Below are 55,467 nucleotides of genomic sequence, written 5' to 3' on the forward strand. Positions count from 1 at the left end.
TCAGGATTTGGTTCACGCCCATACGATTTGTGCCTTCAACTACCAAGACGGGGCGATGATGACGACTTGGGTTGGCATTGTTTACGCAGACTCCGAAGCCGACAAGTTTGAGGCTTGCGCGTTCGAAACTCTCGACTTCATGAGAGAGGATGGAGAACCGCTCCATATCTCCGTCCCCAAACTCACTGCGGGAGAGTTTAAGCGATTGGAGGCCCAGCTTCCTCTGAAGATGGGGCCATTGGCCCTTGGCTCGATACCTCTGAAGGAGGCCGACGCTTTCTGGAAATTTTATCGGTACTTCCCAAGTTTTGTCGTCAGTGAGAGTTAAGCCTCGGACGAACTTTGGTCTCTAACGCTGACCTCGGATAGGTTGCCATCCAGGAACTCAATTAGTGGTTCCCAGAAACTAGGCTTTCCTTTGGTCTGACATTCCCAAACGATATGCACTCTCCAGCCGAGCGCGATCAGCGATTGGACATTGGCCTCATCGCGGTCGACGTTACATCTGAATTTCTGAAGCCAGAATTCCGTTCGGGTAGATGGCGTACTTGCCGCTCGACATCGATCATGCCGATGCCAGAAACAACCATGCACGAACACAGCGGCTCGGCGGCCCGGGAATACGACGTCTGGCTTCCCTGGCAGGTCTGCTCGGTGCAGGCGAAATCGATAGCCGGCGCGGTGGAGAGCAGACCGAACTCGTAGTTCTGGTTTGGTATTTTTACCCTTCACCGCGCGCATGATCGCGCTGCGACGAGGATCGACGGGCGGTCCGCTCATCACCTGCATTCGCTTGGTCATGCTAGCCCGCTTAACGTCGAATTGGCTCATCTGCGTGGCGGGCCATCAGAAAAATGCGTAGGGGAACAAAAAGCGATCGACATTGAACGACTGTATCATTAGCATCGGTGCCGACAGCACGAGGAGCCGCCATGATCCGACCGATAGGCATCGATCTTTTCGCCGGTGTGGGCGGCATGAGCCTTGGCTTTGAACAAGCTGGTTTCGACGTTGTCGCTGCGGTTGAGATTGATCCAATCCATGCAGCGGCCCACGCCTACAACTTCCCTGAAACGACGGTAATCGCGCAGTCGGTCCAAGGTCTATCGGGTGATGATATTCGCGGACTGGCAGGCATCGGCGACCGTAAGGTGGACGTCGTTTTCGGTGGAGCTCCGTGTCAGGGTTTCTCGCTTATAGGCAAGCGGGCGCTCGACGACCCTAGAAACTCTTTGGTCCGTGACTTCGTTCGCATCGTCTCAGAGCTCGACGCCGATTATTTTGTCTTCGAGAACGTGAAGGGAATCACAGTCGGGCGGCACAAAGCATTCCTGCAAGAGCTGATTGCCGAGTTCCAAATGCACGGTTACGACGTGCTCTTGCCTTGGAAGGTTCTCAACGCCTCCTCATTCGGCGTCCCCCAAAATCGCGAACGCCTCATCCTAATGGGAGCAAAAAAGGGCCGCACCCTGCCGAACTACCCGGCGCCTTTTACAAGGGCTGCAGGATCGATCGGGGCCGCTGAGGAGGGGCCGAGCTGTGCCGATGCTTTGAGCGACCTTCCCGATGCCGAGCGGTTCGAGCATCTCAATCTCACCGATGCCGTTGCAACATCGTCATGGGGGACGCCCAGCGAGTATGCCCAGGAAATGCGTTGTCGGACGAACGAGTCGTGGCGTTTCGGCTATGTCCGGTGCTGGGAACCGAATGTCCTGACATCGAGCGCAAGGACGGATCACACCGCTATTTCCCGCCGTCGGTTCAAGGAAACGAAGCCGGGCGATGTCGAGCCAATTTCGCGTTTCTTCCGGCTCCGGGCCGATGGCGTCTCCAACACTCTTCGGGCGGGTACCGACGCAGCCCGCGGCGCTTTCACGAGCCCTCGCCCAATCCACTACAAGTTCGACCGCTGCATCACCGTCCGGGAAATGGCTCGGCTACACGGCTTTCCCGATTGGTTCAGGCTGCATCAGACCAAATGGCACGGCGCTCGACAGGTCGGAAACGCCGTCCCACCACCGTTGGCGCGCGCGGTCGCTGAGGCGGTCATCAAGGCCATAGGGACAGTCCCTGAAAGACCCTCCCGGACGCTCAAGCTAGGCGACCCGTCACTCCTGTCTACGACGATGGCCTCGGCCTCGAAGCTCTTCGGCAAGACCTTTAAGGTGGTCCGCCGAGACACGAAAAGCGGCGCAAAGAAGAGGAAGCAGGCAGATATCGAAGCGGATAGGCTTCAGTTCGCCGCTGAGTAGGCTGCAACCTTCGGTGTGGCGCGACACCGAAGCCGTCGATAATGTGCCACCACCGAGGGGTGGCGATGTCTCAGAAAAACTATGTCTTAGAGGCTCTGTTCAACGACCGCTACGACGACGCCACTGATGTCCTCGACCGGCCCCTGATAACGCTTGAAGAGGTCGCGAACAGCATCCGGGCGCTTGCTGCCGACGGCACGATCACGCTCTCTCCGAACAATCCAGCGAACTTCATCAAAGACTATCTGCGATCCCCGCAGCGGAATGCTCTCTGGCCGATGCGTATTAGGTCTGCGGGCTACACAGCAAGGCAGACCACCGGCGTCGGACAGTGCTTCCAGTTCGTCCGTTTGGCGGAGGGGGAGGAGCCGTTTCCGGATGACTTCCTGCCGGACGGCTCGGAGCCAACCTTCCTCATACAGACGCTAAGTCTCCCATTAACGACGAGGGAGATCGTTCGGGTCGACGAGCAGTCAGTCGCCCAGATCGTTGTTAAGCTGCACGTGCTGGAACATTTTCTCGCGTCATCGCCCAAGGCCGTTGGCTGGGGCCTGCGAGAGGTCACACACCTGCAAAATAACGTGAAGCTACGCAGTGCGGAGATCGACGCTCTTTATCAGGCCGTCATTAAGTCAAATGACGCCATCCACCACGGGGCGGTCGCGGTCGAAGTCAAGATCGGTGATCCTATCATCGCCGAACAGATTGAGAAGCAGGCCCTTGCCGCGCTGGACGATCCGGCATTTGAGTTTTGCATCCCGGTCATTTTGAAGCGGTTCAAGAAGGGCGAGTTGATCGCGATCCACCTGGACCCGGTCCGGCGTTCTGACATCGATGGAGAGGGGCGCGTGGCACTCAGCGGGATCGCCTTCGCTGCCAAGTACGTGTTCTCCCCGGAACTGCCGAAGATCTAGCACTCAGCGATAGCGGAGAGCCCGTTAGGCGGCGACCTCTTGGCGGTCGGCATAGCGCCCGACTTCAAGTTCTGCCACGTCCGCCCACGCCCCTAGGGAGAGCTTGGCCTGCCGTCTCGCAAGACCGTGGTCGTGTGAGACTTTCTCCCACCCACTGAAACTATCTCACTAGGATCACCCTTGGCTTTTGAGACGGTTCGTCTCACAATATCTTAGACATTGCGGAGCAGAACCATGACCACCGGAGCCACGATTGGCTACGCCCGAACATCGACCCTCGACCAAGTCGCCGGGCTGGAGGCGCAGATTGCCGAGCTGAAGGCGGCGGGCTGCACGAAGGTATATTCGGAGCAGGTGTCGAGCGTGGACGCTGCACGACCGCAGTTGAAGGCCGCGCTCGGGTTCCTGCGCGAGGGTGATACGTTTGTTGTCACCCGCCCTGATCGGCTCGCTCGTGGGACCCAAGACCTCCTCACTATCGTGGACGATCTCTCAAGCCAGGGCGTTGGTGTGCGGATCATGTCGATGGACTTGGATACGACCACCGCCACCGGGCGGCTTGTCCTTACGATCTTGGCAGGGATCGCAACGTTCGAGAGGAGCTTGATGCTGGAACGGCAGCAAGCGGGGATCGCCAAGGCGAAGGCGCTGGGGAAGTACAAAGGACGGGCACCTACGGCCCGCGCCAAGAGCGCCCAGATTCACTCGATGAGAGCGGAGGGCAAAGGCGTTGCAGAAATCGTGCGCGAGACGGGGGCGAGCCGCGCCAGCGTCTACCGGGTCTTGGGCTCGGCCTGACCGGCATACGGGCTCATCGGCAAGCCTGCAGATAATCAGAACGAATAGAGAACATTTTCTTGTCGTCGCCGTTGAACGAAGGCATGACGGACTCGGGTCGGCAAACCGAGAGAGAATGGAATGAGCGACCGATCATTGGCGGCGCTGCTGGTCGAACTGGACCAAGAGCTGGCCCGCAAGAACGATCCGCACACTGCTGCCGACCAAATCCTCAACTGTGTCGAAGAGCGCGTACCCGGCGCTGTCCTTCGGACGGCGGCAGCCCTGCAGCTCGGTGCCCTCGGCTGCGCGATCACCCCTGCGGGGTGAATGCCATGGCTGGTTGTTGATTTTCGCAGCAGCGCTTGTCTGCATCGGGGTGGCGCGCTGGCCGGGGTAGCTCCCCAGAAGCGGACCCTGCAAATGTCAGTTCGGGGAGGAGGGCCGACGTCGGTTTCTGCGTCGCGACTAGACCCGCTCTACAAACACGGTCGTGATATGGTTTCGCCACGTCCCGTACATCTGTTCATAGCTTTCGCTGGTCTCGACGGTGCAAATGATTTCATCGCCGTCGATGTGCAGGTTGGCATCTCTGAGCGGCCATCGGGCCATCCAGTCACGGAAGCGGATCAACAGGTCGCGTCGCTCGGCTTCGCCCAGTCTCTGGACGTACTGAAGGTACTCGTAAGATTTCCGAGAGCCTGAGCAATCCGAGATCCGATAGACTGTAGGGCCGACCTTGAAGAGCCGAGCCATCCAGCGGGCCTTGGCGATCGCTTCCTCGCCTGTCCGAACCAACGATGCCGCAGCACGGTCCGCTTCAACTTTGAGCGCAGCGGTCTCGGCCTCAAGGGCGGCTACTCTAGCCTTCTCCGCCCTGACAGCGGCTTCTGCCGCCTTCCGGCGTTGCAGTTCGTCGGAATACATTCCAGAGACCACGCGAACCTCTTCTTCAAAGTTGAAAGCTGGCTCTTTCTCGACGTAGACAAAATGGCCGATGGCGACATCCGGTGCGGATGCTTTGTTCACATACCGTTGGCTGCACGATGATCTCAGTTGGAGATCGTAGTAGTTTTTGAACTCGTACCACTTGCCGCGACAGCCAACGCAGAGGCCGCCCACGTTCTTCCTATGCTGATCCCAGATCATGTCGTGACTGGGGTGGACGGTCGTGCCGAACTGCAAACTGCCAATAGTAGCCATTGGCCGCGAGACTACACTTGGGCGGTTAAGGTTGGCTTGCGTTCAGCGTCGCCCCCGATACGTGGGTTCGTCGTAGCCGTCGCCACTCCGACCCTCGCTCTGGGTGCAGTAGTAGAGAACGGTCAGGATGAACCCGACCACCATGATCCAGACGAAGCCCCGGTGGATGGGCTTCCAAAACTCTTCGTTCTTGATCCAGAAGGTGGCGAAGAACAGCCCGACCACGCCTACGATCACGACGACCGCAACACCATCCCACATTCGCTGATGCTCCCGAAGTGACCTGTAGCGTGGACCAGTTCACACCACACCGCTATCTGCGTTACTCGAAGTTTGGGAAGACGCGATGACGATGACGGAAGACGGGCTGGCTCGGTTCCACGCCATGCTCAAGGACACGTTCTTCGGCGCTACCGTGGAGCGTCAGAACGGTGTGAAGACCAACGACACCCGGTTCGCTCACTACACCTCCGCAGAGGTGGCGATGAGCATCATCCAGAACAGCGAAGTCTGGATGCGAAACGCGATCACGATGAACGATTTCTCGGAGAACAGCTACGGCAGGACCGCCGTCTTCAATGCATGGGATGCACCCGGCGGCTTGAGGCTGCGAGAAGCCCTTGAGGCTGTCCACGAAGGCGCCGTGTCAGAGATCGCGACCCTGTTCACGTCGTGGCAGGGCGACCTCGAAACCAAGACTTATCTGACCAGCTTGTCGGAGCATGACGCCGAGGAAGACAATCTGGGGCGGCTCTCCATGTGGCGTGCTTACGGGGGCCGAAACGGAGTTGCCCTGATCCTGAACCGCACACCGTTGGAGTCAGAGAGCAACGAACTGAAGGCGTACACGACGCCCGTCTTCTATGGCGACCAACACAGCGTGGAAGCTCAGTTCGACCGGATGGCGGACGCGATCCTTCGGAACATCGGCATGATGCGGTTGCTCCCCGTTGCCGAACTGGCGAACACAATGTTCATCGCCTTGCGCTTCACCGTCCTTGGCACGAAGCACCCGGCATTCAGCGAAGAGCGAGAATGGCGGGTGATCTATTCCCCAAACCTAGAACTCTCCCCGGTCATCGAAGCCTTCGTTCACCCGGTACGCGGCGTCCCCCAAATCATTCAGAAGCTTCCGCTCCGAAACGACCCTCAGAATGGCCTCCATGGCGCGGCCATTCCCGATCTATTGCACCGGGTCATCATCGGCCCGACCGATGATCCAGTGGCAATGAGAGACGCGTTCTTGGTCCTGCTGGAGAAGGCCGAGGTGCCAAACCCGGAAGAACGCGTGTGGATGTCAGGGATACCGCTGCGTCAGTGGTGACATCGCTGGACCCGCATCCTGCTCCCAACAGCCGCAGCGCGGCTCACGGATAGAGGACCGCCCGACTTGTGCGAGCTTCGGAATACAGCCGCTTCGCCTCGCGTCTCATGCCCTGCGTCGCCCCGACAAGGTTCTCCTTGCCGCCGATTTTCACCATTGAGCGGTATAGCCATTTCGTCGAGTAGCCCACCCATTTGACTAGGTTGCGCCGGGGCGAGAAGTGGACCTGACGCGCTTCCGATCTCCAAGGCCCACCGCACCCCGCCAGGGCGGCTCTCACGTTTTCACGAGCGCCCTCCGGAACGACTATTGCGCCGTGGATATGGGGCTCATCCCAGCCCCCTTGTTCAACCGCGAACCAGAAGTCGGGTGTGCTGCTGGGAAGCCGTTGACGGAGATGTCGAGCGAGGCGGTCCTGCATGTGACGCCCTACCCCGACAGGATCGCTGGCGGCGTTCTTCATCACCTCTGGAGCGACCCTGAGAGTGAACGGGATGGCTTCGAGGTTTCGGGAAGCGAGCCCCCATCCCAGCATCTTCATGAGCGGGCTGGAGTGATCCCAGTGGGGCAAGAAGACATCGGGAATGATACGGACCCCTGCCCGATCCGCGTCTGCCAGAGTTTTTCTAGAAAGCCAAACTGAATGAACAGCACTTGCGCTCACTCGAACCGGCTGTCCAGCCCGCAGCTTAGTGTTGATATATCTGAAGATTTTTTCATCGCGACGAGGATCATTGCGCCACTCTGACCTCGACTTTTCCGACCGGGTTTTTACGTCCTTCGATGCCACGTCTCGGTCCAACATGGTCCGCCGGAAACGGCGTTCAGCGGCGGCACCACCAGCATGTTTTACTCGCCGGACAATCCCCGCCATCCGACCGGAATACGGAACATCAGAACCAGACTCATCGTCACTCATCTGGCGATGGACTAGCGCTCTCCCGAGCCAAGTCCAACGGTGGCACCGACCTTTTCGCGAGCCGGACCCCGATACCCCGAAGATAGGACCCTGATACCCCGAATCCTAGCGAACCAAGGCTCGCCTCTTGTGCGGAACGGCGCTTCTGACGGCGCTTCTTGGGGAGTTCTCGGACAGGTCTTCGGGGTTTCGGGGTCCGGTTTTCCGGCCAGGGGCCGTTAGGTTACGTTGGGGCGTATCAGGGGCCGGAAGAGAGCTCGACTGCGCGAAGTCCCGCCACGACAGCGTTTGCGGGGCTCTCAGCCGGACTATAAGGCTAGACGCTTGTTATAGGGTGGCTGAATGTACAAGTTACATACAGGTCCCGTCAGGTAACGTTTTCGCAGTCCCAAACCTTATACCCATCAGACCATAAGGGTTAACCCGATCCCCACGACTATTTGTTGGGGACCGGGGTCCAAATGCGACGCGAAATCTCTAGGACTTCGGTTAGCTCACGGACACCCGAAGCGCGGTCATCGTCTTCACCGCACGCGACAGTCCAGCCCTCTGATTTTCAGGCATTAGGCTGGCGTACGAGAGCGTTGTCTGCATCTGCGTGTGTCCGAGGGTTTTCCCGACCACCGTGATGTCCTCACCGCCGGACAACATGAACGTCGCCGTAGTTCGCCGGAGATCGTGTCGCCTCCAGTGACCTATCTCGGCCAGCTCAAGGATGGCGGCCCACGGTCGCTTGAAGTCACCACGATGCTTCTCAGGGTCTTTTCCTGGGAACAACCACCTGTCGCTTAGGGGGTCATCCTGCATCGTGCGGACGATCTCCACCGCTTCCGGAGGCAGGGCGAGTCGATGCGTCTGCCGTTGCTTCGTGTGTGCCGAAGGCTTGATCCAGAAGCCCCTCTGAAGGTCGAACTGCGACCACTCGGCTTTCAGCACCTCGCGAAGGCGGGCTCCCGTGAAGAGAAGCAGGCGGACCACATTCGCCGCATTCTGATCAGAGAACCTGTCGCAAGCGGACAGGAGTGCGGTGACCTGCACTTCTGACATATGATCCCAGCGCCGTTCGATGCGGTAGCCGTCCACCCCCTTGCATGGGTTGACGCTCATGACCCCGTCGCGAATAGCGATGTTGAACATCTTACTCAGGACAGCCTTCACGCGGTTGGCCTGTCCTTTCCCGGACTTATCGCGCGCGTCGGACATCATCGCCGCAACGTCCGATGAGAGGACCGCATCGATCTTCCGCGACCCAAAGCGAGGGAGGACGAAGCGATCCAGCGCAGTCCGAGCCGCGCTAATCGTCCCGTCAGCCAACGCTTTCTCAGCCGCCCACACGGTCAGATAAATGGCCGCATAGTCTCGGACGGTTGCAGCGTTGCGAACAGCTTGTCGGTCCCGGCTCGGATTGCCTCCCCTATCAACGGACACACGATGTTCGCGCGCGTCCTTCCGCGCTTGATCGACTGTCATCGCTGGATAGCTACCGATGGTAATCTTCCCCTGCTCGCCGCTGATGGTGCGAAACTGAAATATGAATGAGCGTGATCCTGCTGGAGTGGTGAGAAGCCCCAGCCCCGGAACATCGGAGTCCCAGATTGTACGCCCTGGCTCTGCGCGATCTATAACTCGGGTGGAAAGGCGTAGGGATGATTGGTTGGACAAGGTTACCTCCTGTCCGATCAGCGCTATTGGGCCATCTCCGTGGAAGCAATGTGGAAGCACGCGGGGTCGTAGAGGCACGTTCTTCCCCGTAGAAGGACGTACTCGTCTTCGCTCAAGATGCTGATTGGCAACGGATTTACGTTGCCGCACGTAGTCCCCCGTAGCTGTGCCGCCGTTTTCGTAATGATGGGGTCAGGTGTTCGAGTCACCTAAGCGGCACCACCTCTCCCCGCAGGACATGGACGAACCCCTGGGGCGGACGTGCCTTCCAGTTGGGAATGCGTCTGGGTCTGACGTGGGGCGTCGCCCAATCCACTGGAGCTCAGTCGCGCCGGGAGAATCCATGACCTATGGTGGTCCTCGTTCGACCAACCGTGCGTCATCGGGTCCGGCCGTCGCGCAGCGCTGTCTCTAGTTCAGAAGGCGGGCGCCACTTGAGTTCGGGCCGACACCTTCGGGAACAGGCACGTTGCTGGAGGAGTAGTTGGCGTTGATCACCAGCGAAGGCGCACCGTTCAGTTCCAACATTCGCGAGACAATCACCGTCCAGGCGCTGTCGCGCGCCACTTCGGCAGTACCTTCCACGATCAGCCGAGCTTCCGGCACATAGATGACGCCGAGAAGGTTCTCGACATGATCGCTCGTGATGACGAAGTCTTCGGTGTTTCCCCGTGTCGCGACAATCACCATCCCGGCGTAGGCCCCCGACTTGCGGCCATCGAGGCTGATTAAGGCGTGGTCTTTGAAGTCGAATTTCGATTCTTTGTCGAAGAACAGAACGACATCCGTGCCGCTCAAGCGGGCCGTGTCGCTGAGCTCCAGGTGCCCCCCCAGGAACCAGTGCTCCCCCGGTGCGAGAACAAGCACAGAGTCCCCGCCCATCTTGTAGCCGCCGCAATGGACCCCCGGCGCAAGTCGGAGGGTCCCCGTGGTGACCTTTTCCTTTTCCTTTCCCAGCGGACAGGGCTGCTTTTCATCAAGCTGCAGTCCCAGGAAGGGGTCGGCGATGGGCGCGGCGCCGGTGCCGGGCGCGGGATAGATCGAGCCGGACGCCGAGGTCACGGCCTGTACGACGGACGCTTCGATGCGCCCGCCCCGAACGACAATGTCCCGGTTGGAGTGCACCATGCAGGCGGGCGCACGCAGACGGCCGGTGTCCTTGATGTTCAAGACTTTGGTCTTGGACTCGCCGGTCACGAGGACGCAGAGCGGAGTCAGCCCGACAGCGACAGCCTGGGACGTCGCACCGAAATTCCATCCGCCCGGCGGAAGCATGTTGGCGAAGAAAGACGGCGTATGGCCCTTGAGCTGCACGTCAACGATCCGTCGTCCCGCGTCTTCAATGACCTTGATCGTAGGGGTGACCGTCGGGCTGTCTTTCCAGTCCTGAAGGTTCCCCTCCACAAACGACAAGGCCCGTGACGTAGCGACCTCATCGCTGATCGCCAGTCCGAGCTCAGTCGCGCCGGCGAGGGCCGCTGCATCGGCGATATCCTGAAGGCGGTTGCGAGCGGACGAGACCTTCATGAGGTCGATCGCGCCCGCGGCGATCATCAGGAGGGCCGGTGCGCCCAAGGCGAAGATCACAGCGATCTGCCCACGGACGTCCCGAGAAAAGGCACGCAGAAAGTGTCGGCACTTCTGGCTCATCCTAGGCAACGGCCGCGAGCGGCTGGGGTCGGGCCGTCGCTTCCGCGCGCGCGGCGCGCAGAGTGAACCGGATCTGGTATGCCAGAAGGCGCCAGTTCAGGGGCTTGGTGACGAAGGCCGTGGCGCCGGCGCGATAGGCGCGATCGATGGCCTGAACATCCTCGCGCCCGGTTTCGACGATGATCGGAAGATAGGCTGTCGCCGGATCGGCTCGAAGATGTTCGAGCAGAGTGTACCCATCCATTCGCGGCATTTCGAGATCGACCAGGAGCAGGTCGTACCGCTGCCGTTGAAGCATTTCGAGAGCGGCCAGACCGTCCTCGGCGACGTCGACCACCGCAGACGCGGTCGCCAGATTGACCTGGGCGAACTCGCGCAGGATCGGATCGTCATCGACGAACAGAAGTCGCGCGTCTTCGTCCAGGACGTAGAAAAAGCTGGTCATACACAATCCCTGGACCTCGCGGCCCGCCGATCCCCCGACCGGGTGTCCGCCTTAAGGGTCAGGTCATTAACGGCGGGTATCATTACTGAAAATCGCAACGGGGCCACCTGTGTCGGCAATCGAACATAAACGTCGGGGGAGTATCGGCGGCAAGCTTATCGCTCTTGTCCTGACAGCGTTATTGACATCCTTCGTCGTGACGTGCGTGGTTTCGACTTGGATGGACTTGAACCGTCAGGCGTCCCTGGAAACGGAACGACTGACACAGACGGCGAGAGTGATCGGTTCTCTCGCCGCAGAGTCGGTCGGCTCTGGCGATCGATCCGGCGCATTTCGCGCGGTGCGGTCCGTGAGCCAGATGCCGGATATCAGCTACGCGCGCCTGGAAACGCCCTCCGGTCTGCTCGCCGAGACCGGGGGCGGCGCTCGCTTGCTGCGTGACGCCGTGATTGCCGGCGATGGGCGGGGGCTGTCGCTCTGGTCGGTGCTTACGACAGGTTCTATCCAGGTGACCGCACCTGTGCTCAGCGAGGGGCAAGCGGTCGGCTCGATAACGCTCTTCAGCCGCGTGCCGGAGCTTCGGTCACGCGTGATGTCGACGCTTTGGACCTCCCTGGCGGGAGCCATGGTCGCCGTGGTCGCGGGGCTTCTGGTTGCGGCCCGGATGGGACGTCAAATCAGCCGTCCGATTGTGGATCTGGCCGACTTCGTACGTACCGTTCACACCTCAGGCGACTACCGCGCCAGTCCGGCGGTCAAGGCCGACGGAGAGATCGGTGATTTGATCGCAGGCTTCCAGCAGATGATGGCCGGCATCCGGGACCGTGACGCCCGGATCGCGCACCAGGTCGAGACACTGGAGTCCGAGGTCGCCGCCCGAACGGAAGACCTGGTCGTGGCGCGCGACGAGGCTGACCGCGCCAATGCGGCAAAGAGCGATTTCCTCGCGGTGATGAGCCACGAGATCCGGACGCCGCTGAACGGGATATTGGCGTTGAGCGATCTCCTGGCGAAGTCGGACCTGCCGAGCCGCCAGCAGCGCTATGCCGGCGTGATCGCAAAGTCCGGTCATTCGCTCCTCAGCATCATCAACGACATCCTCGACTTCTCGAAAGTCGAGGCCGGCAAGATGGATCTGGAGGCGGTCGAGGTCGATCTGCTGGAGATCGCCGAGGATGTCGCAAGTCTCTTCTCGGAGAAGGCGGCTTCCAAGGGGCTGGACCTCGCCGTGTACGTCGATCCTCGCCTGGGCTGGGTGATCGGCGATCCCACCCGCTTGCGCCAGGTCATCAGCAATCTGGTCAACAACGCCATCAAGTTCACCGAGCAGGGCGGCGTGCTGATCGCAATCGACAGGACCGATGCCGGAACCGTGCGGATCGCTATCGAGGACACCGGACCCGGCATTCCGGCCGACAAACTGCCAGGCCTTTTCGCGGCCTTCTCGCAGGCCGACCAGAGCACGTCGCGCAAGTTCGGCGGCACCGGTCTTGGGCTGGCGATCTGTGATCGGCTGGTTCGAGCGATGGATGGCGAATGGAATCTGCAGTCTGATCTGGGACGGGGATCGACCTTCGCCTTCACCGCCCCCCTCGCTGAAGCAAAGCCAGCTGTCGGCGCCCTTCGCATCTCGTGTCAGTGGAGGCTGAGAACCAGCGGGCTGGACGTCATGAGCGAGCGGGCGTTGACGCGTTACGCCGCGGATCTCGGAATCGCGCTGGCTGAAAACTCGGATGTCCCCCAAGTCTGCGGACCCAACAAGGCCGTGGCCGGTGCGGCCGTGATCTGCCCCGACGAGGCGTCCGCCAGCGCCATGACGGCTGCGCGTCCCGATGTCTGCTGCCTCGTTCGCCCGGTTCGCCAATCCGATCTGTTCGATGTCCTCGATCAGCTCTCGAAGGGCGAACGGCCAAGGTTGCGACAGGCGTCCGCCGTTGTGGAGGAGGAGATCATCTTCCCGGGCGCGCGCGTGCTTGTGGTCGATGATTCCGAGGTCAATCGCGAAGTGGCGCGCGAAGCCCTGCTCCAACTCGGCGTGGATCCCGACGACGCTGTCGACGGCGTCCAGGCGGTCGAGCTTCTCCGCAACCGCGCCTACGACCTTGTGCTGATGGACGGCTCGATGCCGGAGCTGGACGGTTTCGAGGCGACCCGGATCATCCGAGAGGAAGAAAGAGTCTCCGGGCGCGCTCGCGCCGCCATCGTCGCCCTGACAGCCCATGTGGTCGGATCCGGCGCCGAAGCATGGAGGGAGTGCGGCATGGACGGCGTCATCCACAAGCCGTTCCGTCTTCCCGATCTCGTGCGCGAGCTGACGCGCCACTGCGGCGCATTTGCTCAGACCCGCACGACACAGATCAGGGAGCCGATCACCGCAGCGGGCGCCTCGGTCGGTGAGCTGTTCGATCCCGTCGTGCGCGGCGAGCTTCTGGCCATGGCCCAGGCCGGCAAGAGCGATTTTGTCGATCGCATTCACCGGCTCTATGCGGACAACGCTCCTCTGCGCATGGCGGAGCTGCGGGCTGCCGCAAAGGGCGATGACCTCGACGCCCTCGCCCGAGCGGCTCACGCGCTCAAGTCCATGAGCCTGAGCCTTGGAGCGTCCAGTGTGGCGCAGCGGGCCTCGCTGATCGAAGCGGGCGCGCGCGAAGGCAGGGTCGCCCCTGGCGCCCTCGAACAGATCGAGGAGACGTTGTCCTGCACTCTTGCCGCCATGGGCTCGACCTCGGAGACTGCGGAAGCGCCGGAGCAGGCCGCAAGACCGATCGGTCAGAAGCTACGGACGGGAATCGCCGAAGGTCATCTGCACCTTGCCTACCAGACGATCGTGGATCGCTCGGGAGCGGCATCCGGCAAGGTGGAGGCCCTGATCCGCTGGATCGATCCGACCGAGGGGCGAATGTCCCCGGACATATTCATTCCCGAACTGGAGCGGAGTGGCGACATCAGCGCCCTGACCGATTTCGTTTTGGCAAGGGCGCTGCAGGACATGCGGGGTCGCGATTTGGTGGTCGGCATCAATGTGTCGGCGACCGAGTTCCAGGCCCCAGGCTTCGACGAACGGGTCTGGGCGGCCGCGCAGCGCGCAGGCTACCCCCCCGAGAAGATCGAAATCGAAGTGACCGAAACCGCAATGCTGGATGTCGAAGCGGCGCGCCGGACGATCGACGCCCTCGCCGTGCGCGGCATCGGTGTCGCGCTCGATGACTTCGGAGCCGGCTTCACCAGCCTTCACGCCTTGAGGGAGCTCAAGTTCAGGACGCTGAAGGTCGACAAGTCGTTCGTGGATCGGTGCGTCGAGGACACAGCCTCAGCGGCGATCATTCACGCCGTGATCGGGGTGGGCCGAGCCTTGGGCATGAAGGTCGTCTGCGAAGGCGTCGAAACCGCCGAGCAAGCCGCATTCCTCAAGGTGGCAGGCGCGCACTACATGCAGGGCTTCCATTTCCATCGGCCCGTCGAGGTCGTCTCGCTCGCGCCGATCACGGCGGCCGCCTGATATGGCCCGTATCGTGCTGGCCGACGACGATCCGATTTTCAGGCTATCGGTCGGGGAATATCTGCGTACGGCCGGACATGAGGTGTTCGACGCCGAAAATGGGGTCGTTGCACTCGACGCCGTCCGGTCAAAGTCGCCGGATCTTCTGATCCTGGACATGCTCATGCCCGAGAAAGACGGGCTTGAGGTCATTCTTGAACTCCGCGCCGCCGGCGTGACGCTCCCGATCCTCGCGGTCTCCAGCGGCGGCCGCATGGATACGCAGAGTTTGCTACGGCCGGCCAGCGCCTTCGGGGCCAGCGCCGTCATGTCCAAACCGCTGCTTCGAGAACCGCTGCTGAACGCGGTTGAAGGGGTTCTGGACAACCGTCGCACGAGCCAGACGCCTTGACCCGCCGTCTTATCAACCCCTTCACCCCTTCACGCTATCGTCTCCGGATGTGGATCAGCCGGGCTCTTCAGATCGCAACGCGGGCCCGGCAAGGTATCGTCGCCGGCATCTCTCAGACGCCGTTGCGCTCGTTTGCGACCGACACGAGCGGCAACATCGCGATGATCTCGGCCTTTGTGGTGCCTCTCCTCATGCTGGTGACTTTCGGGGGCATCGACATCCACCGCGCATCGACGGTGAAGAGCAATCTGCAGGACTCGCTCGACGCCGCGACCCTCGCTGCAGCCCGTTCGCCCTACACCAGCGACGCCGATATCACCCGGGTCGGTCTGGCGTCGCTCCAGGCCAACCTGGCTCCCTACAAGGACATCACCTTGTTGACGGGCCAGACGACCTTCAAGCTGGACAACACGGGAGCCGTGGTCGGCGACACACGCGTGAGCGTGGAGGCGTTGGTTGCGGACATCGTCCTGCCGCTGGTCGGAAGAGGCACGGGGGATCAGATTCCGGTGAACGCCCATTCGGAAGTCTTGCGCTCGAACAACCGGATCGAAGTGGCTCTCGTCCTGGACAACACCGGCTCGATGGCTGGTGCGAAACTGACCAACCTCAAGGCGGCCGCAAAGGATCTGATCGACCGACTGGAGGCTGCCGACAGTCGATCGATCGAACCCGATGCGATCAAGATTTCGCTCGTCCCGTTTTCCCAGACGGTGCGGATCTCGCCAGGGGGGTCGAACTCCGTCCCCAGCTACATGTCGAACGCCAACAATCACACGGGCTCGGACCTGGTCACGAACAAGGGACGCTTCGGCCTGTTCGGTGATCTAGGAACAACCTGGGCGGGGTGCGTGGAGTCTCGCGCCGCACCCTACGACATACGCGATACAGCGCCGATCGCCGGCAATCAGGACCGTCTCTTCGTCCCTTACTTCTCACCTGACTCGCCCGACCGCGCCGCCTATCCCAACGACGCGACGTGGCAGAACTGGGATTACGAGAATGACTACGTTCTCGATGGTTTGAGCAACGGAAGGTCGAACGTCGGCAGCAGTTCGGCGCGAGACACCCAATGGAACAACCGTCAGCGGCGCTGGCAGAAGTACTCCACATCGCCCTTCTTCAGCCTGAACAGCGCTCGGGGTCCGAACAAGGGCTGTGACCTCCAGCCGCTGATCCGTCTGACCGACGACTATGACCGGCTGCGCTCGGCGGTGAACGCCATGGCCGCGACCGGAAACACCAATGTCCCGCTCGGCACGATGTGGGGTTGGCACACTCTGTCGCCCAATGCTCCGTTCGGAGATGGACGCGCCTATGGCACGGATCGCCTGACCAAGATCATTATCATCATGACCGACGGCGAGAACGTGATGGGCGGCGCCGACAATCCGAACCTCAGCACCTACAGCGGTCTGGGTTACATCGGCCAGGGGCGGATCGGCATTACGTCAGGCTCGGAGTCTCAGCGTCGAACCGCCATGGATAACCGCTTCGATCACCCGACCTCCGGAGTGGAGGACATGTGCGGCAACATGAAGGGCGCGAACATAGAGGTCTACACCGTGGCCGTTCAGGTCGATGCCTCGGCGCAGACCATGCTGCGTCGGTGCGCCTCCGATGAAGAGCATTACTTCCCGGTCACCAGTGCATCCGGCATCGGCGCAGCCTTCGACCGGATCGCCGGCGCCATCGAGAATCTGCGTATTTCGCGCTAGTTGAGTGAGGACCCGTCATGTCTTTGGAAGCTGCAGTCATCGAGCGATCGGCCGTCATCGAACCGCCCGCCGAAAGGCGCGAGCAGACCGACCGTCGAGGGCGCGAGAGGCGCAAGCCCGGCAACCGCATCAACAAGGTCGCGCCGCGTCGGTCCCTTCTTCAGACGATCGCCCTGAGCGCGACCGGGATTTCTGCGACCCTCACCGGCCTCGTGTTCGCGACCAGCCTCTTCGTTTTGGACGCAGTTCCCTGGGTTAACCTCTTGGTTGCCGCTGCGGTGTCGGCTTTCTGTCTGCTGGCGTTCCTGCTCGGCTGCATCGAGCAAAGGCTGATCGAGATTCGCCTGGAACTTATGATGGCAAACGGCGGCGCGCGCCAAGCCGATCGACGGCAGGGCGACCGCCGAGGCTAAGCCGAGCCATGCCGGCCTAGTCCGCTCAGGGCTGGGAGCCGTCGTTGGCTGAGCGTCTGAGACGGCGCCTACGGACCATCGGACGCCCGTCGTTGGCGCGGGCGACCCCGGCCCGATCAGACCTGATCCAGCCGATAGCCAATCCCTGCTTCGGTCACGAGCAGCATGGGATGCGCCGGATCGGATTCGATCTTGTGGCGCAGCTGGCCGACCACGACGCGCAGATACTGGATGTCGTCGGCATGGGCCCGACCCCAGATGGCGGTCAGGAGGTCGGCGTGGCTGACGACCTTGCCGGCGTTGCGGGCGAGGTAGGAGAGGACGTCGTACTCCTTGGGCCGCAGTTTCAGCCGCTCCTGGCCGCGCGTGACGAGGCGGCGGTCGAGGTCGATGGAGACCTCGCCGGCCGTGACGACCCCGGAGGCGACCGGACGCAGGGCGCCCTGGCGCAGGCCGGCGCGAATCCGAGCCAGGAGTTCGCCGACGCCGAAGGGCTTTTCGACATAGTCGTTGGCGCCGAGATCGAGGGCTGCGATCTTCTCGGCCTCCCTGTCACGGGCGGACAGGATGATGATCGGGCCGTCGTAGAACTCGCGGGCGCGACGCAGGACCTCCTTGCCGTCCATGTCGGGCAGGCCGAGGTCGAGGACTACGGCGTCGGGGCTCCACAGGGCGATGCCGCGCAGACCCTCCTGACCGCTGTCGGCGCGTTTGGCGTCGTAACCGGCGGCGTCGAGGGCTGGCGAGAGGAAACGGTGGATCTGGGGTTCGTCGTCGATGACGAGGATCTGGGGGCGCACGGCGGACATCACAGCAACTCGCGGTGGGTGACGATGGCCTTGGGCAGGCGGATCAGGATGCGGGTTCCGGGGCGGGCCTCGTCGCCGTCGTGGATCGGGCTGGCGGCGGCGATGCGGCCCTGCATGGCCTCGACGAAGCCCTTGGCGATGGCGAGGCCGAGGCCCACGCCCTTGGCGCGGTCCGTGGGTTCGTCCATGCGTTGGAATTTGTCGAAGACGCGTTCGAGCTCGGCGGTGGGGATGCCCCGGCCTTCGTCCTCGATGGAGATGACGACCGAGCCGCGGTCCTCGTAGGCGGCCAGTTCGATGGCGGAACCGTCGGGGGAATAGGCGATGGCGTTCTCGAGAATGTTGACCAGGGCCTGTTCCAGAAGGCCGTCGTCGGCCTTCACCAGGCTGAGCTCGGCCGGGAAGTCGCGCGTGACGGTGCGGGCGCCGAGACGGCGGGCGATGCGTTCGGCCGCCGCGTTGAGGATGTCACGGACATCGATCCACTCGGCCCGGACGTGAAGAGCGCCGCCCTCCAGCCGGGTCATGTCGAGAAGGTCGCCGACATAGCGGTTCAGCCGCTCGGCCTCCTCGCGGATGCTGAGCATGAGGTCGTCGCGGACCTCCTGCGACAGGCCCTCGCCGTAGTCGATCAGGGTCGTGGCCGAGCCGAGGACGGTGGACAGGGGCGTCCGCAGGTCGTGACTGACCGAGTTCATCAAGACGGCGCGGAAGCGATCGGCGCGGCGCAGGGTCTCGGTCTCGACCGCCTGGCCGGCGAGGTCGGCGCGTTCGATGGCGACGGCGCCCTGATCGAGCAGGGCCAGCGCCAGCCGTTCCTCGTCAGAGCCGGGGGCGAGGGCGTCGGCCTCGATGCCGGCGACGCCGACGCGGCCGCGCACGCCCTGGAGCGGGCGGAAGGTCCAGGAGGCCTGGGGCAGGGTGCCGGTGCCGAAACCGGCGGCCTCGCCATGCTCCCAGGCCCAGCGGGCGGCGGCCATGGCGGCGGCTCCGAGGGCGGGAGTGTCCGGGGCGCCGGCGGCGATGACGATGTCGTCGCCCTGCGGAAGGAGGACCACGGCCTTGGCGGAGGCGGCCTCGGCGGCCTGTTCGGCGAGGACTGTCGCGGTGGCCTGACGGTCGTCGGCGCCGGCCAGGGCCTCGCTGGCGCCGAGCAGGGCCGAGACGGCGGCGGCGCGACGCTGGGTGCGGCCGGCCTGCTCGCGGACGCGGCCCGCCAGCACGCCGGTCAGCAGGGCGACGCCCCAGAAGACGACGAGGGTCAGGACGTCGGTCGGGGAGCCGATGGCGAAGCTGTAGCGCGGCTGGAGGAACAGGAAGTTGTAGATCAGGAAGGCCGCCGTCGCCGCCGTCAGGGCGGGACGCAGACCGTAGAGGGCGCCCGCCGCGACCACGGCCGCAAGATAGATGACGCCGAGATCGACCCGCTCGAACGCCTGGTCCAGGCCGAGGGCCGTGAGGGTCGCCAGGCCGATGAAACCGGCGCCGATGGCATAACCGCGCCCGGCCGCCGGGCTCGGGGCGGACGCCGGTCTGGGCGCGGCGGTCGGCGCTTCTCCGGCGTCGGTGACGATGTGGATCGCCGCGCCGCTGGACGAGCGCAGCAAGGCGACGGCCAGCGAGCGACCGAACAGGTCGCGCCAGGGGCTGGAGCGCCCCTTGCCTACGACGATCTGGGTCACATGGTTGCGCTGAACGTGGTCCATGACGGTGCGGACGACGTCGTCTCCGGTCAGGGTCACCGTTCGGGCGCCCAACTGTTCGGCCAGCTTCAGCGCCTCCGAGAGCCGGGCGGCGCCCTCGGCGGACACGGCGGCGCGGTCCACCGTGGCGACGGTCCAGGGCGCGTCCATCATCATGCCGGACAGGCGCCGACCCGCCCGGACGAGGGGCGCGGCCATGGCGTCGCCGCCGATCAGGACGAGGATGCGTGCGCCCGCCGCCCAGGGACCGGACACGCCCTTCTCGCGCAGATGGACCAGCAACTGGTCGTCCACGGTCTCCGCGGCGCGGCGCAGGGCGAGTTCGCGGAGCGCCGTCAGGTTCTCGACCTTGAAGAAATTCTCCGACGCCAGCCGGGCGGTCTCGGGGACGTACACCTTGCCCTCGGCGAGACGCTTGCGGAGTTCGTCGGGGGTGATGTCCACGACCTCGATGTCGTCGGCGCGGGCGAGGGCGCTGTCGGGGACGGTCTCGCGCTGGCGGGCGCCGGTGATGCGCAGGACGACGTCGGACAGGCTCTCCAGATGCTGGACGTTCAGCGTCGTCCAGACGTCGATCCCGGCCTTCAATATCTCCTCAACGTCCTGCCAGCGTTTGGGGTGGCGCGAGCCCGGCGCGTTGGAGTGGGCGTATTCGTCGACCAGCAGCAGGCCCGGACGACGTGCGATGGCGCCGTCGATGTCGAACTCCATCAGGGCGCGGCCCTTGTAGTCGACGGGGTTGCGGGCCAGCACCTCGAGCCCGCGCAGGAGGCTTTCGGTCTCGCGGCGGCCGTGGGTCTCGACCAGACCGACCAGGACGTCCTCACCCTCGGCTTTTCGGCGGCGCGCGGCGCGAAGCATTTCGTAGGTCTTGCCGACGCCGGGAGACATGCCGAGAAAGACCTTCAGCCGGCCCCGCTTGCGCGAGGTCGGCTGTGGGGCGTCGACGCTGGAAGGCTCGGCCAACTAGCCGGCCAGGGCGTCCAACGCCCGGTTGGTCATCAGGACGTTCACGCGCGGCTGGCCGATGAAGCCGAGCAACGGCGTTTCGGTATGGCGGTCGATCACGCTCTGCACCTCTTCGACGGTCAGGCCTCGGGCCGTCGCGATGCGGGCGGCCTGAAGACGGGCATAGGCCGGTGAGATGTCCGGGTCGAGTCCCGAACCGGAGGCCGTGACCGCGTCGGCCGGCAGGACCGAGGCGCCGGTGTCGGCGCGGATGGCGTCGGCGTCGGTCTTGATCCGCGCGGCGAGGTCCGGGTTGAGCGGCCCGAGGTTGGAGCCCGACGAGGCGGCGGCGTCGTAGCCGTCGCCGGCCGCGGATGGACGGGGGTGCAGATAGCCGGCCTCGGCGAAAGGCTGGCCGATCAGGGAGGAGCCCTGCACCGCGCCGTCGGCGCCGCGAACCAGACTGCCGTTGGCCTGGGCCGGGAACAGGCCCTGGGCGAAGCCGGTGATGGCCAGAGGATAGGCGAGGCCCAGGACCAGGGTGAACAGGGCCGTCATGACGACGGCGGGGCGAAGGTGGGCGAGCATGTCGGGCGCTCCTTAGAAGACGGCCTTCAGCGAGGCCACGGCGCGCGCGCCGTAGATGTCGCCGAAGTCGTGCTGGTCGGTGTCGTGGTAGCGGACATCGAGAGCGAGATTGTCGATCAGCTGGTAGGCCGCGCCGAAGTTCCACGTGGTGTAATCGAAGTCGGACGACAGGACCTGACGGCCAAGCGCGCCAGAGATCGTCCATTTTTCGGCGGGGCTGACGGCGGCGTTCGCCTCGACATAGGTCGCCTCGTCTTCCGAGGCCCCGAAGAAATCGGGCGACCAGTAGACGGCGGCTCCGACCGTGGCCGGACCGACAGCACGCGACGCGGCGGCTTTCAGCTCGACGTAGTCGTAGTCGGCGCCGTCCGGCTGCCCGGCATAGAGATAGCCGACCACGCCGAGGTCGAGGCTCCAGCCGGAGACCTCGGGACGGAAGCCGCCGTAGAGGTCGGCCTCCGCATCGGTGTCTCCATCGCCGGGGAAGGCGACGTTCGAGGCCCAGGCGCCGGCGTAGAACTGGCCCGTCGTGACGTCGGCGCCGGCGGAGATCGCGGGGTCTTCCTCCGTCTGGCTGACGCCCCGGAAGACGTAGTCGGAGGTCGCGGCGGCGTTGAACGACCACTGCGGGCCGGTGGTCTGGGCGGCGGCCTGTGCGGCGAGCGATCCGAGGGTCAGGAGCGCGGTGATCGCGACGGCCGTGCGGGTTTGAGTTTCCATTGTCTATTCCTTGAGTGCGGCGGCCGGAACCGGCGCGGGTCTGTCGGTCTGGCCGGCGTCGTCGTGGCGCGGGATCAGGGCGGCCACGACGATGGCGGCTATGAAGAAGAGGGCGAACCAGGCGTCGTTCTTGCCGGCGGCCTTGAAGCGGCGGGACATCAGGCCAGACCCAGTCCGGTGAGGATCAGGTCGATCGCCTTGATGCCGACGAAGGGCGCGACGAGGCCGCCCAGGCCGTAGATCAGGAGGTTGCGGCCCAGGAGCTTGCCGGCCCCGACCGCCCGGTATTTGACGCCGCGCAACGCCAGCGGGATCAGGGCGACGATGACCAGGGCGTTGAAGATGACCGCCGACAGGATGGCGCTCTCGGGGCTGTTCAGGCGCATGATGTTGAGCGCGCCCAGAGCGGGCAGGGCGACCACGAACATCGCCGGGATGATGGCGAAATATTTGGCCACGTCGTTGGCGATGCTGAAGGTGGTCAGGGCGCCGCGGGTGATCAGGAGCTGTTTGCCGACCTCGACGATCTCGATGACCTTGGTCGGATCGCTATCGAGATCGACCATGTTGCCGGCCTCGCGTGCGGCCTGTGCGCCGGTCTGCATGGCGACACCGACATCGGCCTGGGCCAGCGCCGGAGCGTCGTTGGCGCCGTCGCCGCACATGGCGACCAGACGACCCTTGGCCTGTTCGGCCTTGATCAGACGCATCTTGTCCTCGGGCGTCGCCTCGGCGAGGTAGTCGTCGACACCGGCCTCACTAGCGATCGCGGCGGCCGTGACCGGGTTGTCCCCGGTGATCATCACGGTGCGCAGACCCATGGCGCGCAGCTCGGCGAAGCGGGCCTTGACCCCCGGCTTGACCACGTCCTTCAGGTGGATGACCCCGACCAGACGGCCGTTCTCGGTGACGGCCAGGGGCGTCCCGCCCGAGCGGGCGATGCGATCCACGGCGGCGGTGAACTCGGTTGGGGGCGTGGCCCCCTGGCCCAGCGATTTCAGTACGGCGTCCACCGCTCCCTTCCTCCAGGACTGCTCGCCCGCATCGACCCCCGACTGACGTGTCACGGCGGTGAACGCGATGGCCGTCGCGCCTTGCGGCAGTTCGGCGACGACGCCGGCGTTCTTGCCCAGTTCGACGATGGAGCGGCCTTCCGGCGTCTCGTCTGCCAGGGACGCCATGACGGCGGCGCGCAGGGCGGCCTCGGGGCGGACGCCGGCGACGGGGATGACCTCGGTCGCCATGCGGTTGCCGAAGGTGATGGTGCCGGTCTTGTCGAGCAGCAGGGTATCGACATCTCCGGCGGCCTCGACCGCCCGACCCGAGGTGGCCAGGACGTTGACCTTCAGCAGCCGATCCATTCCGGCGATGCCGACGGCGGATAGAAGGCCGCCGATGGTGGTGGGGATCAGGGTGATGAAGAGGGCGCCCAGCACGATGGGATCGAGCTTCACGCCCGAATAGGCGCCGAGGCCCACCAGGGTCACGACCGCGATCAGGAAGACCAGGGTCAGGCCGGCCAGCAGGACCGACAGGGCCAGTTCGTTCGGCGTCTTCCGCCGGTTCGCGCCCTCGACCATGGCGATCATCCGGTCGAGGAAGGTCGAACCCGGAGCCGAGGTGATGCGCACCTTGATCCAGTCGGAAACGACGGTGGTGCCGCCGGTTACGGCCGAGCGGTCGCCGCCGCTTTCGCGGATCACCGGAGCGCTCTCGCCGGTGATGGCGGCCTCGTTGACCGAAGCGACGCCCTCGACGATCTCGCCGTCCGAAGGGATGACGTCGCCCGCCTCGACCAGGACGATCTGACCGACGGTCAGCTCAGCGGCCGGGGTCGGGACGACCGTGCCGGTCCTGGGGTCGACGATCAGCTTGGCCTTGGTCGTCACGCGGGTGGCGCGAAGGCTGTCTGCCGCCGCCTTCCCGCGCCCTTCGGCGACGCTCTCGGCGACATTGGCGAACAAGACGGTGGCCCAGAGCCACAGGGCCAACTGGATGGCGAAGCCGGCCGCCTGTCCCGAGGCCATAGCCCCGGCGGCCGAGACGGTGGCCAAAAGGGCGACGATCCAGGTCGTGAAGATGACCGGGTTCCGCAGCAGATGACGCGGGTTCAGCTTGACGACGGCGTCGGCCAGGGCGCGGCCCAGCATGGCGTCGTTGAGGCCCTGACCCAGCGGAGAGGTGGAGGAAGCAGTGGCCTCCTCGGGGTTTGCGAATGTCATTGGGGGTGTCCGATCACTGAACCCCGCCGAGCATCTGGAAATGCTCGACGATGGGACCGAGGGCGAGGGCCGGGAAGAACTGCAAGCCCCCGAGGATGAGGATGACGCCGATCAGAAGGCCCACGAACTGCAGGCCGTCGGTCGGAAGGGTTCCGGTCGAGGGGGCGAGCTTGGGCTTGGCGACCAAAGCGCCGGCGATGGCCAGGACTGCGACGGCGGGGACGAACCGCCCCATCAGCATGCCGATGCCCAGCGTCGTGTTCCACCAGGGGGCGTTGGCCGTCAGGCCCGCGAAGGCCGAGCCGTTGTTCGCCGCGGCGGAGGTGTAGGCGTAGAGCATCTCCGACAGGCCATGCGGCCCATGGTTCAGCAGGCCGTCCATGGCGGTCGGGAAGACCGCCGCGATCGCCGTGAAGCCGAGGATGGCCAGCGGCAGGACCAGGACCGCGATCATGGCGAACTGGATCTCGCGCGCCTCGATCTTCTTGCCGAGATATTCGGGCGTGCGACCGACCATCAGGCCGGCGACGAAGACCGCCAGCATGGCCATGACGGCCATGATCGCGATGCCCGAGCCAATGCCGCCGGGCAGGATCTCGCCCAGCTGCATCAGGAACATCTGGATGCCGCCGGACAGGGGCAGGTAACTGCCGTGCATTGAGTTGACCGAGCCGTTGGAGGCGCCAGTGGTCTGGGCGGCCCAGGTGACGGAGGCCGGCACGCCGAACCGGGTCTCCTTGCCTTCCATATTGACCGGCTGTTCGATGCCGGCGGCGACCAGGGCAGGGGCGGGCTGGCTTTCGACGACGTACATGCCGGCGGCGCAGGTCGCGAGAAGAACGAAGGCGGCGGCCACGAGGGCGCGCACATCCTTCTTCGCCAGGACGCTGCGCCCGAAGGCGAAGAAGGCGGCCCAGCCCATGACGTTGATCGCCACGGCCGTGATCAGATTGGTCAGGGGCGAGGGATTCTCGAACGGGTGGGCGGAGTTGACGTTGAAGACGCCGCCGCCGTTGATGCCCAGTTGCTTGATGGCCTCCTGGCTGGCGGCCGGAAACAGGGAGAGGGTCTGGCTTCCGCCTTCGAGGCCGGTCGCCGCGGCGGAGGCCGAGAGGCTCTGCACCACCCCGAGGCCCGCCAGCACCATCGCCAGCGCGATGGAGAGCGGCAGCAGCACATAGAGGGTGGTCCGCGTCAGGTCGGCCCAGAAGTTGCCCACGCCCTCGCCGCGATCGGCGACGAAGGCCCGCGCCAGGGCCGCGGCGATGGTCGCGCCAGTGGCGGCCGAGAGGAAATTCTGGGTCGTGAAGCCGACCATCTGGCTGAAGGTCGAGGCCGTGGTTTCACCGCCGTAGGACTGCCAGTTGGTGTTGGTGACGAAGCTGACGGCCGTATTGAAGGCCAGATGTGGCGACAGTCCCGCAAAACCCTGTGGGTTCAGAGGAAGGACGCCCTGAAGGCGCAGGATGGCGAACAGGAGAAAGAAGCCGACGGCGTTGAAGGCGATCAGGGCGCCGGCGTAGCCGACCCAGCCCTGGCTGCGTTTCGGATCGATGCCGGACGCGCGATAGAAGACGCCTTCCACCGGTTTGAACACCGGGTCGAGCCAGGTCCGCTCGCCGTTCCAGACGCGCGACATGTAGATCCCGATCGGCCAGGCCAGCAGCACCGACAGACCGAGCGTCAGGGCGATTTCCGCCCAGCCTTGGATGGTCATCGTGGCGGCTCCTTCAGAACCGCTCGGGGCGCAGCAGGGCCGCGATCATGTAGACGGCGACCACGACGGCCCCGGCTCCCCAGAGAAGGGCGACCATCGTCACACCCTCCGCAGGGCTGAGGCGAGGACGGCCAAGAGCACGAACGCCCCCCCGCCCAGCGCCAGAAAAAAAAGATCGGCCATGTGAGGCGCCTCCAGATTTGAGGAGGCGGAAGGACCACAAAGCCGCGTAACGGCTCCATGCGACTCTCCCGACCGGGCATAACAGCCGCATAAAAACTGCGTTGCGCCGGGCGACCGGCGCACGAAAACGCCCGACGCGGGGCGCGCCGGGCGGGTGTCGCGCCGTCAGGCTTCGAGGACGGTGACGATATGGCCGGGGTGGCTGTCCGCCTCGGCCTCCGCATGTCGCAGGGCCGTTCGGCGATCCAGGAAGATGCCGCTGAACAGGTCGTCACTGGACCGCAGCCGCCAACGGCCTTTCTCCGGCAGCACCTCGATGGCGGCCGGCGGCGGATCGAGGGCGAGACTCATCGCCGAGCACTCGACAGGGCGTCGGCCTGACGTTGCAGCGTGCGGGCGATGCGGTTGGCTGCGCTGCGGGAGCGGAAGGGTCGGGTGCAGGCGCCGTTGAGGACGATGCTCCAGCCGCCAGCCCGGGCGACGACCGCATAGACCTTGGCCTTCGGGGCGCTCCGGGCCACGGAATGGTCCACACAGCCGGTCATCATCGCACCGACCTCCGCTGCATCGGTGTCGGCGAAACTGCTGCGCCGAAGGCCGCCCCGACCATCGCCATGGTCATGCGCCAGATCGAGGGTGGATGATCCTTGGCGCCGGCGGGGCGGAACGGGACGGGATCGTGGTTCATGTGAGACTCCTTTCGGCGCCGCATCTCACCTCGGATGGTCGTAACGTCGCCATTTCGAAGCGCGACCGAACCATCATGTTTTCGTAAAGGGCTCGTCCGATCCGCGGGGAGAGGAATTTCATCGTGCGTCCCCCGCCGACACCCTCTCTTGATCATATAAGCATATCTTTATATGTCTCCAGCCACCCCGCCGCGATGCGGCCGCCCGGAGCGATCTGACTTGTCCCGTTCTTCCTTCCTCTTCACCTCTGAAAGCGTTTCCGAGGGCCACCCCGACAAGGTTGCCGACCGCATCTCCGACACGGTCGTGGACCTGTTCCTGTCCAAGGACCCCTATGCCCGCGTGGCGTGCGAGACCCTGACGACGACGAACCTGGTGGTGCTGGCCGGCGAGATCCGCGGCCACGGCATCATGGACACCAAGGGCGAGTGGGCCCCCGGCGTACAAGCCGAGATCGAGGCCGCCGTTCGGGCCGCCGTCAAGGACATCGGCTACGAGCAGGCCGGCTTCCACTGGGACAAGTTCGAGTTCATCAACCGCCTGCACGGTCAGTCCGCCGACATCGCGGTCGGCGTGGACGCCGCCGGCAACAAGGATGAGGGCGCGGGCGACCAAGGGATCATGTTCGGTTACGCCTCGAACGAGACGCCGGAACTGATGCCGGCCACACTGCAGTACAGCCACAACATCCTGAAGCGCCTGGCCGAGGTCCGTCACGGCGGCGACAAGCGCCTCGAGCCGGACGCCAAGTCGCAGGTCACGATCCAGTACATCGACGGCAAGCCGGTCAAGGCGACCTCGATCGTCCTGTCGACCCAGCACGCCGCCGGCCTGTCGTCGGAACAGGTGGCCGAAATCGTCAAGCCCTACATCCTCGAAGTGCTGCCGGAGGGCTTCACCGACGATGAGACCGTCTGGCACATCAACCCGACCGGCATCTTCGAGATCGGCGGGCCGGACGGCGACGCCGGCGTGACCGGCCGCAAGATCATCGTCGACACCTACGGCGGCGCGGCGCCGCACGGCGGCGGCGCGTTCTCCGGCAAGGACCCGACCAAGGTCGACCGTTCGGCCGCCTACGCCTGCCGCTACCTGGCCAAGAACGTCGTGGCCGCCGGCCTCGCCGACCGCTGCACCATCCAGATTTCGTACGCCATCGGCGTGGCCAAGCCCCAGTCGATCCACGTCGACCTGCACGGCACGGGCAAGGGCGTCTCGGAAGCCAAGCTGGAAGAGAACATCCTGGGTCTGATCGGCGGCGCCACGCCGCGCGCGATCCGTGAGCACCTGGGCCTCAACAAGCCGATCTACGCCCGCACCGCCGCCTACGGTCACTTTGGCCGCACGCCGGACGCGGACGGCGGCTTCAGCTGGGAAAAGACCGACCTGGTCGATCAGCTCAAGGCCCTCGCCTGATTTCGAACGGGCGGGGCTTCGGTCCCGCCCGCCTGTCGTCTTGACGTTTTTCCCGGACGGGCATTCTATGCCTGCAAGCCGGAGGTTCGCGTCATGGTTATCCGCTGCATCGTCTTCGTCGCAGCCCTCGCCTCGGCTCTTCCGGCCATGGCTTTCCAGGCGTCGCCCATGGCCGCGCGCGGCGCCCTGAACGATCAGGCCGCCTATGCCGAACGGATGCGCACCCGGATGCTGGACGCGCCTGCCGGTCCGACCGATGCCGTGGATCCCGACCAGAACCCGCGCCGGGCCCGCCGAGCCAACGCTGCGGCGGCCCTGATCAACGCCGGCGACTGCCCCGGCGCACTGGCGCTGGCCGAACGCGAGCACGACAGCCGGCTCGCCGCCCGGATCACCCTGGTCTGCGCCTCCACCACCGCAGTCTCCTCTCCCGCTCAGACGCCCGAAAGTCCCAACTGAGCGCCCGCAGGAACATCGGAAATGAAGATCGTCGCAATCTCCGTTCTCGTCACCGTTCTGGCGGCCCCCGCCGTGGCCCAGCAGTTGCCGCCCGTCGCCCCGCCCTATCATCCGGCGATCGACAATCCTCAGGTCCGCGCCGCCTTCGACCGAACCTACGCTTTGAACGCCGCCGCCGGCCGGGCGGACCGGTTCGAAAGCAATTTCAACTTCGCCTATTTCGACCGTCAAATGGCCTACTGGCGCGCAACCCACAATCCGCGCCGCATCCGCCGGGCGGAGGCCGCCGCAGCGCTCATCAACGGCGGGGACTGCGAGGGCGCCAAGGCGATCGCGGTTCGCGACAGCGACGAGCGGCTGGTGACCCGGATCGAACAGGTCTGCGCGCAGATCGAGATTTCCGATCCGCAGGCCGCCGCCGCCGGCCGTTAGGTAGAGCCTCTCGCCGGACTGACCCTTCCTGATCGATCCGGCGTCAGCCATTGACGGGGCCCGGAGCTTGCACGCATGTCGCATCAAGCTCGGCGATGCCCGCCCGGCTGGGGGACTGCTTCAATGAAATCCATGATCCTGGGCGCGCTGGCCGCCCTCTCGCTGATCGCCGGCGCCGCGCCGGCCTCGGCCGCCGAACCCGTCCGTCAGGCAGACGGCGACTACTACACCTTCGATCTGGTCAACCAGAGCGACTACACCATCGCTACCTTCCACACCGGCGAGCCGGGCGGCACCTGGAGCAGCGACTGGATGCCAACCCGCATCCTGGAGGCTCATGACAACGTCGCCATGCGCTTCTACGATTCCGAGGACGCCTGCATCTACTATGTGAAGGTCGTCTTCACCGACGGCGACGAGTTCACCGAGCGTCTGGACTTCTGCGACCTGGAATATGTCGTGGTGACCAATGAAGGCATCTACGGCACCAACGGCGACTGATCCCGCCTTTCAAGGGTCGTCAGGGTCGGCTAACCAGCCCGCCATGACGACCCCGCCTTCCTCCCACGGACCAGATACGCCGCTGCGCACCTTCGGCCGGATCAAGTCGCGCCCGATCAAGCCGCGCCAGGCGGCCCTCTTCGACACCCTGATGCCCCAGGTTCAGGTCCCCGATCCGTCGGCGGGCCCGATCGACGTTCAAGCCCTGATGCCGGGGGCGAAAGAGGCTTGGCTGGAGATCGGCTTCGGCGGCGGCGAGCATCTGGCCGCCCAGGCCGCGCGATATCCGTCCGCCCTCATGATCGGCTGCGAGCCCTTCCTCAACGGGGTGGCCTCGGCGCTGCGTCACATCGACGAGGGGGGGCTGAAGAACGTCCGCCTGCACGCCGACGACGCCCGGGCGGTCGTTGACGCCCTTCCGGACGGGTCGCTGGACCGGATCATGATCCTGTTTCCCGATCCCTGGCACAAGGCGCGCCATAACAAGCGCCGCCTGATCCAGCCGGAGTTCGCCGCCAAGCTGGCCGCCAAGCTCAAGCGCGGCGGCCGGCTGCGGTTCGTCACCGACTGGAAGGACTACGCCGGCTGGGCGTTGGAGCGCTTCCTGGCGACGCCGGGTCTGCGCTGGCTGGCCGACGAGGCGTCCGACTGGAAGGTCGCGCCCGAGGACCACGTCGTGACCCGCTACGAGGAAAAGAAGCTGGGCGATACCGACCCGCTGTTCCTGGAGTTCGAGAAAGTCGGCTAACCGTCAACGAGCGTATGAACCGCGTTCAAGCAGCGAGCCTCCGCGAGCCGTGCGTTAGCGCGTCGCGAAGCGACAGAGGCAGTTATGCCTGTCGGAAGCCCAGCACGTCCTGCATGTCGTATAGTCCCGGCCTCCGCGTCCGCACCCAGGCCGCCGCCGCCACGGCCCCCTTGGCGAAGAGGCTGCGGTCGATGGCCGAGTGGCTGAGCGTCAGCACCTCGGCCTCCGAAGCGAACAGAACCGTATGTTCGCCGACGATCCCGCCCGCGCGGACCGAGGAGAAACCGATCGTCCCGGTCTCCCGCTCTTCGGAAATCCCGTCGTAAGGGGCGCGGCGCAGATCCGACAGATCATGCCCCCGGCCCGCCGCCGCCGCCTCGCCCAGCATCAGAGCGGTGCCGGACGGGGCGTCGACCTTCTTACGGTGATGCGCCTCGGCGATCTCGATGTCCCAGTCGCGGGCGTCCAGCCGGTGGGCCGCCTGTTCGACCAGGCCGATCAGGATGTTGACGCCCAAAGAGAAGTTTCCGCTGCGGACGATCGCCACCTTGTCCGCCGCGGCCTGAAGCGCCGCGTCCTGCTCGGGTGAAAAGCCGGTCGATCCGATCACCAGGGCCGGGCCCCCGGCCTCGGCGCAGGCCGTCGCCAGGGCCACGGAGGCCTCGGCCGTCGAAAAGTCGATGACCACGTCGCACAGGCTCAGGTCCGGCGTCTCGCCCCAGTCGAAGCGGACGGCGACCATGACGTCTTCGCGCGCGTCCAGCGCCTGGGACACGGCCCGGCCCATCCGGCCGCGTGCGCCGGAAATCCCGACGTGGAACAGTTCGCTCAAGGCTCAGACCCCCTCGTCCCCAAAGTCCTGGGAACGTTCTACTGCGTCGTCTCGCGCGTGTCTTCCGAACCCAGGATATCGGCCCAGAACCGCTTGGCCTTGCCCGCGAAGGAGGCGTTCTTGGGATTCTGGCCCTCGCCGAAGGAGGCGGCCAGTTCCTGCATCAGCTCCTTCTGGCGCGGCGTCAAATCGGTCGGGGTCTCGACGAACAGCTCCACGACCAGATCGCCGCGCTGACGGCCGTTCAGGTGAGGCATGCCCTTGCCGCGAATGCGGATGGTCTTGCCGGTCTGGGCGCCCGCCGGAACCGACACCGGGGCCTTGCACTCGCCGTCGCAGGCGGTCGAGACGAGGCACGGCGCCTCGATGTCGCCGCCCAGGGCCGCGACGGTCATCGGTACCGGCACGGTGCAGAGCAGATCCAGATTGTCCCGTTCGAACAATTCGTGCGGAGCCACCGACAGGAACACATAGAGATCGCCGCGCGGTCCGCCGCGCGTGCCCGCATCGCCCTCGCCCGACAGGCGGATGCGCGAGCCGTCGTCGACGCCGGCGGGCACTTTGAGATTCAGGTTGCGGGTCTTGCGCACCTGGCCGTGGCCATGGCAGGTCGTGCAGGTATCGGCCTGGGACAGGCGCTGGCCCTGACCGCCGCACGACGGGCAGGTCCTTTCGACCTGGAAGAAGCCGTTGGCCTGACGCACGCGTCCCGCGCCCTGACAGGTCGAGCAAGTCGTCGGCTTGGCGCCGTTCTTGGCGCCCGTGCCTTCGCAAGTGTCGCACGTCGCCGTGGTCGGCACCGAAATCTCGACGTCGGCGCCCTGATAGGCCTGCTCCAGGGTGATCTCGAGGTCGTAGCGCAGGTCCGAGCCGCGACGCGGGCCGTTCGACTGGCGCCGTCCGCCGCCGCCGAAGACATCACCGAAGGCGTCGCCGAAGACCTGGGAGAAGATGTCGTTGACGTCGTGGAAGCCCTGCTGGCCCCCGCCGAAGCCGCCCTGTCCGCCATTGACGCCGGCATGGCCGTAGCGGTCATAGGCGGCGCGCTTCTGGTCGTCCGAGAGGACCGTATAGGCCTCGGAGATTTCCTTGAACTTGGCCATCGACTCTTCGGACCCGCCATTGCGGTCCGGATGGTGCTCCATCGCCAGCTTGCGATAGGCGGACTTCAGGCCGGCGGCGTCGATGGTCCGCTCGACCGACAGCACCTCGTAATAGTCACGCGCCATTTACAGACGTCCCTAAGCCATCCCGGAACATTCCGATCACGTCTCTTTCTCGAAGGCGCAAGCGGAACGGCGGCCCATGACGGACATGGGCGCCGGATGGCCTGATGCAAGTTTCATGAAAGCCACGGTCCTCCCCCGATCACGGAGGAGGACCATGTCGTTTTAGGCGCTCTTCTTCTGGTCGTCGTCGCCCGGGACTTCCTCGAACTCCGCATCGACCACGCCGTCGTCGGCGGGCGCTTGATCGTCACCGGCGGCGCCGGCGTTCTGGGCGTACATGGCCTCGCCCAGCTTCATCGACGCCTGGACCAGGGTATTGGTCTTGGTGCGGATGTCTTCCGCATCCGTGCCCTCGCGAGCGGTCTTCAGCTCGGCCAGGCCGGTCTCGATCGCGGCCTTTTCGTCGGCGCCGACCTTGTCGCCGTGATCGGCCAGGGCCTTCTCGGTCGAGTTGATCAGGCTATCGGCGGCATTCTGGGCCTCGACCAATTCCTTGCGGACCTTGTCGGCGGCGGCATTGGCCTCGGCGTCCTTGACCATCTTCTCGATGTCGGCGTCCGACAGGCCGCCGTTGGCCTGGATGCGGATCGACTGTTCCTTGTTCGTCGCCTTGTCCTTGGCCGAGACGTTGACGATGCCGTTGGCGTCGATGTCGAAGGCGACCTCGATCTGGGGCATGCCGCGCGGCGACGGTGGGATGCCCATCAGGTCGAACTGACCCAGCAGCTTGTTGTCCTGGGCCATCGGACGCTCGCCCTGGAAGACGCGGATGGTCACCGCCGACTGGTTGTCGTCGGCGGTCGAGAAGACCTGCGACTTCTTGGTCGGGATCGTGGTGTTACGTTCGATCAGCGGAGTGAAGACGCCGCCCAGGGTTTCGATACCCAGGGTCAGCGGGGTCACGTCCAGCAGCAGCACGTCCTTGACGTCGCCCTGCAGAACGCCGGCCTGAACGGCGGCGCCGAGCGCGACGACTTCATCGGGGTTGACCCCCTTGTGCGGCTCCTTGCCGAAGAAGGCCTTCACGGCCTCCTGAACCTTGGGCATGCGGGTCATGCCCCCGACCAGAACGACTTCGTCGATGTCCGAGGCCTTCAGCCCAGCATCCTTCAGCGCCTTGGCGCAGGGCTCGATCGTGCGCTGGATCAGGTCGTCGACCAGGGCTTCCAGCTTGGCGCGGCTGAGCTTGATGTTGAGGTGCAGCGGACCGGAGGCGTTCATGGTGATGAACGGCAGGTTGACCTCGTACTGGGCCGTCGAGGACAGCTCCTTCTTGGCCTTTTCCGCTTCTTCGCGCAGGCGCTGCAGGGCCAGCTTGTCCTGGCGCAGGTCGACGCCCTGTTCCTTCTTGAACTCGTCGGCGAGGTAGTCGGCCAGACGGACGTCGAAGTCTTCGCCGCCCAGGAAGGTGTCGCCGTTGGTCGACTTCACCTCGAACACGCCGTCGCCGATCTCCAGGATCGAGACGTCGAAGGTGCCGCCGCCGAGGTCGTAGACCGCGATCTTCTGGCCGTCGTTCTTGTCCAGGCCGTAGGCCAGGGCCGCCGCGGTCGGCTCGTTGATGATGCGCAGGACTTCCAGGCCGGCGATCTTGCCGGCGTCCTTGGTCGCCTGACGCTGGGAGTCGTTGAAGTAGGCGGGAACCGTGATGACGGCCTGGGTGACCTTCTCGCCCAGATAGGCCTCGGCGGCCTCCTTCATCTTGATCAGGGTGAAGGCCGAGATCTGCTGCGGCGAGTAGTCCTTGCCGTTGGCCCGCACCCAGGCGTCGCCGTTCGGGCCCTTGACGATCTCATAGGGGACCATCCCCTTGTCCTTCGCCACGACGGGATCGTCGAAATTGCGGCCGATCAGGCGCTTGATGGCGAAGAAGGTGTTGGCCGGGTTGGTGACCGCCTGGCGACGGGCGGGCTGACCGACCAGGGTCTCGCCGCCGTCCTGGATCGCGACCACCGACGGGGTGGTGCGGTTGCCCTCGGCGTTCTCGATCACCTTGGGGTTCTTGCCGTCCATGACGGCGACGCACGAGTTGGTGGTGCCGAGGTCGATACCGATAATCTTGGCCATGAGCCTGTCTTTTCTCCGTCTGGCGGGCGATGCGGCGGCCTTTGAAAGCGCCGCGCGTGACCGCCCCCGTTTTGTTTGCGCCGCCTCTCGGGGGCGAGAGCGCGGCAGGTTGGGTTCAACTGCCGTGAAACCCCACGGATCGCGGGGTCTCTCGGGCTGTGCGGGATATGGGAAAGTCGCCACTCCCCGCAAGGGCTTGATGCAGAAGGCGCGGCGAATCCGCCGGAGTCAGGGGTCATCAGGTGCATCGCGGGCCTCGCTGGGGCATTTTGCGACCTGATTGCGGGTCACAAGCCTGCTCCCCAGGACCCCATGATGCGCGCCCCGCCTCGCCAGCTCCGCCTTGCCGTGATCGCCCTCACCGGCCTGACACTCGTCGGCGCCGCGCCGCGCCAATCGAACGACGCCTACAATCGCAACGTCCGGGTGCACAATCAGACCGGCTGGCCCATGACCCATCTGCAGGCCTCTTCCGGCGGCGGCTGGACCGGCGACCTCCTCGCCTCCGGCCCCCTTTCGCCGGGAGCCTCCGCTGTCGTCCGGATCGACGACGGCGCCGGCGGCTGTCGCTATTCCCTCCGCGCCCAATTCGACAACGGCCAGACCCTCCAGCGCGACGGCGTCAACGCCTGCCAGGTCGCGGATTATTATTTCACTCGATAGGCGGGCTATCGCTCGCGACGCGGTCGCCCGCTACTTGAGCCCTATGCAGCCCTTCCCCGACCTTCCCGGTTTCCACTACTGGCCCGGCTGGCTGGATGAGGCCGCGCAGATCGCCCTTCTGGCCGAACTGAACGCCGCCCTCGAGATCGCGCCCCTCTACCGCCCCGTCACCCCGGGCGGGAAGCCGTTCTCGGTCCGGATGAGCAATCTCGGCCCCCTCGGCTGGGTGTCGGACCAGCGCGGCTACCGCTACCAGCCTACACATCCCGAGACCGGGCGCCCTTGGCCCGCCATCCCCGCCATCCTCCTCGATCTCTGGAGCGCGCTCGCGGACTGGCCCACGCCCCCCGACGCCTGCCTGGTCAATCTCTACCGCGAGGACGCCCGCATGGGCCTGCATCAGGACAAGGACGAGGCCGACCTCGGCGCGCCCGTCCTGTCGGTCTCGCTCGGCGACACCGCCGTCTTTCGCATCGGCCCGGCGGGCAAGGGCCCGACGCGGTCGCTGAAGCTGAATTCCGGCGACGTCTGCGCCCTGACCGGCCCGTCTCGTCTCGCCCGGCACGGTGTCGACCGGCTTCTGAGCGGGTCGTCGCGCCTGATCCCCGGCGGAGGGCGGATCAACCTGACCCTGCGACGCGCGGCCTGACGTCACAGGCCAGACGCTCACAGAGGGTGCGACTCGACGGAACCGTCGCACCTCGTCACAGTCCGGGCCTGGAAATCGAAAAGGAAGCGCCATGACCGTCCTGATCCGCCCCGAGGGCCCGACCGCCGACGATTTCCGTCCCTCGCGCCGGGCTCTGGGCGGCCTGACCGCCGGCGCCATGTTCACCGGCTACGCCGTCGCGGCCCTGGCCCAGGACGCTCAGCCGATCGTCACCTCGTCCGAGGGGCTGACGACCGAGACCGTCTCATACCCCTCCGCCGACGGGTTCGACCTGCCGGCCTATGTCGCCCGCCCCGAGGGCGACGGCCCCTTCCCGGTCGTGATGGTGGTGTCTGAAATCTTCGGCCTGCATGGCTATATCCAGGACGTCTGCCGCCGCCTGGCCAAGGCCGGCTACGCCGCCATCGCCCCGGCCTTCTTCGTCCGCGTCGAGGACCCGGCGCCCCTGTCGGACATGCAGCGCATCCAGGCTATCGTCGCCGCCGCCGGCTACGAACAGGTCATGGGCGACATCTCGGCGACCCTGGAGTGGGCGTCGGGCCAACTCTGGGCCAATACCGACAAGGTCGGCATCACCGGATTCTGCTGGGGCGGCAAGGTCGTCTGGCAGGCCGCCGCCCGGTTCGCCGCCATCGACGCCGGCGTCGCCTGGTACGGCCGTCTGGCCCCGTCAGCGACCGCCACGCCCGAACAGGTCGAGGCCGGCCGTCCCTATCCCGTCGACCTGGCCGGCGACCTCAAGGGCGTCGTGATCGGCAACTACGGGGGCCAGGACCAGGGCATTCCCAACGACACCGTCGCCGCCATGCAGACGGCGCTTCAGGCGGCCGGCGCCACCGAGAGCGGGATCAAACTCTACCCGGACGCCCCGCACGGCTTCCACGCCGACTACCGGCCTTCCTACCGCCCGACCGAGGCCGCCGATGGCTGGGCGCGGCTGCTGGCCCTGTTCGAGGCGAAGCTCCGTTAGAGTTTCCGATCATCCCCGCTTTCGCGGGGATGATCGGGTTTGGCTTACGCCTTGCCGTCGAACGTCCCGCCGTTCGCGCCCGGGGCCGCGCCATAGGGGCTCGCTCCTTGCGGACCCGAACCCTTGGCCGCCACCACGACCATGGCCGGACGCACGGTGCGGCCGAACAGTTCGAAGCCGGCCTGCATGGTCTGCAGCACCGTCCCGCCGGGAACCTCGGTCGAGGGTTGTTCGAGCATGGCCTGATGCAGGTGCGGGTCGAACACGTCGCCCGGTCCAGGCGCCACACGTTTCAGCCCGTTGTTCTCGAAGGCCTGCAGCAGCGACTTCTGCGTCAGCTCCAGACCGGTCACCAGACCGGCCTCGCCCGCGTCGGCGTTTTTTCGGCGCCGCCTGAAGCGCGCGCTCAAGATTGTCGGCCACGCCCAGCAGATCCTTGGCGAAGCGCTGGATCGCATAGGCCCGCGCATCGTTCATCTGGGTCTCGGTGCGACGGCGAACGTTGTCCGCCTCGGCCGCGGCCCGCATGGCGCGGTCCTTCCACTCATCGCGCTCGGCGATGATCTGATCCAGCGGCAGCAGGCTTTCCGGATCCGGATCCAGCCCGTGCTCGGCGTTCAGCTCGGCCTCGTCCTGGGCTTCGTAGTTGGGGTCTTGGGTATCGGTCACGTGTCTTGTCCGTCCAGGATTCGCCCCAGCACCCGGGCGGTGTAGTCCACCAACGGAATGATGCGAGCGTAGTTCAGTCGTGCGGGTCCGATGACGCCGATGGCGCCCAGAACCTTTTGGCGGCCCGTCATATAGGGCGCCGCGACGACAGCGGAACCCGAAAGCGAAAACAGACGCGTCTCGGCCCCGATAAAGATGCGCACCCCCTGGGCCGCGTTGACCCCGTCCAGCAGGCCGATCAGCTGTTCCTTCTGCTCCAGATCGTCGAACAGCACCCGCACCCGCTCCAGATCCTCGGCCGCGCCGGCCTCGTTCAGCAGGTTGGCCCGACCCCTGACGATCAGCGAGCGCTCCCGATCCGCCCCGCCCGACCAGGCGGCCAGACCGTCCTCGACCAGCCTTGCCGCCGCCGCATCCAGCTCAGTCCGCGCGGCGGCCAGTTCCGCCCCCATCTCCTGACGGGCCTCCGACAGCAGCCGTCCCTTCAGACGGGCGTTCAGGAAGTTCGACGCCTCCTGCAGGATCGACGGCGTGACTCCCGCCGCCAAGGGCATCAGCCGGTTCTCGACCGTTCCGTCGTCGGCGACCAGCACCGCCAGGGCCTGACCCGAGCCGAGGGCCACGAATTCCACATGCTTCACGCCCGCGTCCCTGACCGGACTTGCGACGATGCCCGCCCCCCCCGCCAGTCCCGACAGCAGGGCCGAGGCCTCGTTCAGCGCCTCATCGAAGCCGCGCCCCCCATACTTTGAAGGATTGGCGGCCAACCGCGCATCGATCTCGCGCCGCTCTTCCTGGCCGACGTCGCCGATCTCCAGCAGGCCGTCGACAAACAGGCGCAGGCCGGCGTGTGTGGGAATCCGCCCCGCCGAGGTGTGAGGCGCGGCCAGGAGGCCCGCCAGCGTCAGGTCCTGCATGGTGTTGCGGATCGAGGCTGGCGACAGATGCACCCCGCCCCTCGACACCGTCCGCGAACCCACCGGCTCTCCGGTCTCCAGATAGGTCTCGACCACGCTCCTGAATATGTCGCGGGCGCGCTGGTCCAGGGCCGTCAGCCCGGCGTAGTGGGGCATGGTCAGAGGGTTTGGGGGATACAGGCTCACCCATTCAGGATAAGCAGCCCGGCTCGATACGCCAATGTCTGCAAGGTCCTTCTCATGCGCCCCTCCGAACGCACCCCCGACCAGATCCGCACCGTGACGCTGGAGACCGGCGTCAATCGCTATGCCGAGGGCTCCTGCCTGGTGTCGTTCGGCCACACCAAGGTCCTGGTCACCGCTTCGATCGAGGAAAAGGTGCCCGGGTGGATGCGCAACACCGGCCAGGGCTGGGTCACGGCCGAATACGGCATGCTCCCGCGCGCCACCCACACGCGCGGCCGCCGCGAGGCCGCCGCCGGCAAACAGTCGGGTCGGACCCAGGAAATCCAGCGTCTGATCGGCCGCTCGCTTCGCGCCGTCGTCGACCTGAAGGCGCTGGGCGAACGTCAGGTCCTGATCGACTGCGACGTGATCCAGGCGGACGGCGGCACCCGCACCGCCTCGATCACCGGCGCCTGGGTCGCGATGGCGTCGGCGCTGGGCTATCTGCGCGCCGAGGGCGTGCTGAAGGAAAACCCGATCCTGGATCAGGTCGCGGCCATCTCCTGCGGCATCTTTAACGACGTCCCGGTCGCCGACCTCGACTACGAAGAGGATTCCAATGCCGAGGCCGACGGCAACTTCGTCCTGACCGGCTCGGGGACCATCGTCGAAATCCAAGCCACTGGCGAGAAGCGCGGCTTCTCGCGCCCTGAATTCGACCGCCTGTTCGAGCTCGCCGAGGCCGGCTGCAATCAGCTGTTCGCCCTGCAGAAGGCTGCGGTGGATGAGGCGCTCGCCGACCAGCGCTGACCTGTGCGTCGGCAGATAAGAATTTATTCCTGCTTGCCTCTTGCGGATGAGATCGCGGGCCCCCACCTCGGGGTCCGGTCTTTGAAAATCTGGCGCGCGTTTCGTCCCTTATGTCACCCGCCCTTCATCGGCAGGGATTGGGCCGAAACGCCAACCCATTGATTTCCTGAGGACCGGTAGCGGTTTGGTCCGTTTCGTCACCTTTCGTCACGGTGTTTCGCGTCATGGCGAACCGGACGACTTTCCACCAATACAGAACAGCGTCATCGTGCGGGCTTCAGATCGCCCGGAGACGCCACCATGGTCCGTGTTCCCGCTACCCTCGCCCTTCTCGGCCTGATGGCCTTGTCGCTGGCCGCTTGCGGCTCGCCCGAGACGACGCCCGCCGCCGAGAAGGCCGCCGACGCCGCTCCGTCCGCCGACCAGACCCCGGTCATGCCTGAGGACGCCCCGCCCCAGGAAGAAGAAGCCGCTCCCGAAGGTGAGCAACTGGGCGACGCCAAACGCACCTGCACCGGCTCCATCGGGGCGGCCGCCGCGACCCGTCTGGCCGAACGCTGCACCATGGTCAGCCCGGCCACCCACCCGCCGTGCAACCCGGACAACGCCTGCGCCCTGATCCAGGACGAAATCGATCGCGCCTGCGGCCAGTATGGCCCCGGCGAGACCAAGCCCGCCGAGTGCGCCGCCTGACCGAGACCGACGCGGCGACGCACGAGATCGTCGTCGCCGTTCCGGGGGTCCTCCTAGGGCCGGATGAGGCGGCTTTTGATCGATCCGAAACGCCGATCAATCTGATGGCCCCGAAATGGGTTCTGATCGGCGTGCCGTTTGCGGCCGGCGCGGTGATCCAGCTGTTGCACGTCCCGATGCGACCGATCTGGATCGGCGCGGTGCTGCTCGTGGTCTTGCTCGCCCTGGTCGCGGGCCTGTGGCGTCTCTGGGCCTTCTGGAGCATGCGGGGCCAACGACGCTTCACCGATACCCGGTTCGGCGGTCAGGCGCTCGACTGGCGCCTCGACGAGACCGAGGTCCGCCAGACCGGGCCCTTCGTCGACACCGCCGTGCCCTGGACCGCCTTCGTCCACGTCCTGGACCAACCCCGCGCCTTCGTCTTCTGCCTGTCGGAGACGAACGTGATGATCCTCCCCCGCCGCCTGCTGTCAAAGGCCCAGCAGGCCGATTTGCGAGAACTTATCGACCGCGCCCGAGACCGGGGCCTGATCGGCGATACGCCCGCCGATCTTCTCCCTTCCTGGGACCTGATCCGCGACGGCGTCCGCGAACGCTACGGCGCATAGAAAAAGGCCCCGCCGTTTCCAGCGAGGCCTCCTTCATTCGACGATATCGCGGACGCCTAGTCGCGGCGCTTAGTCACGACGGGGGCGACGACCGCGGTCACCGCCGCCGCCTTCACGCTTCTTGCCGCCGCCGCCGGTGTCTTCCGTCAGCGGAGCTTCACCGCGTTCGGCGCGCTCGGCGTTGATCTTGTCCGTCAGGTCTTCACCCGTGGTCTGATCGACGACCTTCATCGACAGCTTGGTCTTGCCGCGATCGTCGAAGCCCAGGAACTTGACCTTGACCTCTTGCCCTTCGCTCAGGACGTCGGCCGGGTTGGCGACGCGCTCCAGCGAGATCTGCGACACGTGGACCAGACCGTCCTTGGCGCCGAAGAAATTCACGAAGGCGCCGAAGTCGACGACCTTCACGACCTTGCCGGAGTAGATCATGCCGGGCTCGGGCTCGGACACGATCGACGAGATCCAGTTCTTGGCGGCGTCGATCTTGTCTTGTTCCGAGGCGGCGATCTTCACCGTGCCGTCGTCCTCGATGTTGATCTTGGCGCCGGTCTTTTCGACGATCTCGCGGATGATCTTGCCGCCGGTGCCGATGATGTCGCGGATCTTGTCGACCGGGACCTTAATGGACTCGATCTTCGGCGCGAACTCACCGAGTTCGGTGCGGGCGCCGTCGATGGCCTTGTCCATCTCGTCGAGGATGTGAAGGCGACCGGCCGAAGCCTGGGCGATGGCCTTCTTCATGATCTCCTCGGTGATGCCGGCGACCTTGATGTCCATCTGCAGCGAGGTGATGCCGTCACGCGTGCCGGCGACCTTGAAGTCCATGTCGCCCAGGTGGTCTTCGTCACCCAGGATGTCCGACAGGATGGCGAACTCGCCCGACGGCTCCAGGATCAGGCCCATGGCGATGCCCGAGACGGGCTTCTTCAGGGGCACGCCCGCGTCCATCAGGGCCAGCGACGAACCGCAGACCGTGGCCATCGAGGACGAGCCGTTGGACTCGGTGATCTCCGACACCAGGCGGATCGTGTAGGGGAAGTCTTCCGCCGACGGCAGCATCGGACGGATGGCCCGCCAGGCCAGCTTGCCGTGACCGATTTCACGACGCCCCGCGCCGCCCATACGACCGGTCTCGCCGACCGAGTACGGAGGGAAGTTGTAGTGCAGGAGGAACTTCTCCTTGTACGTCCCGGTCAGGGCGTCGATGTACTGCTCGTCCTCGCCGGTGCCCAGGGTGGCGACCACGATGGCCTGGGTCTCGCCCCGGGTGAACAGGGCCGAACCGTGGGTGCGCGGGAAGACGCCGACTTCCGAGACGATGTCACGGACCTTGTCCAGGGCGCGGCCGTCGACGCGATGGCCGTTGTCGATGATGTCGCGACGCAGCACGTGGGCTTCGCACTCCTTGAAGGCGGTCGAGAACTTGGCGCTTTCGACGCCCTCGGGGTTCTCCTCGGTCTTCACCAGGGCCTCGGCGGCCTTCTTCTTGGCGGCGCCGACGGCGTTGTGACGGTCGTGCTTAGCGGTGTGGGTGTAGGCGGCCTTGATGTCGTCGCCGACCAGGTTCTGGATCGCGGTGACGACGTCGGAGTGGTCTTCGGCCTGGAAGTCGAAGGGCTCCTTGGCGGCGTGCTCGGCCAGTTCGATGATCGCCTCGATCACCGGCTGCATGCCGCGCTGGGCGAACATCAGGGCGTCCAGGAAGGTCTCTTCCGACAGTTCCTTGGCTTCCGATTCCACCATCATCAGGGCGTCGGCGGTGCCGGCGACGACCAGGTCCAGCTGCGAATCCGGCAGTTGGTCGATGGTCGGATTCAGGACCAGCTCACCGTCGATGTAGCCGACGCGGGCGGCCGCGATCGGCCCCATGAAGGGCACGCCGGAGATGGTCAGGGCGGCCGAGGTGGCGACCATGGCCAGGACGTCCGGATCGTTTTCCAGATCGTGCTGCAGGACGGTGACGACGACCTGGGTCTCGTTCTTGAAGCCCTTGACGAACAGCGGGCGGATCGGACGGTCGATCAGACGCGAGACCAGGGTCTCCTTCTCGGTCGGACGGCCTTCACGCTTGAAGTAGCCGCCCGGAATCTTGCCGGCGGCGAAGGTCTTTTCCTGGTAGTTGACGGTCAGCGGGAAGAAATCCAGGCCCGGCTTGGGCGCGCGGCCGTAGACGACGGTGGCCAGAACCACGGTCTCGCCATAGGTGGCCAGGACGGCGCCGTCGGCCTGGCGGGCGATGCGGCCCGTCTCCAGGGTCAGCGGGCGGCCGGCCCAGTCGATCGTCTTGCGTTTGATATCGAACATGTTTCGTCTTTCGTATCCCGGGCGGCGTATTCCGGCCGGGGTCCCATCAGTGGGTGCGGATGCGTCGGGCGTTCAGTCCTTCGATCCATGGACCGGCCGCCCCATGGCGAACGATCCGGAGTGCTGAGGACCGCTATCGAGCCCTCGCGTATGCGCCATCTTCATTCCGGCGGCGCGCCGGTCTTCTTTTTTGCTGGCCTCCCCGGGCGCTTGACCGGGATCCACTCAAGCGGGAAGGCCAGTAGGTACGGAAAGAGGCGCGGACATGGCCCGCGCCTCGAAACCGTCGGTTGGGATGCGCTTAGCGGCGCAGGCCCAGCTTGGTGATCAGGGCGGTGTAACGCTCCTTATCGACCTTGTTCAGGTGATCCAGAAGGCGACGACGCTGAGAGACCATCTTGAGCAGGCCGCGGCGCGAGTGGTTGTCCTTCTTGTGCGTCTTGAAGTGCTCGGTGAGGTTGGCGATGCGTTCCGACAGGATCGCGACCTGGACCTCGGCCGAACCGGTGTCGCCGGCGGACCGGGCGTTCTCGGTGATGACTTCGTTCTTGCGTTCAGCAGTGATCGACATCGGGTGTTCTCCTCATTGGAGGTTAAATACGCGGTCGGGTTCTAGCCGGCCGGCCCGCAACTGACCGAGAGCGACGAGGGTCCGTCCCTGGAAGGCGGAAACGGTGCGGGAGCCGTCGCGAAGACGGCCCTTCAGCGTCTCGACCTGTCGGGGGAGCAGAACGATCGGTCGTCCCTGACGAAGCGAGAAGGCGTCCTGGTCCGTAATGGCCAGCTCCGGGATGTCGTCCAGGGCGGTCGCTACAGGCAGCAGGCCTTCAAAGGCGGCGTCCCTATGCACCAGATCGGTCAGGAAATCCAGTGTGACGGCGTTCTCCACCGAAAACGGCCCCACCCGCTCGCGACGGAGGGCCGAGACATGCCCCTCGGCGCCCAGCATCGCCGCCAGATCGCGCGCCAGCGAGCGGACATAGACGCCCTTGCCGGTGCGGATGGTCAGTTCGACGTGGTCGGCGTCGGGCGCTTCGGTGACCTCGGCCTCGTGGATGGTCACCGGGCGGCTTTCCAGCTCGAACTCGGCGCCATCGCGGGCCAGGTCGTAGGCGCGCTGGCCGTCCACCTTGATTGCGGAGAAACGGGGCGGTGTCTGCTGGATGTCGCCGACGAAGTTGGGCAGGGCCGCCTTCACAGCCTCCAGCGACGGCCGCACGTCGGATCGACCGATGATCTCGCCCTCGCGATCGACGCTGTCGGTCGAGACGCCCCAGTTGACGGTGAAGCGATAGACCTTCTGCGCCTCCATCATGAAGGGCACGGTCTTGGTCGCCTCGCCCAGAGCGATGGGCAGGATGCCCGACGCCAGCGGATCCAGCGTCCCCGCATGTCCCGCCTTCTGGGCGTCGAACAGGCGACGGATCTTCGTGACCGCCTCGGTCGATCCCATCTCGAACGGCTTGTCCAGGCACACCCAGCCGTGGACCGGCTGGCCCTTCTTGCGACGGCCCATCAGTGGCTTTCCATGCTCTGGCGCTCGAGACTGGCGGAGTATCCTACGCCTCCTCCACTGATCGACACGAAAACGAGGTCGAACTGGCGGCCGCCGACGGATCGATATCCGGGAGCGCCGATCAAAGCCGTCCGGACGATCCCTACCGGTGTCACGGTGAGTACTGTGGAAGCCTTCAACGGCTCACATGACGACCAGTCGGCGTCACAGTCGAAATCAACGATACGATAGGTCTTGCCGCCCGAAAACTCTCGACTGTCGGGTCCCGGAACGGCCGGCTGAGGATCGACCGCTTCGACCTCAATGCTTCGGAAAGGCTGGCTGAAGGACAAGCCGTCAGATCGCATCTCCATGATGCCGCCATTCGCCAGGATGTGGCGGCCTGGCTGAAAGATCCAACCATCGGAGCTGGCCGCGACCTGATCCGACCAGTTCGGATTTTTCTTCAGCAGATGCTCGCAACCACCGAGCGTGACGCTGGCGAAGGCCGCCACGATGGCCGCAACAGACTTAGTCCTCATCTGAACCGTCGTCTTCGCGGCGTTCCAGGTCGGCCCGCACGCGCGGGTCGTCGAACAGGGCGTCGATGCGGCTGGCGGCGTCGAAGCTCTCGTCGTGGCGGAAACGCAGGTCCGGCGTGAACTTCATGTCGATGTGGCGACCCAGCTGGCCGCGCAGGAACTTGGCGTGGACGTTCAGCGCCTTGATGATCTCGGCCTCATGCCCCGCCGTGTCGGCCGTATCGACGCCGGCGCCCAGCGGTTCCACGAAACAGGTCGCGTGCTTCAGGTCAGGCGACAGACGCACCTCGGTCAGGGTGATCGACACCCCCTTCAGCGCCTCGTCGTGGATTTCCTCCTCGCGCAGCACCTCGACCAGGGCGTGGCGGATCAGTTCGCCGGCGCGGAGCTGACGTTGCGAGGGGCCGACCGGGCCTGACGCGTTACGGGTGTGTTGCTTGCCCATGGGGGGTCTCCCTGTTCACCCGCCGGGGTTCGGACCCGGCTCGAAGGTGAAAGTCGGGCGGTCTAGTCCCCTCTGGCCCACCTGTCCAATTCAGCAGGTCAGAAGATCCGGCGAGGTCGTCGCCTCATACCTCTGACCCCGCAGCGCATAGCGAACCAGGGCCGTGCGGTCGCCGCTGTAGCGGACGCTGAAGCTCTGGCCCTTGATGTCGGGCATCAGGGCGCCCTCCATGTCCGCGGCCCCGTCCTCCTTGGCCCCGCTGTCGTCATAGGCGACAGGGATGCCGTCGGTGCGGAGGATCGGACGCTCGGGCGTCAGTTCGACCACATCGGACCAGGAACAGGAATAGCCCTGCCACGTCCCGCCGACTTCGGTGACCAGGGCCGGGGCCGGGGTCAGGTCCGTGCGGATCAACCATTGCGGCGGACTGCCGAAACTGCCGCCGTCGACGATGTTCGGCCAGGCGCCCGTTCGGGTAAAACCTGCGGGCGTCCGGGTCAGATAGTGGATCGCCAAGGCCCCGGCCGAGACGTGGCCGTCGCCGCCTTGACCTTCCGACACCAGGGCGAACCGTTCGCCGCCGAGCGGCACGAGGGTCGCCCTGGAATAGGTTATCGCCTCGTCGGCGCCGGCGTCGGGCGTCCGGTAGAGCACCGGCGGGGCGGAGCCCCAGGCGGCTTGGAAGGCGGCGGCCTCGCTCGGAGCGGCGGCGGCCCCGGCTTGGGCGGAGGCGGCTGAAGCTGCATTCGGCGTCTCGGCCTGTTCGGCCGGTTGCTGGCAGGCCGCCAGCAAGGCGAGGGCGCTGATCGCGAGAGGGGCGAGAAGGCGGGCGCGGATCATGGCTCTATCGGGCTCCGGCGGACGAGAGCGGGGCACGTCCCGAGCGATCCACGGCGGCGATGACCTCTCCGGCGGTCACCGAGCGCAGCGGGCGGACAGGCAGTCCCGCCGCATTCAACACCCGCGCGGTCCAGCTGTTGCACAGATATCCGATCCAGAAGTGCTCGCGGCTGGCGAAGAAATGGGCGCCGTCGCCGTCCCGAGCCTTGGACAGGCGGGGGCGGCCTTGCGTCAGGGTCAGCGAGTCCTCCACCCGGCCGCGCAATCCGGCGAACGCCTCGGGCGACAGGATCAGGGTGCGACGACTGCCCGCATCGAACCGCCGCGCCGGATCGCCGGTCTGCGGGTCCAGCATCACGACCGAAGCGTTGCCGGGGCGGAAGAAGGCGCGCAGTCCATCGGGAATCCGACCCTCCATCGGCGACTGGTCGACGAAGAATTTCGCATCGCCCCAGCCGATCAGGATCCAGTCCCCGGTCCCGACCGACCGTGACGCCTCGGCCAGAGGTCCCCCCCCGGCCTCCAGCGCCGCGCGCGGGACGGCGATGTCGGTATGGAATCCATTGTTGAGCACATGGACGGCGATCCCGCCGTTCTCGACCCGTGACAGGGCCGGATCGGCCGGTCGGGTCCAGGTCCACAGGGCGACGATCAGTCCCAGCAAGCCCGCCAGAAGGAACGCCCTCACCGTCCGCATCAGCCGGCCTCGGCGACCGGCGCGCGGTGAGGCAGGGCCCATTCGCCCCGGTAATTGTAGGACAGGGTCACACAGTGGCGATAGGTCCCGTCGGACCAGCGACCGGTTCCGTGGATGACGATGGGCCGCCCGGCCCGAACCCGGCCGAGCACGAGGAAGGTCGCCTCCGCGCCAGGGCACAGGGCGCGGGCCAGACCGCGACCGTCGCCCTCCTGCGGGATGGAGTAGACCGAGGCCTCGTTCGCGCCGTCCGGCAGGGCGCGGCGCGCCTCATCCGGTCCGCCGCGGGAGATCGTCGCCGATCCCCTAGCCGTGGTCGAAATAATCCGCCGCACGCTGACGGCCCCGAACAGGCCACGCTCAATTTCCAGGGTGATGCCGCGAGTCAGGGCGCGGGTCACCCGGTCGGACGGGTCGAAGGCCAGATAGCGGGTGTCGGCCAGGGTCGGGGTGGCCACGGCGATCAGCGTCAGGGCGACGAGGCTACGGTGAAGCATGGCCCGACTGTACCGCGAGTTGCGGCGGAAGGGAGGCGTCGTCTGCACACGAAAAAGGGGCGGCCTCTCAACCGCCCCCAATCCAGTTTCTTGCGCTCAAGCAGCGAGACGCCGCGCGTCGAGCGGTATCGAGCCGTTAGAGAGACCGCTTGACCTCTTCGACGGTGAAGCACTCGATGTAGTCGCCGACCTTGATATCCTGGAAGCCCTGGAAATGCATGCCGCACTCCTGGCCCGACGGGACCTCGTTGACCTCGTCCTTGAAGCGCTTGAGGGTCTGTAGCGTACCCAGTTCCAGCACCACGATGTCGTCGCGGATGATCCGGACCTTCGCGCCCTTGCGGACCACGCCCTCGGACACCCGGCAGCCGGCGATCTTGCCGGTCTTGGAGATGTCGAAGACCTGAAGCACGGCCGCGTTGCCCAGGAATGTTTCCCGTTGCAGCGGAGCCAGCATGCCCGAGAGCACGCCCTTCATGTCGTCCAGAAGATCGTAGATGATCGAGTAGTAGCGGATCTCGACGCCTTCGCGGTCGGCCAGGTCGCGCGCCTGTTTCGACGCACGGACGTTGAAGCCCAGGATCGGGGCCCCGGCCGACTTGGCCAACTGGACGTCGCTCTCGGTGATGCCGCCAGCGCCGGAATAGACGACGCGGGCGCGAACTTCCTCGTTGCCCATCTTCTCGAGCGAGCCCTGGATGGCCTCGCTCGAGCCCTGAACGTCCGATTTGATGACGACCGGCAGTTCCGAGATCTTCTTGGAACCCAGCTTGGACATCATGTCGACCAGGCTGACCTGGTTGATGCCGCCGGTGGCCTTCTCGCGCTTCACGCGGGCGCGGTACTCGGTCAGCTCGCGGGCGCGGGCCTCGGAATCCACCACGGCCAGCGGTTCGCCGGGCGACGGCGCCTCGTCCAGACCCAGGATCTCGACCGGAACCGACGGGCCGGCCTCGGTCAGCTGGGCGTTGCGTTCGTCCAGCAGGGCGCGGACCTTGCCCCAGGCGGAGCCGGCCACGACGATATCGCCGCGCTTCAGGGTGCCGCGCTTGACCAGGACGGTGGCGACCGGGCCTCGGCCCTTGTCCAGCTTGGCCTCGATGACCACGCCTTCCGCAGAGCGATCCGGATCGGCCTTCAGGTCCATGACCTCGGCCTGCAGCAGAATGGCCTCGATCAAGCCGTCCAGGTTGGTGCGCGCCTTGGCCGAGACCTCGACGATCTGGGTGTCGCCGCCCAGGGCTTCGCCGATGATTTCGTATTGCAGCAGCTCGTTGACGACCTTCTGCGGATCGGCGTCCGGCTTGTCGATCTTGTTGACGGCCACGATGATCGGCGCGCCGGCCGCCTTGGCGTGCTGGATGCTCTCGATCGTCTGAGGCATGACGCCGTCGTCGGCCGCCACCACCAGGATGACGATGTCGGTGACGTTGGCGCCGCGGGTCCGCATGGCGCTGAACGCCGCGTGGCCCGGGGTGTCGAGGAAGGTCACAGCTTGGCCAGACGGCGTCTTCACCTGATAGGCGCCGATGTGCTGGGTGATGCCGCCGGCCTCGCCAGCCGCCACGTCGGTGGTGCGCAGCGCGTCCAGCAATGAGGTCTTGCCATGGTCGACGTGGCCCATGATGGCCACGACCGGCGCGCGCGGCGTGGTCGCGTCGTCGTCGATCGCGTCGGACAGGAAGCCCTCTTCGACGTCGGACTCAGACACGCGCTTGACGGTCATGCCGTATTCGTCGGCCACCAGTTCGGCGGTGTCGGTGTCGATCACGTCGGTGATCTTCACCATCATGCCCTGACGCATCAGGAATTTGACGATGTCGACGCCGCGCACGGCCATACGATTGGCCAGTTCGCCCACGGTGATGACGTCGGGAATGACGACCTCGCGCGGACGGTTCGGCGCGTCGGTCGAGCCGCCCTTGCGCTTTTCCTTTTCACGCTCGCGAGCGCGACGGACCGAGGCCAGCGAACGCATCCGCTCGGCCGTGTCGCCGTCGCCGGCCACGGACTGAATGGTCAGACGCCCCTCTCGCCGCTTGGGCTCGCCGCGCGTGCGGCTGACCGCCTTGCCGGCGTCCGAGAAACGCTTGTCGCGATCGTCCTCCGGCTTGCCGGGGCGGGCGAAGCCCGTGCCGGGTGCGCGGGCGGGACGCAGGACGTTCGGCTCGGCCGGAGGCGCGTTCGGGGCCGGACGACCGCCGGGACCCGTGCGGGCGCCGCCGGGGCGGGTCGCACCGGGCGCCGGACGCGGCGTCAGGGCAGAATAGCGGACCGGCTCGGCCGGACGGGCCGGGGCCGAAGGACGCGCCGACGGGGTCGGACGATCGGTATAGGATTTCTCCCCGCCGCCCATGGCCTCTTCACGGGCCGAACGACCGCCGAAAGCGGGACGGTCTATCGGGGCGCGCGCCGGGTTCGGCGCCTTGGGCACGCGCTGGCCGAAGTTGACGACCGGGCGGGCGGGCGGCGCCGGGCGAACCGGAACAGGCGTGGGCGCCGGGACCGGCTCGGGCGCGGCGGCGACCGGAGCGGCGGGCGCCGGGGTCGGGGCGGCCGGCGCCCGGGCGGCGGGCTTGGCCGGCGCGGGCGCAGGCGCAGCGGCGGCGAGCTTGGCGGCTTCAGCGCGGGCGGCCTCGGCGGCGGCGCGGGCGGCGGCCGCCTCGGCCTGGGCGGCGCTGGCGGCGGCGGCGGTCGCAGCGGCGGCGTCACGTGCGGCGGCGTCGCGGCGCGCCTGTTCGGCGGCTTGGGCGGCGGCGCGCTCGGCCTGGGCTTGGGTCGCCATCTCGATGGCGCGGCGACGGGCTTCCTGCTCCTCGTTGGACAGGCGACCGCCGGCGGGCTGCGAGACCTGCGGGCGCGGAGCCGACGCTTGGGGCGCGCCGGCTTCGGGACGCGACCCATCCTGACGAGGCCTGGCCACGTCGAAGCCCTGCGGACGCTGGTGGCCGCCGCCTGCCGGAGCCCCCGGACGACGCTTGGTCTCGACGACCACCGTCTTGGTGCGGCCATGGCTGAAGCTCTGGCGCACGGTGCCGGTCGAAACCGATCCCACGGCGCGCGGCTTCAGGCTCAGCGGCGCCCGCGGTCCCGTCGTCGACGGGGTTCCAGTGGGGGCCTGAGGCTGTTGGCCGTCGTTGGTCTTGTCGTTCTCGTCGCTCATCCGGTCGCTTTACTCGTGGGCGGAGAAGTCCGCCGCGTCTCAGTCAAAAATCGTCTCGTCACGCCCAAAAGCCTTTGAAACGCAAAAAGCCGTGCGGCGTCCGCCCCTCGAAAGAGGCCTGACCCCGCCCGTCAATCCGCCCGTTCAGGCTCGTCCTTCGGGTCCTCGTCCGACCCCTTCCCGCCGCCGGCGCCTGGATGATCCAGGTCCCAGGCCGCAGGCCGAAGCGATCGAAATCCCGCCAGTCGTTCGACCTCGATGGTCCAGCGATCGGCTCTGCCGCCATGCAGCAAGACGGCGTGTATCGCATTTTCCAGCCCGAGGGCCAAACTCAAATCATCCGCGCTGAACGCGCCGCAGACCTTGGTCGTCTGATGTCGGGCCAGGGCGACGAGTTTTCCGCGTCCGTCGGCGGCCCCGTCCGAGGCCTCGATCAGCCAGGCGGCCTTGCCCGAGCGGATCGCCGCGGCGGATTTCTCGAAGCCCGAGATAAGCACGCCTTCGCGCCGGGCAAGACCCAGCTGGTCCAGACAACGCCGGACAAGCAAGGTTTCGACCGTGTCGGCGAGGTCCGCCGACGGTTTCAGCTGGGTCTTGGCCGAGCGTGAGAACAGATTCTTCTTCACGGCCGCGTCGACGGAGGCGCGCGACGCCTCCACCCACATTCCCCGCCCCGGCAGTTTCCTGCCCAGGTCCGGGGCCACCATGCCGTCCGGCCCGGCGACGAAACGGATCAGTCGAGATTCATCCATGGCCTGGTGGGTGACCAGGTCCCGGCGCTCTCTATCGATCGTCGCGTCGCGAAGGCTCATGGACGGCGGTTTCCATCACGCGTCTTGGGTCGGCTCGAGGTCGTCTTCGACCTCGGCGTCATCAGCGTCTTGGGGGGCGGCGTCTTCGGCTTCCGGCGCGTCGAACACGGCCTCGGGGTCGTATTCACCCTCGGCGTACTCTTCCTCGTATTCCGGCTCGGGCTGCGGCAGTTCCGAGGCGTCGATCCAGCCGGCGGCGACACGGGCCTGCAGGATCAGCAGTTCGGCGTCTTCCTGGGCCAGGTTGAAGGCTTCCAGCACGCCGGCGACCTTCGTCCGCTCGCCGTTCTTCATCTCGTAGCCGCCACGGATCTCGTCGGTGGCCAGATCGGCCAGATCCTCGACCGTCTTCACGCCGCCCTCGCCCAGGGCGACGGCGATCGGCAGGGTCACGCCCGGAACCGACAGGACTTCGTCCAGCACGCCCAGCTCGACGCGTTTGGCGTCCAGGATGGCGGCCTGTTTCTCGAGGTAGTCGCGGGCGCGGGCCTGCAGTTCCTCGGCGGTGTCCTCGTCGAAGCCTTCGATCTCGGCGACTTCGTAGGATTCCACGAAGGCCAGGTCTTCCACCGTGGCGAAGCCTTCGGTGACCAGCAGTTGGGCGATGACCTCGTCCACGTCCAGGGCTTCCTGGAACAGCTGGGTGCGTTCGGTGAACTCGCGCTGGCGGCGCTCCGAATCCTGCGACTCGGTAATGATGTCGATCTGCCAGCCGGTCAGCTGGGAGGCGAGACGGACGTTCTGGCCGCGACGGCCGATGGCCAGCGACAGCTGCTCGTCAGGCACGACCACTTCCACGCGGTCGGCTTCTTCGTCGAGCACGACCTTGGAGACTTCGGCCGGGGCCAGGGCGTTGACGATGAAGGTCGGCTCATCCGGGTTCCACTGGATGATGTCGATCTTCTCGCCCTGCAGCTCGGCCACGACCGCCTGGACGCGCGAGCCGCGCATGCCGACGCAGGCGCCGACGGGATCGATGGAGCTGTCGTTCGACAGGACGGCCATCTTGGCGCGCGAACCGGCGTCGCGGGCGGCGGCGCGGATTTCGATCACGCCGTCGTAGACCTCGGGCACTTCCTGGGCGAACAGCTTGGCCATGAAGCCCGGGTGGGCTCTGGACAGCATGATCTGCGGGCCCTTGGCCTCCGGACGGACGTCATAGATGTAGGTGCGGATCCGGTCGCCGATGTTGAACACCTCGCGCGGGATCGACTGGTCGCGGCGCATGATGCCTTCGCCCCTGCCCAGATCGACGATGGTGTTGCCGTATTCGACGCGCTTGACGGTGCCGTTGACGATCTCGCCGACGCGGTCCTTGAACTCTTCGTACTGGTTGGCGCGCTCGGCCTCGCGGACCTTTCCGGTGATGACCTGACGGGCCATCTGCGTCTGGACGCGGCCGAACTCGAACGGCGGCAGGTCCTCGACATATTCCTTGCCGACCACGGCTTCCGGATCGCGCTTGGAGGCGTCGGTCAGGCGAACCATGGCCGAGTCGTTGAATTCCTCCAGCTCGTCTTCCGGCATCCAGTCGTCCTCGACGATGGTGACGTGACGGGTCAGGGCCAGTTCGCCCGTCTTCGGGTCGATCCGGGCGCGGATGTCGTGATGGGCGCCGTAGCGCGACTTGGCGCCCTTCTGGATGGCTTCTTCCAGGGCTTCGATCACGATCTCGCGGTCGATGTTCTTTTCCTGGGCGACCGCATTGGCGATCTGGAGGAGTTCCAGGCGATTGGCGGAAATACCGGTCACGGCCATCAGGCGTCGTCCTCAGAAGTCTTGGTGGTGTTGTTTTTGTCTTCCGGCGCACCTTCCGGCAGGCCGTCGTCTTCGGGTTCGCCCCGCGCGGCGCGGATCGCGGCCCCGCGCTTCAGAAGGGCGTCGTTCATGACCAGCTTGGCGTCCACCAGCCAGTCGAACGGGATCAGGGCGGTGTCGTCCTCGCCGTCCAGGTCGATGGCGATGTTCTCGCCGTCGACGCCGGCGACGATACCCTTGAAGCGTTTGCGGCCCTCGACCATCCGGTCGGTCTCCAGACGCGCCTCCAGACCCTCGAACAGGTCGAAATCCTTCAGCCGGGTCAGCGGCCGGTCGATGCCGGGCGACGAGACTTCCAGCAGATATTCGCCTGCGATCGGATCGGCGACGTCCAGAACCTCGGACATGGCGCGGCTCAGACGGGCGCATTCGCCGACGTCGATGTCGTTATCCGACGGACGCTCGGCCATGACCTGAAGCCGGCGACGCAGCGTCCCGCCCATCAGGCGCACGCGCACGATCTCCAGACCGATCGATTCCGCGATGGGATCGATCAGCTCCAGGATCTGCCGGTCTTCGACGGTCTTGGCGCGCAAGCGGGTTGGTATCCGGGCAAAAATAAAAGCGGTCGGCCCCGACGGCCGCCGCTTTGAACGACGCCGTTGGACGCCGGTCTAACGATGTGAGGGGGCATATAGACCCCTCTCGCGCAAAACAAAAGGGCCGACGCTTTCCGACCGCCCTTTCGCAGATCAGTGGGCGTGCACTCGGTGATGGTGGCGGCCACCGCCCAGCAGGGTCTTGATGAAGTAGAAGACGGCGATGACGATGGCATAGCCCAGAAACAGGGCGAACCGGGTCATCCAGAAGCTCGAGTCCGTCAGCGGCGGCAGGGCGAAGGCGCCGCCGTCCAGCATCGGCCGCAGCACCTCGACGATGGTGTGGACCAGGACCGCGCCGAGCGCGCCCGACCACAGCCCGCGCCACGATCCGACCAGGAACAGGCCGAAGACCGCCGCGATGATCAGGCCGATCACCTGATTGACCCCATCGAAGCCACTGTCCGCCAGGGCGAACAGCCCCTGCAGCAGATTGCCCAGCTGGGCGAAGAACTCTTCCATCACACGCCTCCGGTGTTGACTGTCAGCGGCCCAGCTTGGCCGTCGGCAGGGTTAACGCCGGTCTGCGGGAATTGGATGCTTCCCTATCGCCCGGTCGACCCGAAGCCGCCCGCGCCGCGCGCCGTCTCGTCCAGATCGTCGACCTCGACCACCGTCGCCTGGGCCACGGCGGCGATGACCATCTGGGCGATCCGCTCGCCCCGTCTGACGACGAACGGCTCCTGTCCCAGGTTGATCAGGATGACCCCGACCTCGCCGCGATAGTCGCTGTCGATGGTGCCGGGCGTGTTCGGTGCACTGATCCCGTGCTTGAGGGCCAGGCCCGAGCGCGGCCGGATCTGCGCCTCCCATCCCTGCTCCAGGGCGATCTTCAGACCCGTCGGCACCAGGGCGCGCTGACCCGGCTCCAGGGTCATCGGCGCATCCTCCGGCACCGCCGCCCTCAGGTCCATCCCGGCCGAGCCGGCGGTCTCATAGGCCGGCAAGGCCAGACCCTCGGAATGGGGCAGACGCAGGATGCGAAGGGTGCTCAAGGGAAACTCTCAGGCCATGGAGGAGAAATAATCGGCGATCCGGTCGGCCAGTCGCGCGGCCACCTCGGTCTTGGACAGACGCGGCCAAGGGTCGGAGCCGTCCTTGGTGACCAGCAGCACCGTATTGCCGTCCGCCCCGAACACATGACCCGAGACGTCGTTGCCGACGATCCAGTCGCAGCCCTTCCTCGACAGCTTCGACCGGGCATTGGCCTCTAGATCGGTCGTCTCGGCCGCGAAGCCGATCACCAGCTTCGGCCGTTTCGGTCCCGGCTTGGCGATCCCCGCCAGGATGTCCGGGTTCTCGATCAGGGCCAGCGTCGGCGGCCCGCCCGGCGCCTTCTTGATCTTGCCGCCCGCGACCGTATCCACGCGCCAGTCGGCCACCGCCGCCGACAGCACCGCGATGTCCGCCGGGAGAGCGCCTTCCGTCGCCGCCTTCATCTCCATCGCCGTCTCGACGTCGATCCGGGTCACCCCCATCGGAAGCGCCAGATCCGTCGGCCCCGACACCAGCGTCACCTCGGCCCCCCGCGCGGCCAGGGCCGCCGCGATCGCATAGCCCTGTTTCCCGCTCGAGCGATTGGTCAGGCCCCGCACCGGGTCGATCGGCTCGAAGGTCGGTCCCGCCGTGACCACGGCCTTCCGCCCCGCCAGCGCGCGCC

The 55,467-nt window shown here is 66.0% G+C and carries 58 protein-coding genes and 1 pseudogene (2 of these 59 running past the window's edge); 21 read left to right on the forward strand and 38 right to left on the reverse strand.

Annotated features, from left to right (window positions below; genetic code table 11):
* Window positions 1–328, forward strand: the 3' end of a protein-coding gene (locus O5O43_RS14185) for an O-methyltransferase (protein WP_348637142.1). 629 nt of this gene lie to the left of the window's left edge; the window shows 328 of its 957 coding nt (coding positions 630–957); the start codon falls outside the window, past its left edge; its stop codon occupies window positions 326–328.
* On the opposite strand, the gene O5O43_RS14190 is transcribed toward O5O43_RS14185, so the two are convergent.
* Window positions 325–831 carry a very short patch repair endonuclease gene (locus O5O43_RS14190; RefSeq protein WP_348637143.1) on the reverse strand — a complete coding sequence of 169 codons (507 nt, stop codon included), beginning with the start codon at window positions 829–831 and terminating at the stop codon, window positions 325–327. The genes O5O43_RS14185 and O5O43_RS14190 overlap by 4 nt on opposite strands.
* A 101-nt stretch (window positions 832–932) precedes the next feature.
* On the opposite strand from O5O43_RS14190, the gene O5O43_RS14195 reads away from it, so the two are divergent.
* The 4 genes from O5O43_RS14195 to O5O43_RS14210 all read left to right on the forward strand — a co-directional run bounded on the left by O5O43_RS14195 (window position 933) and on the right by O5O43_RS14210 (window position 4,273).
* Entirely contained in the window at window positions 933–2,252 is a 1,320-nt protein-coding gene (locus O5O43_RS14195) for a DNA cytosine methyltransferase (protein ID WP_271084545.1), read from the forward strand.
* A gap of 65 nt (window positions 2,253–2,317) precedes the next feature.
* A complete protein-coding gene (locus tag O5O43_RS14200) occupies window positions 2,318–3,166 on the forward strand; it encodes a hypothetical protein (protein ID WP_271084546.1) in 849 nt (282 codons plus the stop codon).
* A 234-nt stretch (window positions 3,167–3,400) separates the two neighbouring features.
* Window positions 3,401–3,964 (forward strand): recombinase family protein, encoded by a 564-nt coding sequence (locus O5O43_RS14205; RefSeq protein WP_271084547.1) that lies wholly within the window; start codon window positions 3,401–3,403, stop codon window positions 3,962–3,964.
* 120 nt (window positions 3,965–4,084) lie between these two features.
* A complete protein-coding gene (locus O5O43_RS14210; RefSeq protein ID WP_271084548.1) occupies window positions 4,085–4,273 on the forward strand; it encodes a hypothetical protein in 189 nt (62 codons plus the stop codon).
* A 138-nt stretch (window positions 4,274–4,411) separates the two neighbouring features.
* On the opposite strand, the gene O5O43_RS14215 is transcribed toward O5O43_RS14210, so the two are convergent.
* A complete protein-coding gene (locus O5O43_RS14215; protein WP_271084549.1) occupies window positions 4,412–5,128 on the reverse strand; it encodes a hypothetical protein in 717 nt (238 codons plus the stop codon).
* A 60-nt stretch (window positions 5,129–5,188) separates the two neighbouring features.
* Window positions 5,189–5,407 (reverse strand): hypothetical protein, encoded by a 219-nt coding sequence (locus O5O43_RS14220; protein WP_271084550.1) that lies wholly within the window; start codon window positions 5,405–5,407, stop codon window positions 5,189–5,191.
* An 85-nt stretch (window positions 5,408–5,492) separates the two neighbouring features.
* Here O5O43_RS14220 and O5O43_RS14225 point away from each other — a divergent pair, with 85 nt between their 5' ends.
* Window positions 5,493–6,470, forward strand: coding sequence for a DUF2971 domain-containing protein (locus tag O5O43_RS14225; RefSeq protein ID WP_271084551.1), 978 nt, complete (start codon window positions 5,493–5,495; stop codon window positions 6,468–6,470).
* Between the two features lie 43 nt (window positions 6,471–6,513).
* Here the strand turns inward: O5O43_RS14225 and O5O43_RS14230 are convergent, their stop codons facing one another.
* From O5O43_RS14230 to O5O43_RS14245, 4 genes are all read right to left on the reverse strand, one after another.
* Window positions 6,514–7,260, reverse strand: coding sequence for a hypothetical protein (locus O5O43_RS14230; RefSeq protein ID WP_271084552.1), 747 nt, complete (start codon window positions 7,258–7,260; stop codon window positions 6,514–6,516).
* A gap of 618 nt (window positions 7,261–7,878) precedes the next feature.
* Window positions 7,879–9,051, reverse strand: coding sequence for a site-specific integrase (locus O5O43_RS14235; protein ID WP_271084553.1), 1,173 nt, complete (start codon window positions 9,049–9,051; stop codon window positions 7,879–7,881).
* Window positions 9,052–9,462: 411 nt separating this feature from the next.
* Window positions 9,463–10,701: a TadE/TadG family type IV pilus assembly protein gene (locus tag O5O43_RS14240; RefSeq protein ID WP_271084554.1), complete on the reverse strand. Its 1,239-nt coding sequence runs from the start codon at window positions 10,699–10,701 to the stop codon at window positions 9,463–9,465.
* Between the two features lies 1 nt (window position 10,702).
* A complete protein-coding gene (locus tag O5O43_RS14245; RefSeq protein WP_271084555.1) occupies window positions 10,703–11,146 on the reverse strand; it encodes a response regulator in 444 nt (147 codons plus the stop codon).
* A gap of 277 nt (window positions 11,147–11,423) precedes the next feature.
* On the opposite strand from O5O43_RS14245, the gene O5O43_RS14250 reads away from it, so the two are divergent.
* Genes O5O43_RS14250 through O5O43_RS14265 form a run of 4 tightly spaced genes read left to right on the forward strand, consistent with a single transcriptional unit; the run spans window position 11,424 to window position 17,167 of the window.
* Complete coding sequence (locus tag O5O43_RS14250) at window positions 11,424–14,645, forward strand: EAL domain-containing protein (protein WP_271084556.1); 3,222 nt, start codon at window positions 11,424–11,426, stop codon at window positions 14,643–14,645.
* Between the two features lies 1 nt (window position 14,646).
* Window positions 14,647–15,036 (forward strand): response regulator, encoded by a 390-nt coding sequence (locus O5O43_RS14255; RefSeq protein WP_271084557.1) that lies wholly within the window; start codon window positions 14,647–14,649, stop codon window positions 15,034–15,036.
* The gene (locus tag O5O43_RS14260; protein WP_271084558.1) at window positions 15,033–16,754 is read left to right on the forward strand and encodes a pilus assembly protein; all 1,722 of its coding nucleotides are present in this window, start codon (window positions 15,033–15,035) and stop codon (window positions 16,752–16,754) included. Before O5O43_RS14255 ends, O5O43_RS14260 begins: the two co-directional genes overlap by 4 nt.
* A 17-nt stretch (window positions 16,755–16,771) precedes the next feature.
* On the forward strand, window positions 16,772–17,167 hold the full coding sequence (locus O5O43_RS14265) for a hypothetical protein (protein ID WP_271084559.1): 396 nt from the start codon (window positions 16,772–16,774) through the stop codon (window positions 17,165–17,167).
* Between the two features lie 116 nt (window positions 17,168–17,283).
* Here the strand turns inward: O5O43_RS14265 and O5O43_RS14270 are convergent, their stop codons facing one another.
* From O5O43_RS14270 to O5O43_RS14320, 11 genes are all read right to left on the reverse strand, one after another.
* A complete protein-coding gene (locus O5O43_RS14270) occupies window positions 17,284–17,976 on the reverse strand; it encodes a response regulator transcription factor (protein WP_271084560.1) in 693 nt (230 codons plus the stop codon).
* A complete protein-coding gene (locus O5O43_RS14275; protein ID WP_271084561.1) occupies window positions 17,976–20,645 on the reverse strand; it encodes a sensor histidine kinase KdpD in 2,670 nt (889 codons plus the stop codon). Before O5O43_RS14275 ends, O5O43_RS14270 begins: the two co-directional genes overlap by 1 nt.
* Window positions 20,646–21,215, reverse strand: a complete 570-nt coding sequence (kdpC, locus tag O5O43_RS14280) for a potassium-transporting ATPase subunit KdpC (protein ID WP_271084562.1) — start codon at window positions 21,213–21,215, stop codon at window positions 20,646–20,648.
* Between the two features lie 12 nt (window positions 21,216–21,227).
* Window positions 21,228–21,935, reverse strand: a complete 708-nt coding sequence (locus tag O5O43_RS14285; protein WP_271084563.1) for a TorF family putative porin — start codon at window positions 21,933–21,935, stop codon at window positions 21,228–21,230.
* Window positions 21,936–21,938: 3 nt separating this feature from the next.
* On the reverse strand, window positions 21,939–22,094 hold the full coding sequence (locus O5O43_RS14290; RefSeq protein ID WP_271084564.1) for a hypothetical protein: 156 nt from the start codon (window positions 22,092–22,094) through the stop codon (window positions 21,939–21,941).
* The gene (kdpB, locus tag O5O43_RS14295) at window positions 22,094–24,157 is read right to left on the reverse strand and encodes a potassium-transporting ATPase subunit KdpB (RefSeq protein ID WP_271084565.1); all 2,064 of its coding nucleotides are present in this window, start codon (window positions 24,155–24,157) and stop codon (window positions 22,094–22,096) included. Before kdpB ends, O5O43_RS14290 begins: the two co-directional genes overlap by 1 nt.
* A gap of 13 nt (window positions 24,158–24,170) precedes the next feature.
* A complete protein-coding gene (gene kdpA / locus O5O43_RS14300) occupies window positions 24,171–25,874 on the reverse strand; it encodes a potassium-transporting ATPase subunit KdpA (protein WP_271084566.1) in 1,704 nt (567 codons plus the stop codon).
* 13 nt (window positions 25,875–25,887) lie between these two features.
* Window positions 25,888–25,971 carry a potassium-transporting ATPase subunit F gene (locus O5O43_RS14305; RefSeq protein WP_348637160.1) on the reverse strand — a complete coding sequence of 28 codons (84 nt, stop codon included), beginning with the start codon at window positions 25,969–25,971 and terminating at the stop codon, window positions 25,888–25,890.
* 251 nt (window positions 25,972–26,222) lie between these two features.
* Complete coding sequence (locus O5O43_RS14310) at window positions 26,223–26,408, reverse strand: hypothetical protein (RefSeq protein ID WP_271084568.1); 186 nt, start codon at window positions 26,406–26,408, stop codon at window positions 26,223–26,225.
* Complete coding sequence (locus tag O5O43_RS14315) at window positions 26,405–26,578, reverse strand: hypothetical protein (protein ID WP_271084569.1); 174 nt, start codon at window positions 26,576–26,578, stop codon at window positions 26,405–26,407. The genes O5O43_RS14310 and O5O43_RS14315 overlap by 4 nt, the downstream gene beginning before the upstream one ends.
* Window positions 26,579–26,601: 23 nt before the next feature.
* Window positions 26,602–26,745, reverse strand: a complete 144-nt coding sequence (locus O5O43_RS14320; protein ID WP_271084570.1) for a hypothetical protein — start codon at window positions 26,743–26,745, stop codon at window positions 26,602–26,604.
* Window positions 26,746–26,965: 220 nt separating this feature from the next.
* Between O5O43_RS14320 and metK the strand changes: the two genes are divergently transcribed.
* The 5 genes from metK (at window position 26,966) to trmB (ending at window position 30,302) form a co-directional block, all read left to right on the forward strand.
* Window positions 26,966–28,162, forward strand: a complete 1,197-nt coding sequence (gene metK / locus O5O43_RS14325; protein ID WP_271084571.1) for a methionine adenosyltransferase — start codon at window positions 26,966–26,968, stop codon at window positions 28,160–28,162.
* A 93-nt stretch (window positions 28,163–28,255) separates the two neighbouring features.
* Window positions 28,256–28,621 (forward strand): hypothetical protein, encoded by a 366-nt coding sequence (locus tag O5O43_RS14330; RefSeq protein WP_271084572.1) that lies wholly within the window; start codon window positions 28,256–28,258, stop codon window positions 28,619–28,621.
* Window positions 28,622–28,642: 21 nt separating this feature from the next.
* Window positions 28,643–29,053, forward strand: a complete 411-nt coding sequence (locus O5O43_RS14335) for a hypothetical protein (protein ID WP_271084573.1) — start codon at window positions 28,643–28,645, stop codon at window positions 29,051–29,053.
* 123 nt (window positions 29,054–29,176) lie between these two features.
* A complete protein-coding gene (locus tag O5O43_RS14340; RefSeq protein WP_271084574.1) occupies window positions 29,177–29,554 on the forward strand; it encodes a hypothetical protein in 378 nt (125 codons plus the stop codon).
* A gap of 43 nt (window positions 29,555–29,597) precedes the next feature.
* Window positions 29,598–30,302 carry a tRNA (guanosine(46)-N7)-methyltransferase TrmB gene (gene trmB / locus O5O43_RS14345; protein ID WP_271084575.1) on the forward strand — a complete coding sequence of 235 codons (705 nt, stop codon included), beginning with the start codon at window positions 29,598–29,600 and terminating at the stop codon, window positions 30,300–30,302.
* Between the two features lie 82 nt (window positions 30,303–30,384).
* Here trmB and dapB read toward each other — a convergent pair whose 3' ends face one another.
* The 3 genes from dapB to dnaK form a co-directional block, all read right to left on the reverse strand.
* On the reverse strand, window positions 30,385–31,134 hold the full coding sequence (dapB, locus tag O5O43_RS14350; protein WP_271084576.1) for a 4-hydroxy-tetrahydrodipicolinate reductase: 750 nt from the start codon (window positions 31,132–31,134) through the stop codon (window positions 30,385–30,387).
* Between the two features lie 38 nt (window positions 31,135–31,172).
* The gene (dnaJ, locus tag O5O43_RS14355) at window positions 31,173–32,363 is read right to left on the reverse strand and encodes a molecular chaperone DnaJ (RefSeq protein ID WP_271084577.1); all 1,191 of its coding nucleotides are present in this window, start codon (window positions 32,361–32,363) and stop codon (window positions 31,173–31,175) included.
* 162 nt (window positions 32,364–32,525) lie between these two features.
* Window positions 32,526–34,430, reverse strand: a complete 1,905-nt coding sequence (dnaK, locus tag O5O43_RS14360; protein WP_271084578.1) for a molecular chaperone DnaK — start codon at window positions 34,428–34,430, stop codon at window positions 32,526–32,528.
* 315 nt (window positions 34,431–34,745) lie between these two features.
* On the opposite strand from dnaK, the gene O5O43_RS14365 reads away from it, so the two are divergent.
* From O5O43_RS14365 to O5O43_RS14375, 3 genes are all read left to right on the forward strand, one after another.
* Window positions 34,746–35,093 carry a hypothetical protein gene (locus O5O43_RS14365; RefSeq protein WP_271084579.1) on the forward strand — a complete coding sequence of 116 codons (348 nt, stop codon included), beginning with the start codon at window positions 34,746–34,748 and terminating at the stop codon, window positions 35,091–35,093.
* 43 nt (window positions 35,094–35,136) lie between these two features.
* Window positions 35,137–35,742: an alpha-ketoglutarate-dependent dioxygenase AlkB gene (locus O5O43_RS14370; RefSeq protein WP_271084580.1), complete on the forward strand. Its 606-nt coding sequence runs from the start codon at window positions 35,137–35,139 to the stop codon at window positions 35,740–35,742.
* 91 nt (window positions 35,743–35,833) lie between these two features.
* Window positions 35,834–36,733, forward strand: coding sequence for a dienelactone hydrolase family protein (locus tag O5O43_RS14375; RefSeq protein ID WP_271084581.1), 900 nt, complete (start codon window positions 35,834–35,836; stop codon window positions 36,731–36,733).
* Between the two features lie 44 nt (window positions 36,734–36,777).
* Here the strand turns inward: O5O43_RS14375 and grpE are convergent.
* A pseudogene (gene grpE / locus O5O43_RS14380) lies at window positions 36,778–37,315 on the reverse strand (nucleotide exchange factor GrpE).
* 83 nt (window positions 37,316–37,398) lie between these two features.
* Complete coding sequence (gene hrcA, locus O5O43_RS14385) at window positions 37,399–38,475, reverse strand: heat-inducible transcriptional repressor HrcA (RefSeq protein WP_271084582.1); 1,077 nt, start codon at window positions 38,473–38,475, stop codon at window positions 37,399–37,401.
* 84 nt (window positions 38,476–38,559) lie between these two features.
* On the opposite strand from hrcA, the gene rph reads away from it, so the two are divergent.
* The 3 genes from rph to O5O43_RS14400 all read left to right on the forward strand — a co-directional run bounded on the left by rph (window position 38,560) and on the right by O5O43_RS14400 (window position 40,595).
* The gene (gene rph / locus O5O43_RS14390) at window positions 38,560–39,294 is read left to right on the forward strand and encodes a ribonuclease PH (RefSeq protein WP_271084583.1); all 735 of its coding nucleotides are present in this window, start codon (window positions 38,560–38,562) and stop codon (window positions 39,292–39,294) included.
* A gap of 300 nt (window positions 39,295–39,594) precedes the next feature.
* Window positions 39,595–39,987 (forward strand): hypothetical protein, encoded by a 393-nt coding sequence (locus tag O5O43_RS14395; RefSeq protein WP_271084584.1) that lies wholly within the window; start codon window positions 39,595–39,597, stop codon window positions 39,985–39,987.
* Window positions 39,975–40,595 carry a YcxB family protein gene (locus tag O5O43_RS14400; protein ID WP_271084585.1) on the forward strand — a complete coding sequence of 207 codons (621 nt, stop codon included), beginning with the start codon at window positions 39,975–39,977 and terminating at the stop codon, window positions 40,593–40,595. The genes O5O43_RS14395 and O5O43_RS14400 overlap by 13 nt, the downstream gene beginning before the upstream one ends.
* Before the next feature lie 69 nt (window positions 40,596–40,664).
* On the opposite strand, the gene pnp is transcribed toward O5O43_RS14400, so the two are convergent.
* From pnp to coaBC, 15 genes are all read right to left on the reverse strand, one after another.
* On the reverse strand, window positions 40,665–42,899 hold the full coding sequence (gene pnp / locus O5O43_RS14405) for a polyribonucleotide nucleotidyltransferase (RefSeq protein ID WP_271084586.1): 2,235 nt from the start codon (window positions 42,897–42,899) through the stop codon (window positions 40,665–40,667).
* 301 nt (window positions 42,900–43,200) lie between these two features.
* Window positions 43,201–43,470: a 30S ribosomal protein S15 gene (gene rpsO, locus O5O43_RS14410; protein ID WP_271084587.1), complete on the reverse strand. Its 270-nt coding sequence runs from the start codon at window positions 43,468–43,470 to the stop codon at window positions 43,201–43,203.
* 12 nt (window positions 43,471–43,482) lie between these two features.
* The gene (gene truB / locus O5O43_RS14415; protein WP_271084588.1) at window positions 43,483–44,415 is read right to left on the reverse strand and encodes a tRNA pseudouridine(55) synthase TruB; all 933 of its coding nucleotides are present in this window, start codon (window positions 44,413–44,415) and stop codon (window positions 43,483–43,485) included.
* Complete coding sequence (locus O5O43_RS14420; RefSeq protein WP_271084589.1) at window positions 44,415–44,909, reverse strand: hypothetical protein; 495 nt, start codon at window positions 44,907–44,909, stop codon at window positions 44,415–44,417. The genes truB and O5O43_RS14420 overlap by 1 nt, the downstream gene beginning before the upstream one ends.
* Window positions 44,910–44,925: 16 nt before the next feature.
* Window positions 44,926–45,381: a 30S ribosome-binding factor RbfA gene (gene rbfA, locus O5O43_RS14425; RefSeq protein WP_271084590.1), complete on the reverse strand. Its 456-nt coding sequence runs from the start codon at window positions 45,379–45,381 to the stop codon at window positions 44,926–44,928.
* A gap of 90 nt (window positions 45,382–45,471) precedes the next feature.
* Window positions 45,472–46,221, reverse strand: coding sequence for a hypothetical protein (locus O5O43_RS14430; protein ID WP_271084591.1), 750 nt, complete (start codon window positions 46,219–46,221; stop codon window positions 45,472–45,474).
* Window positions 46,222–46,225: 4 nt separating this feature from the next.
* Window positions 46,226–46,918, reverse strand: coding sequence for a DUF2459 domain-containing protein (locus O5O43_RS14435; RefSeq protein ID WP_271084592.1), 693 nt, complete (start codon window positions 46,916–46,918; stop codon window positions 46,226–46,228).
* Window positions 46,918–47,415 carry a hypothetical protein gene (locus O5O43_RS14440; RefSeq protein WP_271084593.1) on the reverse strand — a complete coding sequence of 166 codons (498 nt, stop codon included), beginning with the start codon at window positions 47,413–47,415 and terminating at the stop codon, window positions 46,918–46,920. Before O5O43_RS14440 ends, O5O43_RS14435 begins: the two co-directional genes overlap by 1 nt.
* A 136-nt stretch (window positions 47,416–47,551) precedes the next feature.
* Window positions 47,552–50,578 carry a translation initiation factor IF-2 gene (gene infB / locus O5O43_RS14445; protein WP_271084594.1) on the reverse strand — a complete coding sequence of 1,009 codons (3,027 nt, stop codon included), beginning with the start codon at window positions 50,576–50,578 and terminating at the stop codon, window positions 47,552–47,554.
* A 131-nt stretch (window positions 50,579–50,709) separates the two neighbouring features.
* Entirely contained in the window at window positions 50,710–51,390 is a 681-nt protein-coding gene (locus O5O43_RS14450) for an RNA-binding protein (protein WP_271084595.1), read from the reverse strand.
* 15 nt (window positions 51,391–51,405) lie between these two features.
* Complete coding sequence (gene nusA / locus O5O43_RS14455) at window positions 51,406–53,148, reverse strand: transcription termination factor NusA (RefSeq protein WP_271084596.1); 1,743 nt, start codon at window positions 53,146–53,148, stop codon at window positions 51,406–51,408.
* A complete protein-coding gene (rimP, locus tag O5O43_RS14460; RefSeq protein WP_271084597.1) occupies window positions 53,148–53,744 on the reverse strand; it encodes a ribosome maturation factor RimP in 597 nt (198 codons plus the stop codon). The genes nusA and rimP overlap by 1 nt, the downstream gene beginning before the upstream one ends.
* Window positions 53,745–53,900: 156 nt before the next feature.
* A complete protein-coding gene (locus tag O5O43_RS14465; RefSeq protein WP_271084598.1) occupies window positions 53,901–54,269 on the reverse strand; it encodes a hypothetical protein in 369 nt (122 codons plus the stop codon).
* Between the two features lie 83 nt (window positions 54,270–54,352).
* A complete protein-coding gene (dut, locus tag O5O43_RS14470) occupies window positions 54,353–54,802 on the reverse strand; it encodes a dUTP diphosphatase (protein ID WP_271084599.1) in 450 nt (149 codons plus the stop codon).
* 9 nt (window positions 54,803–54,811) lie between these two features.
* Window positions 54,812–55,467, reverse strand: partial view of a bifunctional phosphopantothenoylcysteine decarboxylase/phosphopantothenate--cysteine ligase CoaBC gene (coaBC, locus tag O5O43_RS14475; RefSeq protein WP_271084600.1) — the 3' portion only. The gene runs 574 nt beyond the window's last position; 656 of the gene's 1,230 nt are visible here — the last part of the coding sequence; the start codon falls outside the window, past its right edge; its stop codon occupies window positions 54,812–54,814.

This window comes from Brevundimonas sp. NIBR11 (genome assembly GCF_027912535.1).
In the GTDB taxonomy this organism is placed as follows: domain Bacteria; phylum Pseudomonadota; class Alphaproteobacteria; order Caulobacterales; family Caulobacteraceae; genus Brevundimonas.

Excerpts from the sequence above, each read along its gene's own strand:
- infB (WP_271084594.1), bottom strand. The coding sequence starts at position 50,578 with ATGAGCGACGAGAACGACAAGACCAACGACGGCCAACAGCCTCAGGCC.
- nusA (WP_271084596.1), bottom strand. The coding sequence starts at position 53,148 with ATGGCCGTGACCGGTATTTCCGCCAATCGCCTGGAACTCCTCCAGATC.
- hrcA (WP_271084582.1), bottom strand. The coding sequence starts at position 38,475 with ATGCCCCACTACGCCGGGCTGACGGCCCTGGACCAGCGCGCCCGCGAC.
- O5O43_RS14395 (WP_271084584.1), top strand. The coding sequence starts at position 39,595 with ATGGTCCGTGTTCCCGCTACCCTCGCCCTTCTCGGCCTGATGGCCTTG.
- O5O43_RS14240 (WP_271084554.1), bottom strand. The coding sequence starts at position 10,701 with ATGAGCCAGAAGTGCCGACACTTTCTGCGTGCCTTTTCTCGGGACGTC.
- O5O43_RS14290 (WP_271084564.1), bottom strand. The coding sequence starts at position 22,094 with ATGTCCCGCCGCTTCAAGGCCGCCGGCAAGAACGACGCCTGGTTCGCC.
- pnp (WP_271084586.1), bottom strand. The coding sequence starts at position 42,899 with ATGTTCGATATCAAACGCAAGACGATCGACTGGGCCGGCCGCCCGCTG.
- O5O43_RS14340 (WP_271084574.1), top strand. The coding sequence starts at position 29,177 with ATGAAATCCATGATCCTGGGCGCGCTGGCCGCCCTCTCGCTGATCGCC.
- kdpB (WP_271084565.1), bottom strand. The coding sequence starts at position 24,157 with ATGACATTCGCAAACCCCGAGGAGGCCACTGCTTCCTCCACCTCTCCG.
- O5O43_RS14225 (WP_271084551.1), top strand. The coding sequence starts at position 5,493 with ATGACGATGACGGAAGACGGGCTGGCTCGGTTCCACGCCATGCTCAAG.
- O5O43_RS14305 (WP_348637160.1), bottom strand. The coding sequence starts at position 25,971 with ATGGTCGCCCTTCTCTGGGGAGCCGGGGCCGTCGTGGTCGCCGTCTAC.
- O5O43_RS14375 (WP_271084581.1), top strand. The coding sequence starts at position 35,834 with ATGACCGTCCTGATCCGCCCCGAGGGCCCGACCGCCGACGATTTCCGT.
- O5O43_RS14195 (WP_271084545.1), top strand. The coding sequence starts at position 933 with ATGATCCGACCGATAGGCATCGATCTTTTCGCCGGTGTGGGCGGCATG.
- O5O43_RS14255 (WP_271084557.1), top strand. The coding sequence starts at position 14,647 with ATGGCCCGTATCGTGCTGGCCGACGACGATCCGATTTTCAGGCTATCG.
- O5O43_RS14365 (WP_271084579.1), top strand. The coding sequence starts at position 34,746 with ATGCGCGCCCCGCCTCGCCAGCTCCGCCTTGCCGTGATCGCCCTCACC.
- O5O43_RS14450 (WP_271084595.1), bottom strand. The coding sequence starts at position 51,390 with ATGAGCCTTCGCGACGCGACGATCGATAGAGAGCGCCGGGACCTGGTC.
- rph (WP_271084583.1), top strand. The coding sequence starts at position 38,560 with ATGCGCCCCTCCGAACGCACCCCCGACCAGATCCGCACCGTGACGCTG.
- O5O43_RS14205 (WP_271084547.1), top strand. The coding sequence starts at position 3,401 with ATGACCACCGGAGCCACGATTGGCTACGCCCGAACATCGACCCTCGAC.
- O5O43_RS14210 (WP_271084548.1), top strand. The coding sequence starts at position 4,085 with ATGAGCGACCGATCATTGGCGGCGCTGCTGGTCGAACTGGACCAAGAG.
- O5O43_RS14440 (WP_271084593.1), bottom strand. The coding sequence starts at position 47,415 with ATGCTTCACCGTAGCCTCGTCGCCCTGACGCTGATCGCCGTGGCCACC.
- O5O43_RS14270 (WP_271084560.1), bottom strand. The coding sequence starts at position 17,976 with ATGTCCGCCGTGCGCCCCCAGATCCTCGTCATCGACGACGAACCCCAG.
- O5O43_RS14430 (WP_271084591.1), bottom strand. The coding sequence starts at position 46,221 with ATGATCCGCGCCCGCCTTCTCGCCCCTCTCGCGATCAGCGCCCTCGCC.
- kdpC (WP_271084562.1), bottom strand. The coding sequence starts at position 21,215 with ATGCTCGCCCACCTTCGCCCCGCCGTCGTCATGACGGCCCTGTTCACC.
- truB (WP_271084588.1), bottom strand. The coding sequence starts at position 44,415 with ATGGGCCGTCGCAAGAAGGGCCAGCCGGTCCACGGCTGGGTGTGCCTG.
- O5O43_RS14320 (WP_271084570.1), bottom strand. The coding sequence starts at position 26,745 with ATGAACCACGATCCCGTCCCGTTCCGCCCCGCCGGCGCCAAGGATCAT.
- O5O43_RS14335 (WP_271084573.1), top strand. The coding sequence starts at position 28,643 with ATGAAGATCGTCGCAATCTCCGTTCTCGTCACCGTTCTGGCGGCCCCC.
- O5O43_RS14370 (WP_271084580.1), top strand. The coding sequence starts at position 35,137 with ATGCAGCCCTTCCCCGACCTTCCCGGTTTCCACTACTGGCCCGGCTGG.
- dnaJ (WP_271084577.1), bottom strand. The coding sequence starts at position 32,363 with ATGGCGCGTGACTATTACGAGGTGCTGTCGGTCGAGCGGACCATCGAC.
- kdpA (WP_271084566.1), bottom strand. The coding sequence starts at position 25,874 with ATGACCATCCAAGGCTGGGCGGAAATCGCCCTGACGCTCGGTCTGTCG.
- O5O43_RS14245 (WP_271084555.1), bottom strand. The coding sequence starts at position 11,146 with ATGACCAGCTTTTTCTACGTCCTGGACGAAGACGCGCGACTTCTGTTC.
- O5O43_RS14200 (WP_271084546.1), top strand. The coding sequence starts at position 2,318 with ATGTCTCAGAAAAACTATGTCTTAGAGGCTCTGTTCAACGACCGCTAC.
- O5O43_RS14190 (WP_348637143.1), bottom strand. The coding sequence starts at position 831 with ATGAGCCAATTCGACGTTAAGCGGGCTAGCATGACCAAGCGAATGCAG.
- O5O43_RS14285 (WP_271084563.1), bottom strand. The coding sequence starts at position 21,935 with ATGGAAACTCAAACCCGCACGGCCGTCGCGATCACCGCGCTCCTGACC.
- O5O43_RS14330 (WP_271084572.1), top strand. The coding sequence starts at position 28,256 with ATGGTTATCCGCTGCATCGTCTTCGTCGCAGCCCTCGCCTCGGCTCTT.
- O5O43_RS14265 (WP_271084559.1), top strand. The coding sequence starts at position 16,772 with ATGTCTTTGGAAGCTGCAGTCATCGAGCGATCGGCCGTCATCGAACCG.
- trmB (WP_271084575.1), top strand. The coding sequence starts at position 29,598 with ATGACGACCCCGCCTTCCTCCCACGGACCAGATACGCCGCTGCGCACC.
- O5O43_RS14435 (WP_271084592.1), bottom strand. The coding sequence starts at position 46,918 with ATGCGGACGGTGAGGGCGTTCCTTCTGGCGGGCTTGCTGGGACTGATC.
- O5O43_RS14310 (WP_271084568.1), bottom strand. The coding sequence starts at position 26,408 with ATGAGTCTCGCCCTCGATCCGCCGCCGGCCGCCATCGAGGTGCTGCCG.
- O5O43_RS14465 (WP_271084598.1), bottom strand. The coding sequence starts at position 54,269 with ATGGAAGAGTTCTTCGCCCAGCTGGGCAATCTGCTGCAGGGGCTGTTC.
- dnaK (WP_271084578.1), bottom strand. The coding sequence starts at position 34,430 with ATGGCCAAGATTATCGGTATCGACCTCGGCACCACCAACTCGTGCGTC.
- rpsO (WP_271084587.1), bottom strand. The coding sequence starts at position 43,470 with ATGTCGATCACTGCTGAACGCAAGAACGAAGTCATCACCGAGAACGCC.
- O5O43_RS14220 (WP_271084550.1), bottom strand. The coding sequence starts at position 5,407 with ATGTGGGATGGTGTTGCGGTCGTCGTGATCGTAGGCGTGGTCGGGCTG.
- rbfA (WP_271084590.1), bottom strand. The coding sequence starts at position 45,381 with ATGGGCAAGCAACACACCCGTAACGCGTCAGGCCCGGTCGGCCCCTCG.